The organism is Nonomuraea sp. NPDC052116 (genome assembly GCF_040680035.1).
Taxonomy (GTDB): domain Bacteria; phylum Actinomycetota; class Actinomycetes; order Streptosporangiales; family Streptosporangiaceae; genus Nonomuraea; species Nonomuraea angiospora_A.
Genome location: NZ_JBFAWA010000012.1, coordinates 168,746 through 224,329, shown reverse-complemented (window position 1 = coordinate 224,329; position 55,584 = coordinate 168,746). Strand labels below are relative to the sequence as shown.

Here is a 55,584-nt window from a genome sequence, read left to right as displayed (position 1 = left end):
TGCTTGACGACGTTGGGCAGCACGTGCCGGAGCAGGGTGGTGACGCGGCGCAGGCCGAGCACCCGGGCCGCGGCCACGTAGGGTTTCTCCCGCTCGACGAGCACCAGGGAACGGGTCAGGCGGGCCACCTCCGGCCACTGCGCGATCGCGATCACGAAGGTGATGACCGGGATGGAGGGGCCGAAGAGCGCGACGACCAGCAGCAGCATCAACAGCAGAGGCAGCGAGAGCTGGGCTTCCAGCAGGCGGGAGACCACGGTGTCGACCCAGCCGCCGAAGAATCCGGCCGCGGCGCCGGCGATGAGGCCGATGATGCCGGACACGACGATGGCCAGCACCCCGACGGTGAGCGAGACCTGGCCGCCGTGCAGCACCCGGGAGAGCAGGTCCCTGCCGAGCTGGTCGGTTCCGAACAGGTGCCCGCCGGTCAGCGGCGGCAGGCGGCGCAGGCCGAGGCTCTGCTCGTCCGGCCCGGGGATCGGCAGCACGTTGGCCAGGACGACGGGCACGACGACCAGGGCCACGCACACCGAGCCGACCCACAGCTTCAGCCGCGCGCCCTTGCGGCGGCGGACCGCCGCGGATCGCGCGAGATCCTTGGCGGTCACCGCGCTGGGCCGCGCGGGGGGCTCCGGGACGTCCTGGTCTCTGAAGCCGTCGGCGGGGCCGGCCTCCATGGCGGTCATGAGGCCACCGCCTTCCCGAGTCGTACCCGCGGGTCGAGCAGCGGGTAGGCCAGATCGATGAGGAGTTGGACGGCCACCGTCAGGATGGCCGTGACCAGGACGGTCGCCTGGATCAGCGGATAGTCCCTGGTTTCCAGCGCGCGCACGACGAGCGATCCGACACCCGGCCAGGCGAAGACGACCTCGACCACCACCACGCCGTTGAGCATGGCGGCGAACCGGGTGCCGAGCGCGGTCACCACCGGGACGGCCGAGTTGCCCATGGCGTAGCGCCAGGTCAGGCCGCGCTCGGAGATGCCGCGGGAGCGGGCGATCGTCAGGTAGGGAGCCGCGAAGCCGGTCCCCATCTCCCGGCGTACCAGGCGGGAGATCAGCGCGATCTGCAGGATGCCGACCGTCACGGTCGGCAGCACCAGGCCGCCCCAGCTGGTGAAACCGGATGCCGGCAGCACGGGGACGAGCACCGCGAAGATGGTCAGCAGCATGATGCCGCTCCAGAACTCCGGCATCGACTGGCCGGCGATCATGGCCACGTTGGCCCCCAGCTCGCGGGCGGTGTCGGCGTGCCGCGCCATCCAGACGCCGAGCGGGATGGCCACGACCGCGGCGAACAGGATGGAGGACACGGCGAGCATGACGGTGTACGGCATCCGGCTGAGGACGACGTCCAGGGCGGGGGCCTGGAAGGAGAAGGACGTGCCGAGGTTGCCGCTGAACAGGTCACGAACGAAGATCCCGTACTGCTGTATCAGCGGTTTGTCCAGGCCGAACTGGACGCGGATGCGTTCGAGCTCCGCCGTGGTGGCCAGGGGGCTGGCGTAGGCGGCGGCCGGATCCCCTGGCGCCAGCCGTACGAGGACGAAGACTGTGGAGACGGTCAGGAAGATCGCCAGCAGGCTCTGCCCGACACGTTGGGCGACATATCGGACCACGAGTCATCCATTCAGCCGGACAGATGCCAGGTCGTAGGAGTTGGTGGGACTGAGCAGCACGTTCTGCACGCGCTTGCGCCGGGCGATGACGGTCTTGGGGACGAAGGCCCACATACAGGGCCAGGTGTCCCAGATCTCCTTCTGGGCGGTGGCGAGCAGGGCGTCCCGGGCCGTCTTGTCGGTTTCCCGGGAGGCCTTCTGGAGCATTTCGGTGATCTTGGGGAACACGTAGCCGTGGTAGGTGTCCCGGGTGGCCTCCTTCTCCTTCGTGCCGGCGAACATGCCCTGCAGCGGAGTCAGCGCCAGCCCGGTCGGGCCGGGGTAGCCGTTGCCGAGGACGTCCCAGTCGCCGCCCCGGCCCTGCCGCCACTTGGAGATGTCGCCGCCCGGCTGGAACTGCTGGAGTTCGGCCTGCACGCCGACCGCCTTGAGCATCTCCACCACGGCCTCCATGACGCTCGTGTCGTTGGCGAACTCCCCGGTCTCCCAGATGATCTTGATCTTGAGATCCTTCACCCCGGCGGCCTCGAGCATCTGCTTGGCCTTCTGCGGGTCGTAGACGTACTCGCCGGTCTGCACCGCCCCGGTCAGGGTGTCGGCCACCACGCCTCGGGCCTGGGTCACCGAATCGGCGAAGACGTCCTTGATCAGGGAAGGGCCGTTGATGGCGTAGCTGAGCGCCTCGCGCACGCGGGCGTCGGCGAGGGGGTGCCCGGAGGGCTTGCGGAAGTTGTAGAAGAGCTGCGTGATGCGGGTGCTCGGCACCTGCTGGATCTCCACGTCGCCGAGACCGGACAGCTGGCTGATCGCATCGGGGGAGATCGCGTCGATCACGTCGACCTCGCCGCTGCGCAGGGCGACGACGCGGTTGGCCTCCTCCGGGAGGAACCTGACCTGTACGGTCTTGATCCCGGGCGCGGGGCCCCAGTACTTGTCGTTGACCTGCAGCGTGTACTCGCCGGTGCCCCGGTTCGCGGAGGTGACGACGTAGGGGCCCGAGCCGATGCCGCCCTGAAGTTCCTCCGCCTTGTTCGCGGCGGCGGGGGTGATCAGGATGTTCGCCATCAGGTAGTCGAGCGTCGGCACCGGGTTCTCGGTCACGAGCTTGAAGGTGCTCGCGTCGACGGGGGTGACCGTCGGCCATTCGGGGAACAGGCCGGCCAGGAACGACCCGGGGACCTTCTGGTACATCTGCAGGGCCGTTGAGACGTCTTCGACCTTGACCGGGCTGCCGTCGGAGTAGCGGACGCCGTCCCGCAGCTTGACCGTCCACTCGGTGGGAGCCGTCAGCTCGAACCTCTCGGCCAGGACGTGCTGCACGGTGAGCTTCGGGTCGATGAAGGTCAGCGCCTGGCGGACGCCGCGCTGGACGCTGACGGCGGCATCGAACTGGTTGAGCTTGTTGTCCAGCGACACGAGGGAGCGGTTGAGCGCCAGCGTGAGGCCAGGACCGGCGGTGGAACCGGCACCAGAGCCGGCGCCGGGGACGGGCCCCGGTCCCGCGCAGGCGGCGAGGGGACTCAACGTCATGGCCGCGCCGGTGAGAGCACCGAGACGGAGAAGACTTCGCCGGGAGTACTGGGGGCCGCTTCCGAGATGAGTCACTGGGCTTCTCGCTTTCTGGACCGTCCTCAGCGGAGCGCTTCTCAGCGGCCGCCTGCCAGGACCGGATGTTTCCCACGTCACAACGACGTTGCTGCACCATTACACGCATGCGCGCTTCGCGCAAGACCTCTAGCGCATTTTGTGCAAGCTGTGACATCATCCAGTCAAGACGAAGGCTGCGCCGACGTGCACGCCTCTCTCCGGAGCGGATCGCGCATGAGGGTTCGCAGGGATAGCGAAAGCCTGTCTGAGGTGCATAGATCGAACACATCGGGGGATTCCTTGACGCCCAGGAGAAGCACGGCCGCGCACGGTGTCCTTATCGTGGCCGACGACCTCTCGGGCGCGGCCGAGTCGGCAGCACGAATAGTTATGCGCGAAACACGCACGAGGATTGTTCTCACTCACCAGGCCGTGCGGGACGAGTGCGATCCCGCCGACATCCTGGTGGTCGATACCGACTCCCGGCACCGGCATCCCGCCGAGGCCGCCGCGGCGGTGCGTTCCGCGGTCGCCCTGGCCTCGGCCGGGCGTCCGCGGCTGGTCTTCAAGAAGATCGACTCTCTACTGCGCGGCAACGTCGCGGCGGAGGTGGCCGCGCTCATGGTGCCTGGGGCCGGCGTCGTCGTCGCCCCTGCCCTGCCCGGTCTGGATCGGGTGGTACGCGGCGGCGTGCTTTACCTGGCCGGTGTGGCCCTCCACCGTGCGAACGCCTGGGCGGTGGACGGCGTCTCCCCTCCGGCGTCGGTCGAGGCGGCCCTGGCGCCGCTTCCGGCCCGCGTGCTGGACCTCGCGACCGTGCGATCGGATCGCCTTTCCGACGCGATCGCCTCCTGCGCCGAAGACTCGCACATCGCGCTGTGCGACGCCGAGACGGATGCCGATCTGGACGCCGTGCTGCGTGCCGCGCTGGCCGTACCGTCGGTGCGACTGGTCGGATCCGGCGGACTCGCCGACGCGCTCGGGCGTCATCTGCGGAGTCTCGGCACGGCCACCGAGCAGACGGCCATCGAGGAGACGGCCACCGAGCAGATAGCCATCGAGGAGCATGAGCCCGTCCCCGCGCATACCGCGCGGCACGGCGACGTGGCCCGCCCGGCGCCGCTCGTCGTGGTGGGCAGCGCCGAGCCGGTCGCGGCCGAGCAGGTCCGCCGGCTGGTCGAGGCGGGAGCCGTACCCGTGGCCCTGCCGTTGACGGCGCTCCTCGGCACACCCTCCGAACGGGACCCCCTCCCCCGCATCCCGATCGGCGAGCGGGCGGTCGTGGCCTTCCTCGACTCCGCCGGCGCCGTCCTGCCGGCGGCCTCGCGTGACATCGCGCGGCGGCTGGCCGAGGTCGTCGCGGACGCGGTGCGCGCGTCCCCGCGGACGGTGGACCTCGTGCTGACCGGCGGCGAGACCGCCCGGCGCGTCCTTGACGCCCTTCAGGTGCGGGAACTGACACCGGTCGGACAGGTGCACCCGGGAGCCGTCCACTCCCGGACGCCCGGCGGCCGTTCCGTGGTCACCCGCCCGGGCAGCTTCGGGGGAGCCGACTCGCTCGTCGAGATCGTCAGGGCCCTGGCCGCGCGCTCCCTCGCAACCCTTGACCCCGCCCCTCCCCAGAACCAAGCGAAAGGTCCCCAAGTGAGCATCACCACCGCCGCCGTCGGCGCGCAGCCGCGCACCGCGGCCACCCCGATCATCGCCGTCACCATGGGCGACGGAGCCGGCGTAGGCCCGGAAGTCATCGTCGGCGCCCTCCAAGACCCCCACGTCGCCGAGCTCTGCCGTCCCGTCGTCATCGGCGACGCCGTACGGCTGCGCCAGGCGGCCGACATCCTCGGGATCGACGCCGAGATCGTGGCGGTCGACACCGTGGCCGATGCCGTGTTCGAGCCGGGACGCGTCAATGTCATCGATCTCGCGCTGCTGCCGGAGGATCTGCCCTGGGGGAAGGTCTCCCCCGTGGCGGGGGCGGCCGCGTACCACTACGTACGCGTCGCCAGCGGACTGGCGATGGCCGGGGAGGTGCAGGCGATCTGCACGGCACCGCTGAACAAGGAGGCCCTGCACGCGGGCGGCCACATCTTCCCGGGACACACCGAGCTCCTCGCGCACCTGACCGGGATCGACGAGGTGTCCATGATGTTGTCCTCACCGAAGATCCGGGTCATCCACGTCACCACGCACATCGGGCTGATCGACGCGATCGCGAAGATCGAACCCGGCCTGGTGGAACGGACCGTTCGCCGCGGCCACGAGGCGCTGCGGCGGGCCGGGATCGACAACCCGCGCATCGGCGTGTGCGGCATCAACCCGCACGCCGGGGAGAACGGCCTGTTCGGGTACGGGGAGGAGGCCGAGAAGATCGTTCCCGCCATCGAGGTCCTGAAGGCCGACGGCATCGACGTGCAGGGACCGCTGCCCGCCGACACGGCGTTCTTCGTCGCGGGGCGCGGAGACTACGACCTCATCGTGGCGATGTACCACGACCAGGGCCACGGCCCGGTGAAGATCCTCGGCATCGAGGCCGGGGTGAACATCACCGTGGGACTGCCCGTCATCCGCACGTCCGTGGACCACGGAACCGCCTTCGACATCGCCGGGAAGGGCCTCGCCGAGGTCGGTAGCATGATCGAGGCGCTGCGGCAGGCCGCCCAGATGTCTCCCAGCCCGGCCGTCTGACCCCGGGGCGTTGAACGACAAGCCGAGAAGGAGGAGCGTTGTCCAGTAACTCTGAGCGTCGGCGCGCCGAGATCGTGCGTCTGGCCACGACCAGTGGTCTGGCCAGCGTCGAGGAGCTGTCCTCGACGTTCGACGTGACGTCCTCGACCATCCGGCGTGACCTCGCCCGGCTGACCGCGCAGGGGCTGCTGGCCCGCACGTACGGCGGTGCGATGGCCGTCGTCGCGCACCCCGAGGACTCGTTGCGCCAGCGCGTCGGTGACGCCTTCGAGGCCAAGCGCGGAATCGCCCGGTGGGCGGCCCAGCAGATCGGAGCCGGGGAGTCCGTGTTGCTCGACGCCGGCTCGACCGTCGCGGCGCTGGCTCACGAACTGCGCTCCAGCACCCAGCTCCTGATCGCCACCACGAGCCTGACGGTGCTGAAAGAGCTCGACGACGTCGAGGGCCTCCATGTGGAGTGTCTCGGCGGCAGGCTGCGCCACCTCAGCCAGGGATTCGTCGGCCCCGTCACCGAGACCGCCCTGGAGCGGATGTCGTTCGACCGCGTCTTTCTCGGGGCTGACGGAGTCACCGCCGACCGCGGGATCTGCGAGGCCGACCTCCAGCAGACCCGGCTCAAGGAGCTCATGGCGCGCAGTTCCCACAGGACCTACGTGCTGGCGCATGCGGCCAAGCTCGGGCGACGTCCGTTCCACGCCTGGGTCCGGCTCCCCCGGCCCTGGACGCTGGTGACCGACGCCGGCGCCTCGGAGGACGAGCTGGCCCCGTTCTCGGCTGAGGGAGTCGAGGTGGTCGTGGTCGACGCCGAAGGACGGATCAGCAAGCCGAGGCCGGCCGCGGGTCGGCCGATCGCCCCATAACGTGGGGTGGAAGAACGTGCGAAATGCCGCTGGTCAGGGCTTTTACTTGATGCCTGGGCAGGTTCCGTAGCCGAGGCTGTCGCCGACGCGGTTGCGCCCAGAGCTGGCCCGTGCGCACTTGCTCTACGGCGAGTGGCTGCGGCGCCGAACCCGGCGTGCCCGGCGAAATCGACCGGTTGTTCCGAGGTCTGGAGGCGGGCCTGAAGGAGCGGACCGGGACGACCGCCCTGGACATCCTGGTGAACAACGCCGGCGAGACCTTGCCCAACGGAGCCGCACCCGAGGAGGTCGATGACCAAGGGCGCCATCGAACAGCTCTCACGGCACCTCGCCCCCCGGAGGGGGATCACGGTCAACACCGTGGCCCCCGGCATCACGGACAACGGAAACGAGATCTTCAAGATCCCCGAGGTCCGGGAGCAGATGTCCCAGTTGTCGGCGTTCAAACGCATCGGCGAGCCGGAGGAGGTCGTCGACGTGGTGGTCTTCCTCGCCACCGACCAAGCGCGCTGGATCACCGGAACGTTCGTCGACGCCACCGGCGGCAGCCTCCTCGGCCAGACGGGTACGTCCTAAGTCGTCCAGGGCGTCACGGGGACGTGCCGCAGGTCGGCGGACATTCTGGCGGCCGTCTCGGCCAGGGCGGGCAGGACGTCGCGGAGCAGGTCGGCGCGGGTGGCCCGGCTGGCGTGGGTGGCGACGTTGACGGCGGCGACCACCCGCCCGTCCCGGCCCAGGACCGGCACCGCGATGGACCGGACCCCCTCCTCCAGCTCCTGGTCGACCAGCGCGTAGCCGTCCTCGGCGGCCTGCCGGACGGCGGCCCGCAGCCGGTCGGGCGCCGTGATGGTGTGGCGGGTCAGCGGCTCGGGCGCGATGGCGGCCACCCGTTCTTCGGGCTGGTCGGCCAGGAGCACCCGGCCCATCGAGGTGGCGTACGCGGGGAAGCGGGTGCCGACCGTGATGTTGACGGTCATGATGCTCACGGTGGGCACGCGCGCCACGTACAGGACGTCGTCGCCCGACAGCACCCCGACCGAGGCGGACTCGTGGACGCGGGCCACCAGGTCGGCCAGGTGCGGCTGGACGACCTCGCCGAAGGAGCGCTCGGACAGGGCGGCGTAGCCCAGCTCCATCGCCTTGGGGAGCACGGCGAAGCGGGAGTCGTCGCAGGCCACGTAGCCCAGCCGCGCCAGCACCTGCAGCGATCGCCGCACGGTGGCGCGCGGGAGCCCGGTGGTCTTGGCGGCGTCGGCCAGGCTCAGCCCGCCGCGGGCCGACCCGAGCGCCACCAGCACGGCCAGGCCGCGGGCAAGCGACTGCAGGTACCCCGCACCCAGCTCCTCCTTGGCTGCGCGAGAAAGATCCGCGGGGGCCGGTGCCAGAGGGGGCCGGGGCGCCGGCTCGGTCAGGGCCGCCTCCATGGCCGCGACCGTCTCGCGCAGCCGGGGCAGCGCGTAGTCGCGCAGGCTGGCGGCGGTGTGCCGGTTGGTGTGGCTGACGACGCTCACCGCGCAGACCGCCTCCCCTCGCGGGTCGCGTACGGGCACCGCGACCGCGACCAGGCCCGGCTCGATGAGCTGGTCGTCCTCGGCCCACGGCGCGGCGGGGTCGCGCAGGGCCAGGCCCGCCGCGCAGCGGTCGGCCGGCAGCAGGTCGCCGACCCGGAAGGCGACCGACATGGTGCGCCGGCGGGTGAACTGGCCGATGAAGCGCACCCCGTCGCCGTCCGGGACGGCCAGCGACACGGACTCGTCCAGCTCCTCCGCGAGCCGCTCGGCCGGCGGCGCGAGGGGGTCGCGCAGGCCGCCGCAGGCGAGGTACGCCTCGCCCAGCTCCATCAGGCGCGGCGCGGGCAGCAGGTCGCGCCCCTCCGCGCGGACGTAGCCGAGGTGGACCAGCGTGGCCAGCACGCGGTCGACCGTGGACCTGGCCAGGCCGGTGGCGCGCACGAGGTCGGTGGCGCGCACCCGCATGGGGCGCGGGCGCCCGGCGGCATCCGCCGTCAGCGCCCGAAGCACGGCCAGGCCGCGTTCCAGGGTCCCCGCAGGCTCCATCGGCCCTCCTTTGACACGGGCGCGGTCACGTACGCATACTCGACATCACAATAGTGAACTAAAGTTCACTATGCGAACACCCCCGATGAATGGAGCGTCGTGCGGAGAGACAAAGTGGTCGCGACCGCGGAGGAGGCGCTGGCCGGCGTGTCGGACGGCGCGTCGTTCGCGGTCGGCGGCTTCGGGCTCAGCGGCATCCCCAACGTCCTGATCCAGGCCCTCTACACCACCGGCGTGACGGGGATCGGCGTGGTGTCGAACAACTGCGGGGTGGACGGCGGCGGCCTCGGCATCCTGCTCGCGGCCGGCCGCATCGCCCGCGTGACCGCCTCCTACATCGGCGACAACAAGGAGTTCGCCCGCCAGTACCTCGCCGGGGAGCTGGAGGTGGAGCTGACCCCGCAGGGCAGCCTGGCCGAGCGGCTGCGGGCGGGCGGCGCCGGCATCCCCGCCTTCTACACCCCCGCCGGGGTCGGCACGCCGGTCGCCGACGGCGGCCTGCCCCTGCGCCACCACCCGGACGGCTCGATCGCGGTGGCCTCGCCGCCGAAGGAGGTCCGCGAGTTCGACGGCCGCTCCTACGTGCTGGAGCGCAGCATCACCACCGACTTCGCGCTGGTACGGGCTGCCAAGGGTGACCGCTTCGGCAACCTGGTCTTCAACAAGGCCGCCCGCAACTTCAACCCCCTCGCCGCGATGGCCGGGCGGGTCACGGTCGCCGAGGTCGAGGAGCTGACCGACCTGGAGCCGGACGAGGTGCACCTGCCCGGCGTGTTCGTCCAGCGCGTCCTCGTCCTGACCCCCGACCAGGCGACCGACAAGGCCATCGAGAAGAGGACGGTCACCTCATGAGCTGGACCAGGGACGAGATGGTCGCGCGGGCGGCGGCCGAGCTGCGCGACGGCGACTACGTCAACCTCGGCATCGGGCTGCCCACCCGCATCCCGTCGTTCCTGCCGCCCGACGTGGACGTGATCCTGCACTCCGAGAACGGCATCCTCGGCGTCGGCCCCTACCCCGCCCCCGACGCGCTGGACCCCGACCTGATCAACGCCGGCAAGGAGACCGTGACCGTGCTCCCGGGCGCGTCCTTCTTCGACTCGTCGCTGTCGTTCGGCATGATCCGGGGCGGCCACATCGACGTGGCGGTGCTGGGCGCGATGCAGGTCTCGGCGCGCGGCGATCTGGCGAACTGGATGGTGCCCGGGAAGCTGGTCAAGGGCATGGGCGGGGCGATGGACCTGGTCCACGGCGCCGGCCGGGTCATCGTGATCATGGATCACACCGCCAAGGACGGCACACCGAAGATCGTCAAGGAGTGCTCGCTGCCCCTCACGGGCAAGGAGTGCGTGCACCGGATCATCACCGACCTCGGCGTCCTCGACGTCACCGGGGACGGGCTGAGGCTGGTCGAGACCGCGCCCGGGGTGAGCGTGGCCGACCTGCGCGACCGCACGGAAGCGGAGGTAGCCGTATGAACACCGTCTACATCGTGGACGCCGTCCGCACGCCCTTCGGCCGCCACGGCGGGGCACTGGCCGGCATCCGCCCCGACGACCTGGCCGCCCACGTCGTCAAGGCCCTCGCCGAGCGCAACGGCGTGGAGGCCCCCGACGAGGTGATCCTCGGCAACGCCAACGGCGCCGGCGAGGAGAACCGCAACGTCGCCCGCATGGCCGCGCTGCTCGCCGGCCTGCCCGTGACCACCCCGGGCGTCACCGTGAACCGGCTGTGCGGCTCCGGCATGGAGGCCGTCATCCAGGCCTACCGCATGATCGCCCTCGGCGACGCCTCCACCGTGATCGCCGGCGGCGTGGAGTCGATGACCCGCGCGCCGTGGGTGCTGCCCAAGCCGGACAGGGCGTTCCCGGCCGGCGGACAGGAACTGGTCTCCACGACGCTCGGCTGGCGGCTGGTCAACCCGCAGATGCCCGCCGAGCACACCGTGCCGCTGGGTGAGGGCGCCGAGCTGATCGCCGATCGGCACGGCATCGCCAGGGCGGAGCAGGACGCGTACGCGCTGGCCAGTCACCAGAAGGCGGCCAAGGCCTCGTTCGAACGCGAGATCGTCCCCATCGGCGGCCTGACCAGGGACGAGAGCATCCGCGAGGACACCGGCCCCGACCAGCTCGCCCGGCTCAAGCCAGTCTTCCGCCCAGGCGGCACGGTCACCGCGGGCAACTCCTCCCCGCTCAACGACGGCGCGGCGGCCCTGCTGCTGACCGACGAGGCGGGGCTGCGTGGCCGCGAGCCCCTGGCCAGGATCGTCGCCGGCGCGGCCGGCGCGCTCGAACCCCGTTACTTCGGGCTCGGCCCGGTCGAGGCGTCGCGCAGGGCCCTGGCCAGGGCGGGCAAGGGGTTCGGCGACCTGGCGTCGGCCGAGCTGAACGAGGCGTTCGCCGCGCAGGTGCTCGGCTGCCTGGCCGAGCTGCCCGACCTCGACCCCGCCATCGTCAACCCCGACGGCGGCGCCATCGCCCTGGGCCACCCGCTCGGCGCCTCCGGCGCCCGCGTCACCGGCACCCTGGCCCACCGGCTCGCCGCCGCCGGCTCCGGCACCGGGCTCGCGTCCCTCTGTATCGGCGTCGGCCAGGGCCTGGCCGTCGTCCTGGAAAGGTAGCCGCAGATGACCCCACCCCTCACCCAAGCCGACATCGACCGCGAGATCGCCGAGGTCCGCAAGGCCCGCGAAGGCGCAGAGGCCGACCATCCCGATCGCGACTTCGCCCCCTACCGCAGCAGCGTGCTGCGCCACCCCAAGCAGCCGCTCGTCGCGCTGAAGGACCCGGAGGCGGCGGAGCTGGCCGGACCGGTCTTCGGCGTCGCCGACGTCGCGCCGTTCGACGCGGACCTGACCAGGCAGCACGCCGGCGAGCCGCTCGGCGAGCGGATCACCGTCCAGGGGCGGGTGCTGGACCGCGACGGCCGCCCGGTACGCGGCCAGCTCGTGGAGGTCTGGCAGGCCAACGCCTCGGGCCGCTACCTCCACCAGCGCGACGACCATCCCGCGCCGCTCGACCCCAACTTCTCGGGCGTGGGCCGCTGCCTGACCGACGACGAGGGCCGCTACGCGTTCACCACGATCAAGCCCGGCGCGTACCCGTGGCGCAACCACGTCAACGCCTGGCGGCCCGCGCACATCCACTTCTCGGTGTTCGGCACGGCCTTCACGCAGCGGCTGGTGACCCAGATGTACTTCCCGAACGACCCGCTGTTCCCGTACGACCCCGTGCTCAACTCCGTCACCGACGAGCGGGCCAGGCAGCGGCTGGTCTCCACCTACGACCACGACCTGTCCGTGCCGGAGTGGTCGCTGGGCTACCGGTGGGACATCGTGCTGGACGGCCCCGCCGCGACCTGGATGGAGGAAGGCCGATGAACCCCACCCCCTCGCAGACCGTGGGCCCGTTCTACGGCTACGCGCTGCCGATCCCCCGCGGCGGCGACGTCGCCGACGGCGGGATCACCGTCCACGGCCGCGTCTACGACGGCGCGGGCGAGCCGGTGCCCGACGCGCTGCTGGAGTTCTGGCAGGCCGACCCGTCCGGCGGCCTCGCGGGCGCGCCGGGCACGCTCCGGCGCGACCAGGTCACCGGCGTGCCGCTGGGCCGGCGCGGGGTCGACTTCACCGGGTTCGGCCGGGTGGCCACCGATGCCGACGGCGGCTGGGCCCTGCGCACGCTCCCACCCGGCAACGGCTACATCAGCGTCTGCGTGTTCGCCCGCGGCCTGCTCCACCACCTCTACACCCGCATCTACTTCACCCAGGACGCCTTCCTCGGCTCGCTGCCCCCGGAGCGCGGGCGGACGCTGGTGCCCGTGGAGGAGCGTACGGGCGTCTACCGGTTCGACATCCACCTGCAAGGCGACGAGGAGACCGTCTTCCTGGACTTCGGCTGATCTCCTCAGACCAGGCCCACCATGAAGCCCTCGTCGCGGATGCCCAGGTAGATGGCCGGACGGTACTGGCGCATGGCGTGCTCGATGACCGGGATGTACTTGGGGTTCGAGCCCAGCGGGAGCCGGTAGCCGTTCTTGACCGTGTGGAACTCCCACAGGTGCTCCATGTCCGGATGGCGCGCGCGGAAGCCCGGGTCGGCCGGGAAGAGGTCGAGGCGGACCATCGTCTTGCGCATGATGTAGTCGGCCAGTTTGACGCGGCGCTGCTGCGTGCGCGAGATGCCCACCGCGGACAGCTCGGCCCACGGCGCCGCCCACGGGCGGCCCTGGGGGTCGTCCCAGCGCACGCCGTGGACGTCGAAGACGAGCTTGCGCGGCCGGCTGAGCTTGCGCCAGGTGATGATGGGCAGCAGCCCGATGAACAGGAAGATCAGCCCGATGACCAGGACGGCGACCGCGGAGCCCGCGCCGCCCGTCGTCTGCCCGGTGAGCGCCGAGAAGACCGCCATGAGCCCGAGGGCTCCCGCGACGGAGCCGCCGATCAGCGCCTTCACCTTGGCGTCGCCGCCGACGTCGATCACCACGGGAGGCGGCGCGAAGGCGGGCTGCTGCTGCGGGGGGTAGGGGGCGTTGAACTGTGGCTGCTGCGGGCCGTACGTCATGAAACGGCAGGTTAGCCGTGATCACGGCGCGTACTGTGACGCTTCGTACTTTTGCGAAGCGTTCTGGGTCACCCTGCGGGACGGATCTCGGTGAACAGGCGCAGCGTCACCGGCCGCAGCCGCCACCTGAGCCGGCGCAGCCGCAGGGGCGAGAACCTGGCCGTGAGGACGATCTTCAGGTACGAGCTCCCGGTCTGCCCCACGGGCACCCGCGCGCAGAACCCCGACACCTCGGCGCGGGCCGCCCGCCCGTCCAGCAGCAGCCGGCTGCTCCCGCGGACCTCGGATCCGCCCTCCAGGCTCACCGACTCCCACAGGAGCTCCGGCACCCCGGGCAGGGAGAGCCGCAGCGTGAAGCCCGCCAGCGACCCGGCCGGGCTCAGGTAGAAGGAGCCGTCGAAGTCGCCGCTCCCGAGACCGGCCGAGAGCGTCGCCTCGCTGGCGTCCATGGCGATCCGCCAGGCGTTGGGATCGGTATAGGGGATCAAGGGGCTCACCTCGCTGTCCGGTAAGACGCGTCTACACAGACAAGACGTCGTAGCCCCCGCGAATGTGACAACCGGGTCAGCGCTGCGCGGGCACGGTCGCGTCGAGCCGGAAGCGGTGATCCCGGGAGGCGGTCGTGAGGCGGCCGCCCAGGGCGGCGAGGCGGGCGGTGAGGTTGGCGATGCCCTGGCCGGGCTCGGCGGGGCGGCCGGTGACGCCGTCGTTGTCCATGCGCAGCCGTACGAGGTCGTCGCCGGTGGTCAGGGCGATCGTCACGTGGCGGGCCTCGCTGTGCCGCAGCACGTTGGTGGCCGCCTCGCGGACCACGACGGCGAGCAGGGCGTCGACGCCGGCGGGCAGGGGTGCGGGATCGGGGTCGATCTCCACGGTCGCGCCGGTGGCCTCGAGGACCTCGCGGGCCGAGGCCAGCTCGGCGCGCAGGCTGAGCCCGGGTTCGCCGTCCCCGGGGATGGCGCGCAGGTCGGCGAGCGCGGTGTGGGCCACGGTGACGATGCCGGCCAGCTCGGCCTCGGCGCGGGCGGGGTCGCGGGCGGCCAGCTCGGCCTTGACGGTGATCGCGGACAGGCCGTACCCGATCAGGTCGTGGACGTCCTGGGCGATCCTGCGCCGCTCCCGGGCCGCGGCCAGCCCAGCGAGCGCCAGCCGCGACTCGCGTACCTGGTAGACCAGCCGCGTCACGGCGGTCAGCCCGTAGAACATCGCCGACATGCCGACCACCTCCACCAGGGCCGCCGGGATGTCCGCGGCCGGGCCGGACCGGGCCAGGAGCACCGCTGGCACGCTCGCCACCACCGCCGCGTACAGCGCCCACGCCAGGCGCGGCGCGGGGGTCACGATCAGCAGGGCGGCGGCGGCCCAGCCGACGAGCTGGTAGTAGGGGCGGTCCGGTTCGAGCAGCGGCAGCCACGCGAGCAGCAGCTGCGCGGGCAGCGTCCAGGCGGCGTGCCTCGGCCGGACGCCGGGAGGCCGCGGCAGAGCGTGGTACGCCTGCAGCGCGACCACCCCGATGACCGCGGCCCAGTACGCCACCCGCAGCCCGACCGGCACCGGCGCGCGGGCGACGACAATGATCGCGGCGACGGGGACCCACAGGTAGACCACTGTCAGGATGGGCAGCGCGAGCCGCGGGGTCAGGTCGCCGGGCGGCGGGATCGGCGGCGGTTCGGGGCGCTGCCTGGCCTGCCGCGCCGCGCGCCGGGTCAGCGGCGGGATCTCCCCGGCCCGCCCGGCGGCGGCCAGCCCGATGACGCGGGACAGCGTGGACCCGAGCACCGCGTCCAGGTCGTGGCCGGCCCGCTCGCGCTCCTCGGCCACCGAGCGCGCGGCCAGCTCGGCCCGGGTGGCGTGGAGCTCGTCGCGCAGGTCGCTGAGCCGCGTGAGGGCGAACACGACCAGCCCCTGCGTGGCCGTGTTGCCCACCGCGTTGACCCAGACGTAGGCGTCGGCGCCGAGGTTCACGACGCCCGCGGCGGCCGTCACGCCGCCGAAGAGCACCCAGCGCAGCGGCCCGCGGGCGACCAGGAGGACGGAGGCGGCGAAGAACGCCGACGGCCCGCCGAAGGGCACCGGCCCCATCCAGGCGAACAGCGCCGCCTGGCCGGCCACCAGCCACCAGCCCCGCAGCCGCCGGGTCCGCGGCAGCGAGCACAGCAGTTGCAGAGCGAGGGAGAGCAGCGCCGACGCGCCCGGCAGTCCTGCGGCCGGGGGGATCACCAGGAGGAGGAGCACGACCAGGATGATGAGCTTGGACACTCGATCCCCACCGCGAGACGACCTTCACCGTTTCGCGGCCAAGCATCCCACAGCGCGGGTCCGGGTCCCGGGCGGGGATCAGCCGAACACGCCCCCGACCATGTGGTACGCGTACGCGACGGCCATGAAGCCCGCGGAGACGAGCGCGAAGGCCGTGTAGGAGATCCGCCCGGCCGGGCCCCACCAGCCCTTCCACCAGGCGCCCGCCGAGCAGGCCAGGACCCCGCCGCTGAGCACGAACGCCGTGGACGAGGCGATCAGGGCGGCCGTGAGCAGCGGGGACCCGAGGAAGATGGCGTCGGTCGGCGCGATGACGATCGTGACGGCGAGGCCGTACGCGAAGACCAGGACGAGCACGCCGGTCAGCCAGGCGAGCCACCACGCGGCCCGATGCCGGGCGGGCCTGCCCCGGAGCCTGCGGACGAGCGCCACGACCGGCATCCCGAGCCCGGCGAGCGCGAACGCGGCCAGGCCCGCGTACACCAGCCACACGTGCAGGCCGGCGGCCGAGCGTTCGAACGTGGCCGCCTCCTCCTGGTGGCCGCCCGCGAGCAGGCCGTGGCCGTCGAAGGCGATGCGCTCCTGTCCGCCCCGCTCGGCGAACAGCCCCGGCCCGACGAGCTGCCACGTCTGCACGGGTCTGGCGGGGTCGCGGGACAGGCCCGTCGTGGTGATCGTCCCGTCCCCCGCCGCCTCCACGGTCACGTTGGTGAACAGCGCGCCGAACCTCAGCAGGTCGCCGGGGATCCGGGTCGAGGTGTACGTCCCCGCGTACGCCGAGGTGTCCCCGCGCACCGGCCGCGGCTGTTCCGGCTTGCCGGGGAAGTAGCGGTCGACGACCCGGTCGACCAGCTCGGCGGCGGCGGCCTCCGAATCCTCGCCGTTGAAGACGACGTACACGCCGGTCCCCTGGTCGGGCAGCAGGGCCAGCACGTGGTGGAAGCCGTTGATGTCGCCGCCCTTGGAGAAGATCCGGCGACCGTTCCTGGCCGTCTCCTCCAGGCCGTACCCCATGCCGGGGAGCCGGTCGTCCTGCGTGTAGTGGCGGGTCATCATGGTCGTGCCGACGTTCCTGCCCAAGCGGGGGTCGTCGCCCAGCAGCGCGATCATCAGCCGCCCCATGTCGGCGGCGGTGGTGACGGGCCCGGCCCCGGAGGCGGGCGACCCGTAGTAGCGCTTGTACGGAACGTCCCCGTTGTATCCCCGGGCCAGGGTGCCGAGCAGGGCGGTGGGCAGCGGCGCCTTGAACGACGTGCCCTCCATGCCCAGCGGCGCGAGGATGCGCGAGCGCACGTACTCGGCGAACGGCTGCCCCGAGGCCACCTCGACCAGGTAGCCCGCGAGGTTGTAGGCGTAGTTGTCGTAGGCGAGGACGGTCCCCGGCGGGCGCACCCGCTCCGGACGGCCGTTCTTGACCACCTCGGCAAGCGGCTCGGCGGCTCCGGGGTCCTCCCAGGACGAGCCGAGCACGTTGTCCGCGAAGCCGGCCGTATGGGTCAGCAGGTGCTCCAGGGTGACCGGCCGTCCCGGGAAGGTGTTCTCGATCTTGAAGGTCTTCAGGTACGTGTTGACGTCGGCGCGCAGGTCGAGCTTGCCCTCCTGGACGAGCTGGAGCGCGGCGATCGCGGTGAACGTCTTGGCCGTCGAGGCGGCGAAGAACCCCGTGCGGGCCGCGTCCACCGGAACGCGCCCGGCCAGGTCGGCGTAGCCGTACCCGCGGGAGAAGACCTGCCGGCCGCCCGACACCACCGTGACCGCCGCGCCGGGGATCCCGTGCGCGGCGAGCTGGGCGGGCACCACCTGGTCGACCAGCGTTCCGACGTCCTCCAGGTCGATGGAGGCGGCGGCGGCTCCGCCGGACAGGCCGCACACCAGCAGCCCGGTCATCAGTACGGTCGTCAGGCCGGGGAACAGGGCTTTCTGCATGCCTCCCAAGATCGCGAACGCGGCCGGTCCCGGACCAGTGCCAGGCACCTCGATCCGGCAGGTGAAACGCACGAACCGGACATCGGAAATATCATGGTCCCCATGCTTCGGGGGGAGTCGAGAGTGATCCGGGTGCTGCTGGCCGAGGACCTGCATCTCATCCGCGGGGCGCTCGCCTCGCTCCTGCGCCTGGAGCCCGACATCGAGGTCGTCGCCGAGGCGGCGGACGGGGACGCGGTGCTGCCCGCGGCGCTGGCGCACCGGCCCGACGTGGCCGTGCTGGACGTGCAGATGCCCGGTATCGACGGCATCGAGGCCGCCGCCGTGCTCCGTGAACGGCTCCCCGGCTGCCGCGTGCTCGTCCTCACCCAGCTGGGCCGGCCGGAGGTGCTGCGCAGGGCGCTGGCGGCCGGCGTCCAGGGGTTCATGCTGAAGGACGCGCCGCCCGCCGACCTCGCCGCGGCCGTGCGCCGCGTCCACGCGGGCGAGACGGTGGTCGACCCCGCCCTCGCCGCGGCCACCATCGCGGCCAGGGCGAATCCGCTGTCACCGCGCGAGGTGGACGTGCTGCGCCGGGCCGCCGGCGGTGACGACCTCCCGGAGATCGCCGCCGCGCTCCACCTGACCAGGGGCACGGTACGCAACTACCTGGGGGCGATCGTCACCAAGCTCGACGCCCGCAACCGGCTGGACGCGGTCCGCATCGCCACCGAGGCCGGCTGGCTCTGACCGCGTCAGGCGCGCTCGTCGCGGGCGATCCGGTAGAGCCCGTACGCGGCCTCGATCGCGCCGAGCACCATCATGACCACGCCGATCTTCGACGGGGTGAACACCACGATCTCGACGTCGAGCCCGAACAGCCACAGCGCCAGCCCGATGACGAAGACCGCCAGTCCGGTGAGGAACGTCTTGCGGGCAGGAGCCATGGGGACCTCTTTCGATCAGAGCCGTTTCCAGCAACGCTAGCGACGGCCCGGGTCTCCAGGCTTCCTGCCCGCTGAGGAGATCGGCGTACATCCTTCGGGTGACGCCACCGGACCCCGTGATCGTCACGCGGGAACGCCGGTGGCCCCCTTGGGCGGCGCGATGAGGCCGTACATGACCAGGGCGCAGAGCGCGATCGCGATCACCGACCAGAGCGGGAAGGCCACCATGAAGGCGAAGTGACCGATCATCGCCAGCCCGGCCAGGACGACCCCGGTCCAGCGGGCCCAGGTCTGCCCGGCCAGCACGCCGAGCCCCACCGCGAACATCAGGACGCCGATCGCCAGCCAGATCACGCCCCAGGCGGTGTAGTTCCACACCAGGAGGCGGCCTCCGGGCGTGACGAAGAAGTACGTCTTGAACAGGGCTATGATGCCCTCGATGATGTTGAAGATACCCAGCACCATCGAGAGGGTGCCGGCGAATCCGAGCCAGCCCGAGTAACCACCACGGTGGAATGCGAACGGTGACGTTGACGTCGCCATGATCGTCTCCTTCCCGGCGAGTTGAAACTCCGGGTCGCCGTCTGCATCCATGCCCGAGATGTCTAAAGACAAAATCCCGCCGGGCAAAGCTATGTCCTCGCCTCGGTAAAGTGCGCCGCCATTTAGCCACCGACTTTTCCCAATTTTTCCGGAAAATGGGGATTTGCTTGACCGACTGCACCCGCGCGGAAACGACAAAGTGCGAGGGGTACCTTCACCGAATAATCTGGGAGTGGAAGCTCGGGCACCGGAGGCGCGGTGATCCGAGCACCGGAGCCGTTGGAGCATTCATGACCACAACCGCACCGAACGTTTCGTGTCACCTGCCCGCCGAGCTCAACAGCTTCATCGGCAGGCGGCACGAAATCGCCGAGGTCAAGCGGCTGCTGTCCGATGCCAGGCTGGTGACCCTGATCGGCGTCGGTGGCGTCGGCAAGACCCGCCTCGCCATGCGGGTCGGCTTCGACCTGCGGCGCAGCTACCCCGACGGCGTGTGGCTGGTCGAGCTCGCGGGGCTGGAGAGCCCCGAATTGCTGGTGCAGACGGTGATGGAATGCCTGGAAATCCAGGACCGTTCGGTGCGGCCCTCCATAGAGGTGCTCACGGATCATCTGCGTGACAAGAGAATGCTCCTCATCCTGGACAACTGCGAGCACCTCCTGGACGAATGCGCCGCGGTGGCCGAAACGCTCATGCGCGCCGCCCCTGGGCTGCGGATCCTGGCCACGAGCCGGCAGACGCTCGGCGTCGTGGGCGAGCAGATGATGCCTGTTCCGCCGATGCCCATGCCGGAGTTCGACGGTTCGCGGTCGTCCACGGATTCGCTGAAACAGTTCGACGCGATCCGGCTGTTCGCCGACCGGTCCCAGTCCGTGCTGCCGGGGTTCGAGGTCACCGACGACAACCAGGACAGCGTGGCGCGGATCGTACGGCGGCTGGACGGCATCCCGCTGGCGATCGAGCTGGCGGCCGTCCGGCTGCGGGCGATCTCCGTGGAGCAGCTGCTGGCCCGGCTGGACGACCGGTTCCGGCTGCTCACGATGGGGGCGCGTACCGCGATGCCCCGTCAGCAGACGCTGCGGGCGCTGATCGACTGGAGCTACGGCCTCTGCACCGAGCAGGAGCGGCTGCTCTGGGCCCGGCTGTCGGTGTTCTCCGGCGGTCTGGACCTGGAGGCGGCCGAGCACGTGTGCGCCGGCGACGGCATCGAGCCCGACGAGGTCGTCGATCTGGTGGTCGGCCTGGTGGGCAAGTCGGTGCTGGCCCGCGAGGGCGACCAGACCACGGTGCGCTACCGGCTGCTGGAGACGATCCGCCAGTACGGCCGCGACCGGCTGCGCGAGTCGGGCGACGAGGCGGCGCTGCGGGCCCGGCACCGCGACTGGTTCGCGGACCTCGCGAGCCGTGGGCAGCGGGAGTGGTTCGGCCCCGACCAGGTGGCCTGGTTCAACCGCCTGCGCGCCGAGCACGGCAACTTCCGCAGCGCCCTCGACTACTGCCTCACGACGCCGGGCGAGGCGGTGCGCGGCCTGGCCATCGCCACGGCGCTGCGGTTCTACTGGATCGCGACCGGGTCGCTGCGGGAGCCCCGCGACTGGCTCGACCGCCTGCTCGCGGCGGGCGACGCGGCGGCCTCTCCAGCGGGCCCGGCTGCGGGTCCGGCTGCGGGCGACGCGGCGGCCCTTCCGACAGGCCCGGCGGCAGGTCCGGCGGCGGGTGACGCGGCGGCGACCGCGCGCGCCAACGCGCTGTGCGTCAACGCGCGGCTGGCGGTGCTGCAGAGCGACTTCGCGCTGGCGGCGGACATGCTCGAGGAGGCTCGCGAGCTGGCGAAACAGCTCGACGGCGCGGCGATCCCCGCCGAGATCTCCTACGTCTCCGGCCTGATGACCCTGCTCCAGCGCGACATCACCGGCGCGGCGGCCCTGCTGGAGGAGGCGGTGGCGGGCTACCGCGAGGCGGACGCCCCGATGGGGGTGGTGAACACGCTGCTGTACCTGGCCACCGCCCACTCACTCCTCGGCCATCCCGACGAGGCGGTCACGCGCTTCAAGGAGGGCCTGGAGGCCTGCGAGGCCCGCGCTGACCACTGGTTCAGGTCGTACACGCTGTGGGTGTACGGGATCGAGGTGTGGCGGGAGGGCGACGTGGCCAGGGGGGTCGAGATGGAGCGCGAGGCCATCCGGCTCAAGCGGCCCTTCGACGACCGGCTGGGCACCGCCCTGTGCATCGAGGCGCTGGCGTGGATGGCCGCCGACGGCACGCCCGAGCGCGCCGCCGTGCTGTTCGGGGCCTCGCAGGAGCGCTGGCGGTCGTTCGGCGCTCCCCCGTTCGGCTACCTGTCCAGCCACCACGACGCCTCCGAGGCGCTGGCGCGCGAGCGTCTCGGCGAGGAGGAGTTCGAGGCCGCCTTCCGCAGGGGCACCGAGTTCACCCCGGCCGACGCGCTCGCGTACGCGATGTGCGAGAGCGTGAAACCGGCCAAGCCCGCGGCCGCGGCCCCGGCCTCGCCGCTCACCCGCAGGGAGATGGAGATCGCCCGGCTCGTCGCCCAGGGCATGACCAACAAGGCCATCGCCTCCGCGCTGGTGATCGCCCAGCGCACGGCCGAGGGACACGTCGAGCACATCCTGACCAAGCTCGGGTTCAACTCGCGCTCCCAGATCGCGGCCTGGGTCGGCGAGCAGGGCCTGCTTCCCGGGAGTTCCCCATGAGGTCCGGCGCCGGCGTTCTGACCGACAGGTCCACCTTCGTCGGGCGGGCCCAGGAGCTGTCCACGGTGCGGAAGCTCCTGGGCAGGTCCCGGCTGCTCACCTTGACGGGCGCGGGCGGCGTCGGCAAGACCCGGCTGGCGCTCAGGGCCGCGGAGCTGCTGCGGGACACGTACGAGGACGGGGTCGAGGTGGTCGAGCTGGCCACTTTGGAGACGGGCGACCTGCTGGAGTCGGAGGTCGCCATGGCGCTGGGGCTGCGCGACGTGCGCCGCGACCCCATGGGCGTGCTGGTGGACTACCTGTCCCGCAAGCGGATGCTGCTGGTCCTGGACAACTGCGAGCATCTGACCGCGGTCTGCGCCCGGTTCGTGGACCGGCTGCTGCGCTCCGCGCCCCGGCTGCAGGTCCTGGCGACCAGCAGGCAGACGCTACGGGTCTCCGGCGAGCAGGTGCTGACGGTCGCTCCGCTGTCCACTCCCGATCCCGGCCCCGGTTGCGGCCACACGGTCAGGGAGGTCGGCCGCCACGACTCCGTCCGGCTCTTCGTGGCGCGCGCGGCGGGCGCCGTACCCGGCTTCCGGCTCAACGCGCGCAACGTGGCGCCCGTGTCGGAGCTGGTCCGGCGCCTGGAGGGCATCCCGCTGGCGATCGAGCTCGCGGCGGTCCGGCTGCGTTCCATGCCGCTCGAACGCCTGGCGCGGGAGCTGGAGGAGCGCTTCGACGTGCTGGCCGCGAAGACCCCCACCGCCCTGCCCCGCCACCAGACGATGCGCGCGACCATGGACTGGAGCTTCCGCCTCTGCTCGGCCGGGGAGCGGCGGCTGTGGGCGCGGCTGGGGCTGTTCCCCTCCGGGGCCGACCTGGAGACCGCCGAGGCGGTGTGCTCCGGCGACGGCATCGACCGGCTCGACGTGCTCGACCACCTGACCGGCCTGGTGGACAAGTCGGTCCTGGTCAGGGAGGGCCCCAGATACCGCATGCCGGAGGCCCTGCGCGCGTACGGCTGCGAGCAGCTGCCGCCTCCCGAGGAGCGGCGGCTGCGCCGGCGTTACGCCGAGCACTACCGGGACCTGGTGACGGAGCACCGGATCGACCGGATGGTCCCCGAGCAGCTGGACCGCTACCTGCTCCTGCAGCGGGAGCTGCCCAACATCCGCGTCGCCCTGGAGATGTGCCTGAGCGACCCCGCGCTGGCGCCGATGGAGCTGGAGGCCGCGTCGGCGATGTGGTGCTTCTGGCTCCTGGCGGGATCGTTCGTGGAGGGCCGCTACTGGCTGGGACGCGGCCTGGAACTGGTGCCGGAGGGCAGCCGGTGCCGTGCGCTGGCGGTCTGGGCCGACAGCCTGCTCTCCCTGCGCCAGGGTCAGGCCGTGACCGCCATGCGGCGGCTGGAGGAATTCATCGCCTTCGCCCGCCGGGAGGGTGACGAGCAGCTCGTGGCGCACGGCATCCGCAGCTCGGGCGTCGCGGCGTTCTACACCGGCGACGCCCGGCGCGGCCTGGCGCTGATCCGGGAGTCCCTCGCCCTCCACGAGGCCATGGGCGACATCGACGGCATCATGTTCAACCTCTACGTCGGGGCCGCGTACGGCTCGACCGAGGATCCCCGCCAGGCGAGCGAGTTCGGCGAGCGGCTCCTGACCCTGTGCGAGAGCCGGCGGGCCCTGGTCTTCCGCGCGTACGCGCAGCTCGCGCTCGGTGTCGCGCACTGGAATCTGGGCGAGCGCCGGCGCGCGGAGGCGTTGCTGACGGCGGCCACCGAGTTCACCGGGCGGATCAACGACCGGTGGTGCCTGACCCAGTGCCTGGAGATGCTGGCCTGGCTCGCGGGCGCGCGGGACGAGCACGACCGGGCCGCCGCGTTGCTGGGGGCGGCGCACGCGATGTGGCAGGCGGTGGGGACCTCGCCCGAGTGGATCAGCTACCACGCGACCTCGCACGAGCGCTGCACGAAGCAGGCCCGCGCGGCGCTGGGCCGGTCCGCGTTCGCGACGTTGTTCCGCCAGGGGTCGCGGCTCGGGCCGCAGCGGGCGGCGGCCTACGCGGTGAGCGGCGCGCCGCAGGAGCGGTCGGGGCGGCGGGGCGTCCGGGGCTCGAAACCGCCCGTCACGACGGCCGTGGGAGGCCGGCGGCGGCCTCGGTCAGGCACGTCTCCAGCCGGGTGACGATGGCCGGCGCCCCGGCCGTGTCGATCCGGCAACAGTACAGGAAGCGTACGAGGGGCTCCTCGGCGATGGGGCGGGCGACGACGCCGTCCACCGTGTCCGTGAGCGCCAGCGCGGGCAGCACGGCGATGCCGAGCTCGTGGGCGACGAGTTGCAGCACCGTCCTGAAGTCGTCGCCCTCGAAGGCGAGCCGGGGATGGAAGCCCGCGGAGCGGGCCAGCTCCGCGAGGGGGCCGAGGTTGGGGCCGGTGACGGGGGTGCCGATCCACGCCTCGCCGGCCAGGTCGGCCAGGCTCAGCGACGTGCGCCCGGCCAGGGTGTGGCGGGCGGGGAGCGCGACCATGACCGGGTCGCGGCCGATGAGCGAGCGCCGCAGGCCCGGTGGCGGCGGCAGGGGGAACCAGCTGTAGTCGAAGGTGACCGCGAGGTCGAGGTCGCCGCGGAGCAGCCGCTGGTAGGCGTCCTCGGTCTCGTACTGGCTCAGCGTGACCCGCACACCCGGGCAGGCCCGGCGAAACGCGGCCAGGGCCGGCGGGACGAGGCCGGCCGCAGCCGAGACGAAGGCGCCCAGCCGCACCTCGCCCGACAGCCCGGCGTTCAGGGCCTCCAGCTCCGTCCGGGCCCGGGTCATCGCCGCCCGGACCGTCTCTTCGGCCCGCAGGAGGACGATGCCGGCGGCGGTGGGGCGTACGGGACGGCGGTCCAGGAGCCGCAACCCCGCCCGCCGTTCGAGGTCGGCGATCTGCTGGGAGACGGCCCCCTGCGTGTAGCCGAGCTCCTCGGCGGCCGCCGCGAACGAGCCCAGCCGGACGACGGCCTCCAGCGTGGCCAGGAGGCGGGGCTCCAGTTGTCCGGGCACGACCATTAGCGTACCTAATGCCTGGCTTAGCAGACTTTGCTGGTGCTTATGGACGGGCTGATGGAGCATGGAGGCACGTCGCCTGAAGAAGGGTTTCCACCATGGACCTCGCCGCCCTCGACGCGCTGGTCGACCGGCTGCCCCGCAGGCGGATCGGCTTCTACCCGACGCCTTTCCACCGCCTGGACAATCTGTCGGCCGCCTACGGGGCCGGCTTCTTCCTCAAGCGGGAGGACCTGGCGGGGCCCGGCACCATCAGCGGGAGCAAGACCCGCCTGGCCGAGTTCATCATCGGTCAGGCCCTGGAGGACGGCGTCACGCACCTCATCACGCAGGGCGTCTACCTGACGAACTCCGGCATGCAGTTCGCCGCCGCCTGCCGGGCCGCCGGGCTCACGCCGATCCTCTTCCTCACCCGGGACGAAGGACGCCACGGCGAGCTCACGGAGTACCGCGGCAACCTGCTGCTGAGCAAGATCATGGACGTGGAGACGCACTACCTGCCCACCCGGGGCGGCGCCTACTGGGACACGGCCGACGAGCAGCAGCGCATCGCCGACGCGATGACCGCCCGCCAGGCCGAGCTGGAGGCGCAGGGGCACAAGGCGCTGATCGTGCCCACCGGAGGCGCGCATCCGTACGGCTTCGTGGCGCACACGCTGACGTTCACGGAGATGATCCAGCAGGCCGAGGCGTCCGGGGCCCGGCTCGACTACCTCTACCACACCGCGGGCACGGGCACGGCGCTGCCGGGGCTGATCGCGGCGAAGCTGGTGACGGGGAGCCCGGTCGTCGTGCGCTCCATCGCGATCTGCGACTACCGGCCCGGGAACTGGATCAACGTCGAGGTGATCGTCGACCGCGTGAAGCACATCCTCAAGCTGCTCGAGGTCCCGGTCCCCGCCGACGAGGTCATCCGCGCCGAGATCGACGTCGACGAACGGTTCATCGGCGATGACTACGCGGTGCCCTCGCCGGAAGGCGTCGCCGCCATCAAGGAGCTGGCCCGGTCGGACGGTGTGTTCATGGGTCCCGTCTACACGGGCAAGGGCTTCGCGGGGCTGCTCGACCACGTGCGCTCGGGGCGGGTCGAGCCGGGCCGGAACGTGGCGTTCCTGCACACCGGGGACACCGCCAACCTGTTCGAGATCCCGCAGGTCGTCGGCGACGTGGCCGGCGGCCGGTAACGGGGCGGTCAGGAGCGCGGGGACAGGCGGAAGACGCGCAGCTCGCGGCCGGAGCGCTCGGTGTAGCCGTCGTACAGCGGCCAGAAGCCGGTGAGCGCCTGCCAGGCCTGCTCGCGGTCGGCCCCCGCGAGCAGGGCGGCCGTGACGGGGATGACCCGCCCGCGGAAGGTCACGGTGGCCTGCGGGGTCTTGAGCAGGTTGCCGCTCCAGGCCGGGTGGTGCTCCCTGCCGAAGTTGCTGCCGACCACCAGGAACGTGCCGCCGTCCTCGGGCAGGCAGGCCAGCGGGCTCTGGCGCTCCTGCCCTGACTTGCTGCCGGTCGTGGTGAGCAGCAGGTGGGGGATCATCTGGTCCCCCATGAGCACGCGGCCGCCGGTCACCCGATTGACGAAGCGATCAAGAGGCGGGACGATCTTGGGCGCGACCCGGGCGAAGCCCCTCGTGCCCGCAAGCCACTGGAAGAACGGGCGGAGCGCGGTGCTGACGCGTGCCATGAAACCGCCGCTGGACTGCTGCTGCTCGACCACGGTGCCCTCACGTCCTCGTTGCGCTGCCGACGGGGGCCAAGGATACTTCCCAACCAAGCGATTGGTCTACTCGAGGTCGGCCGGCCGGTCGATCCGGTAGACGTAGTGGGCGCGATCGTGGATCGGGTTGTCGGGCTCGAGCTCGCCCTCGGCCACCCGGCGCATCCCGGCCTTCTCCAGCGCCCGCCACGACGCGCGGTTGGCCGCCGAGACGGGGACCAGCACGCAGGACGAGCCGGGGATCTCCGTCCAGGTCCGCTCGATCACCGAACGGATCATCTCCGGGCCCAGACCCCGGCCGACCTGGCCGGGGTCGCCGATCAGGTAGTCGATGCTCACCGCGCCGTCGGGGACGGGGGTGAGCGTCGCCAGTTCGGCCAGGTAGTCGGGGTAGTCCGCGTACCGCGACCGCTGGACCAGGCCGAGCGGCCGACCGTCGAGGAACACGAGCAGGTCCTCCGACGACTCCTCCCCGCGGGCGGCGGGGCCGAAGTCGCGGGTCACCGCCTCCATCGAGGTCTCGTGGTTCCACCACAGCGCCACGTGCGGCTGCTCCAGCCACGTACGCAGCAGGGGGAAGTCCTCCTGGCCGAGCCGACGCCATGTGATCATCAGGACGCTCCGGGGGTGTGCTGCCGGCGGTAGTAGCGGGCCTGGCGGTCGCGGTGACCGCACGAGGGGTGGCACCAGCGCCGGCGGGGGTGGTTCTGGACGAAGAACAGGGAGCAGCCGGGGCCCTGGCAGCGGCGTACCCGATCCGCCTGGGGGCCGGTCAGCAGCTCGACGCAGCAGGTGGCGATGCTCCCGAGCACGGCGGCCGGGCCGGTGCCGGTGACTGTGCTGGTCCAGCGCGAGGCCGGCGCGCCGCCGCTCCAGTCGAGCCACAGGTACGTCGGCGCCGCCGCCGTGAAGTCGTTGACCCGCCGGACCGGCGCCGCGTCGGGAACGCGCCCCTCGACGGCGGCCGACAGCAGGGCGTGCACGCAGTCGCGCAACATCCGCACCCGGGCCGCGTGCGGACCCATCGGGACCGCGATCCCATGGCGCTCGGAGACCTGGGCGAACCACTCGCCGACCCGCCGGGCGTCCGGCAGGAAGTCGATCCGCGCCTCCCCCGCGCCGTACAGCGTGTTGGCCAGCTCCACCGCGAGAGGTTCCGTCCCGAGGATCGGGAACTCGACTGCCGTCACGATGCTGACGCTAACAGAGCACTGTAGCCGTCAGCATCTGATTTATAGGGGTAGCAAGTCCCTGTACGGGGATATAACTTGGCGGCCGTGGAGGAACGCACAGGCAGGACCGGGCGGCGGCCGGGGGCCTCGACCACCAGGGAAGAGATCGTCGCCGCGGCGGCCAGGGCCTTCAGCGCGGGCGGCTACGAGGCCACCAGCATGCGCCAGGTGGCCGCGGACGCCGGCGTGGACCCGGCGCTCGTGCGCCGGTTCTTCGGCGGCAAGGAGCAGCTGTTCAGCGCGGTCGTGACGTCGGTGTTCCAGCCCGAGCAGGCCGTGGCCATGCTGCTGGACGGGCCCCGCGGCAAGCTCGGGGAGCGGCTGGCCGGATACGTCCTCGGCCTGCTCGGCGCGGTGGACCGGCCCGGCCCGGTGCTGGGCCTGATGCGCTCGGCCGCCACGAACGCGCACGCCGCCGCCCTCATCAGGGAGTTCCTCGCCAACGACATGCTCGGCAAGGTCACCAGGAAGCTCGGCGTGGACCAGCCCGAGCTGCGCGCGGCGCTCGCGGCCGGCCAGCTCGTGGGGCTGGCCATCACCCGCTACGCCGTACGGGTGGACGCGCTGGTCTCGTCCTCGCCCGACGAGCTCATCGCCTGGTTGGCGCCGACGCTGCAGCGCTACCTCACCGGCCGGGCCCCCTGATAGGCGCTGCGGCTCATCCGGCCGGGCTCGCCGGGATGGCGCCGAGGGCGAGGAGAAGGTAGTGGCGCTGGCGCAGGGTGAGGTCCCCGATGCTGGCGCCGCTGAGGATCCTGCCCCTGCGCAGCACGCGGGTGATCTCGGTGGCGCTGCGCCCGGGCAGGGCCCGCAGCACCGTTTCCACGTCGGCCCCGATGGTGGCCAGGTCGGTGCGCGACAGCAGGGCCTCCAGGCCGAGCCGCCCGGCCGCGACGGCGGTGCGCAGCTCGCCGGCCGTCATCGGTTCGGGTCCGGTCGTCGGCTTGGGCCGCGGGGACGGCGGGCGCGGCGGCGGGGTGGGCGGCCTGCCCAGGCGGGCGGCGGCGACCGGGACGGCCGGGGCGGGGAGCGCGCCGGGGAGCATGGTCTGGGCGGTGACCAGCAGGCCGCCCACGGCCAGCACGCCGGTCGCCACCACGACGACCTGGCGGCGCGGCAGCCGGCCGCTGGCGCGGGCCATCTGCAGCCCGACCATCGCGGTACGCAGCAGCACGCCGGTGAGCACACCCAGCAGGATCGGCACGCTCTGCGGCGGCAGCGGCGCCACGCTGGCCAGCACGACGCCGGCCGCCGGGCTGAGGCAGGCCAGCGCCAGCCAGGGAGCCAGCGGCTTGCGGGCCAGGTCGAGCATGGCCGTCAGGGCCACCCCTTCACCGGCCGAGTGGATCATGAGCGCGGCCACGACGATGATCGAGGCGGCCAGCACCAGGGTGGCGCCCTCGATCATGCGGTGCAGGCTCAGCGCGACGGCGGTGCCCACTCCCCCGTACACGGCGGCGCTGACGGCCTGCTCGACCCGCCGGTGCATGCCGGGAGCATGCCGGGCACGCCGGCCCACGTCGTGCTGGTGGGCGCACCCGTGGCGGGTGAAGTGCGTGATGACGACGTACCCGAACAGCCCGGCCAGCGCCACCAGCCACACGGGCACATGGGTCGCGACGGCCTCCCGCCAGGCGTCGGGCATCACGTCGGTCAGTGCGGTGATGAGCATGAGCGCCGAGGCGACGGCCAGCCAGACGCTGATCCGGTCGGCCTTGCGCTGCGCCAGGTGGGCGCCGGCCAGCGTGGACAGGGCCACCAGGCCCACGGCGGCCCACACCGTCCAGACCGGCATGGCGGCGCCCATGGCCGCGTCGCGCGCCGGCAACGGCAGTACTGACCCCCCGAGCGGCAAGAACATGTGACGGCCTTTCTGGCTGGTGTGCGGTGATCGATCACTGAGCCGCGAGAGGGCCGGTGTGCGTGCCGTGGCCGGGCGTCGCGACGTCCTCCAGGACCGTGCGCAACCGGCCGAGCTGGGTGTGCAGGCTGTCCTGCAGTTGCCGGCCGTGGTCGGCGAGGACGTCGTCGAATTCGTTGAACTGCTCCTCGATGGCCTCCTGATAGGCCAGGCGGGCGGTCCTGGTCAGCGCCTCGGCCGCGGCGGCGGCATCGAGCCGCACCCGTTCGGCGCCGGCGCGGGCCTCGGTCAGCAGCCGGCGCGCCTCCTGCCGGGCGGCCTCGACGGCCTCCCGCGCCTCCTCCCGGGCGGTCTCGACAGTCTGCCGCGCCTCGTGCCGGGCGACCTCGACGGTCTCCCGCGCGCTCTCCTCCGCGGCGGCTAGCATGTCGGCCGGGGCGGGGGTGGCGGCGGCGAGACGCTCGCGCAGGTGGGCGTTGTCCTGCCAGAGCAGGCTGATCGTGGTCTCCACGGTGGACAGGAACGCGTCCACCTCGGCCAGGTCGTAGCCGGCCCGCAACCGGACCACGGTGAAGACCTGGTGGTGTACGGCGGTGGGGGTCAGCAGCGTGAGCTGGCCGGGGCCGGCGGCCTGGGCCGGCACGGTGACGAAGCCGTCGCCGACGGCGTGGCCGTGCGGGATCGGGAGGCCGTAGACGTGGTCTTCGTGCTCGATGTGCATGACGGAGTTTCACCGAACCTTTCACCGTCAGCGCTGGAGCGGCCGGGCCCGCCCGCACCGGCCCCGGGGCATGGAGGGGTGCCCCGGATCGGGGGGAACCGGTGCGAAACCTTGACCGTCCAACCAGGCATTCTATACGCACAGTAGTTGACACGTTACCGTGTGCTTAAACATGTGGGCAGCCGCTCGCGAGTAAAGGCCGCTTCGGATGTGACCAGGGTCACATCGACGGCCTGTCCTCCCGGGCCCCACCCGTCCGTCCTCCTGCCGAGCAACCGGCTACGAGGAAGGTTCAAGGACATGGGCAAGCTGATCGTCATCGAGTTCGTCTCCCTCGACATGGTCATCGAGGACCCGGACGGGGCGGACGGGACGCCGTGGGGAGGCTGGGCCTTCCGGTACGGGCCCGAGTCGGTGGCCGGCGACAAGTTCGCGCTCGGCGAGGTGCTGGACACCGGGGTCATGCTGCTGGGCCGCGCCACCTGGCAGCGCTTCTCCCGCATCTGGCCCGGCAGGGACGACGAGTTCTCCCTGAAGATGAACGCCATCCCCAAGCTCGTCGCCTCGCGATCGCCGGACGGCGTCGAGGCGTGGAGCAACTCCTCCCTCCTGCGGGGCGACCTGATCGAGGAGGTGGCCGGGCGCAGGCGGGAACGGGATATCGTGGTCGCCGGCAGCGGCAGCGTCGTCGCCGCGCTGCGGGCGCATGACCTGGTCGACCAGTATCGGCTGCTGGTGTTCCCGACCGTGCTGGGCCGGGGACGCCGCCTGTTCGATCAGGATGACCGGCCCCTCGGCCTGGCTCTGGAGTCCGCCGAACGCGTGGGTCAGGCCGTCCGCCTCGTCTACGGCCGCGACGCGGCGGCGTGAAGGAGACCACCGTGAGATACGCACTGCTGATCAACGAGCGGCCCGGAGCGTACGACGGGCTCACCGCCGACGAGCGCGCCGCCATCACCGCCGAGTACGTCGCGCTGATGCGGGACGAGCGCATGATCTCGGGCGAGCGGCTCCAACCGGCCGAGACCGCGACCACCGTCCGGGTCCAGGGCGGCCGGACGCTGATGACCGACGGGCCGTTCGCCGACACCAAGGAGATCTTCGGCGGGTTCTACGTCGTCGAGGCGGACGACCTCGACGACGCGCTGGAGCTGGCGGCCCGCGTCCCCGCCGCCCGCCTCGGCGGATCGGTCGAGGTGCGGCCGCTGGTGGAGCGGTAGCCGGTGCTCGAGGAGATCTTCCGCGACCAGTGGGCCCGCGTGTTCGCCGCCCTGGTGAGCTACACCGGCGACGTCGACGTGGCCGAGGAGGCCGCGCAGGAGGCGTTCGCCGTCGCGGCCGAGCGCTGGGCCCGCGACGGGGTCCCGGACAATCCCGGGGCCTGGCTCGTGGTGACCGGACGCCGCCGGGCGATCGACCGCCTTCGCCGGGACCGTACTCATGCGGGCAAGCTCCGCCTGCTGGACCGGGCGGAGCCGGGCGAGGAGGTGACGATGGACGAGTCGGCGGTCCCCGACGAACGGCTCGAACTGTTCTTCCTGTGCTGCCATCCGGCCCTGGCCGACGAGGCCCAGGTCGCGCTCACCCTGCGGGCCCTGGGCGGCCTGTCCACCCCGGAGATCGCCCGGGCGTTCCTGGTGAGCGACGAGACGATGAAGCGGCGGCTCTCCCGGGCGCGCGACAAGATCCGCGCGGCCGGGATCCCGTTCGGGATCCCCCGGGAGCACCTGCTGCCCGCCCGCCTGGAGGCGGTGCTGTCCGTGCTCTACCTCATCTTCAACCAGGGGTACGGCGACGGCCGGGCCGACCTGGCGGCCGAGGCCGTCCGGCTGGCCCGGATCCTGGTCGGGCTCGTGCCCGGCGAACCCGAGGCCGCCGGGCTGCTGGCGCTGATGCTGCTGCACGACTCGCGGCGCGCCGCCCGGGTCCGCGACGGCGAGATCGTCCTGCTGCACGAGCAGGATCGCGGCCTGTGGGACGTCGCTCAGATCGAGGAGGGGCAGGCGCTGCTCGACCGCGCCCTCGCGCTCGGCGCCCGCGGCGCCTACGTGGTGCAGGCGGCCATCGCGGCGCTGCAGACCGAGGAGCGGATCGACTGGCGGGCCGTCGCCGCGCTCTATGACCGGCTGCGGGAGCTGACGGGCTCGGCCGTGGTCGAGCTCAACCGCGCGGTGGCGGTCGCCGAGGTCGACGGGCCGCGGGCGGCGCTGGCGATCGTGGACGGGCTCGGTCTCGACGGCTACCGGTACTTCCACTCCACCCGGGCCGAGCTGCTGCGGCGCCTGGACGACACCGCGGGGGCGCGGGCGGCGTACCGGAGGGCGCTCGACCTGGCCACGACGGAGGCCGAGCGCCGCTTCCTCACCCGCCGCCTCGGCGAGCTCTGACCTCTTGTCCTGGGTTTACAGACCTGTCAGTGTAGGACCATGCGTGAGCTGAAGCCCGGACTGGAGCACACCTTCCGTTTCCGCGTCCCGGAGAGCAAGATCGTGGCGGGGCTGTATCCGGAGTCGCCGGAGTTCGCGGTCATGCCGCCCGTCTTCGCCACCGGGTTCCTGGTGGGGCTGATCGAGTGGACGTGCGTTCAGGCGGTGGTGCCTTACCTGGACTGGCCGCGCGAGCAGACGGTCGGGACACACGTCGACCTCAGCCACGAGGCCCCCACACCGCCGGGCCTGGAGGTCACCTGCCGGGTGCGGCTGACGGGGGTGGAGGGGCGGCGGCTGCGGTTCGAGGTGAGCGCCGAGGACGGGGCTGACGTGATCAGCACCGGCACCCACGAACGCACCGTCATCGACGCCACCCGCTTCACCGCCCGCGCCCACGCCAAAGCCACCCCCGCCCCCTAACCACCCCATCGCCCACCGGCGCCGGGTCGGCGGGATGCGGCGCGGCGGAGACCGGCGCAACACGAACGGCGCCCAGCCCTGCGCCCTGGGGCAGCCCTCCCCGGCGCGCCGGGGCGGTGGGCTGCGGGCGGGCCAGGGGTGCGGGCAGGTCGGGGTGCCGATGGGCCAGGCGGTGCCGGAGGTCGAGCGGTGCCGGAGGTCGGCCGAGATCTTGGGTCAGGGGGACGGGGCGAGGGTGTCGGGGTTGAGCAGGAGGTCGGCGCGGTCGCGGGTGGTGCGGATGGCGGCGGCGTTGGGCTCGTCGACCTCGGCGACCCAGCGGGCGGCCTGGAACGGGGTCTTGCCGAACTGGACGTGCCGCCTGGTGAGCCGGTCCAGGCGGACGCGGTCGTCGATCTCCGCGTACCAGACCTCGGTCATGGCCCCCCGCACCCGCCGCCACGCGTCGTCGTCGGCGAGGAGGTAGTTGCCCTCGCTGACCACGACCCGCGCGGCCGGCGGCACCGGGATGGCGCCGGCGATCGGCTGCTCGATCTCGCGGTCGAAGGACGGGGCGTAGACGACGGTGCCGGTCTCGGTACGGAGGCGGTGGAGCAGCGCCAGGCAGCCGTGGGCGTCGAAGGTGTCCATGGCGCCCTTGCGGCGCAGCCGCCCGAGGCGTTCGAGCTCGACGTCGGCCAGGTGGAACCCGTCCATCGGCACCCACACCGCCGGCAGCCCGGCGGAGGTGAGGTTCTCGGCCAGCCAGCCGGCCAGCGTGGACTTGCCCGCGCCCGGGCATCCCGCGATGCCCACCACGACGCGCTCGCCGGACGCGGCCAGCCCGCGTACGCGCTCGATCAGCTGCGCGCCGGTCACCGGACGCCTCCGGCGAGCGGGACCGCCGGGAGGCGGTGGGCGGCGGGTGGCTGGGTAGGGCTCAAGATTCTCCTCGAATACGGATTTAGCGGGATATGTCGCCAATGAGCCGCCAGCTTATCCACGCCCGCCCCCCGATTATCGATATACCCCATACCCCTACAATGTGTCTCCCCTCTACTAAGGAGCATCGTATGGATCACAGCGAGCACCACCACGCACACCATGAGGCCCCGCCCGCGGCCACGTGGGGAATGGCCGCGCAGGCGACCCTGCACTGCCTGACCGGTTGCGCCATCGGCGAGGTGCTGGGCATGGTCATCGGCACCGCCGCCGGCCTGTCCAACCTGACCACCGTGGTGTTGTCCGTCGCGCTGGCCTTCGTGTTCGGCTACGCGCTGACCATGCGGGGCGTGCTGCGGGCCGGTGTCGACTTCCGCACCGCGCTGAGGGTGGCGCTGGCCGCCGACACCATCTCCATCGCGATGATGGAGATCCTGGACAACGCGGTGATGCTGCTCGTGCCCGGCGCGATGGACGCGGGCCTGTCGAACTGGCTGTTCTGGGTGGCGCTGGCCGGTTCGCTGCTGGTGGCGTTCGTGCTGACCACGCCGGTGAACAAGTGGCTCATCTCACGGGGCAAGGGCCATGCGGTGACGCACCAGTACCACCAGGGCCACTGACCGTTCACTCCCCGTGCCACGAGCGCCAGAGCTCGGCGTACGTGCCCCCGGCCGCGACGAGGTCGTGGTGCGTGCCGAGCTCGGTGAGGCGGCCCTCCTGCATGACCGCCACCCGGTCGGCGTCGTGGGCCGTCTGGAGGCGGTGGGCGATGGCGATGACGGTACGGCCGTCGAGCACGGCGGCCAGGGCGCGCTCGGTGTGGCGGGCGGTCCTCGGGTCCAGCAGCGCGGTGGCCTCGTCGAGGATCAGCGTGTGGGGGTCGGCCAGTACGACGCGGGCCAGGGCCAGCTGCTGGGCCTGCGCGCCGTCAGGCCGGTGGCCCCCTGGGCCGAGATCGGCGCCGAGGCCGTCCGGGAGGTCGTCGATCCAGTCGGCGCCGACGGTGGCGAGGGCCGCGCGCAGCTCGGCGTCGGTGGCGGAAGGGGCGGCGATGCGCAGGTTGTCGCGTACCGTGCCGAGGAACACGTGGTGTTCCTGGGTGACCAGGACGACGCGTTCGCGCAGGCGGCCGGGGTCGAGGGCGGCGACGGGGACCCCGCCGACGGTGACCGTGCCGGTGCGCGGGGCGTCCACGCCCGCCAGCAGCCTGCCCAGCGTGGTCTTGCCCGCGCCCGAGGGCCCGACGATCGCCAGGCGCTCGCCCGGGCGGACGGTCAGGTCCACCCCGCGCAGGACGTCGGGGCCGCCGTCGTAGGCGTAGTGCACGCCGGCGGCCACCAGCCGGTCGCCGTCCGGTACGGGCTCCGGCCCGGCGGCCGGCGCCGGCCCCGGGACCAGGGCGAGACCCTCGACCCTGGCGAACGAGGCACCGCTGCTCTGCATGCCCTCCAGGTGCAGGAGGATCGTGTCCAGGGGCTGGCCGAGCTGGCGGAGGTACAGGGCGGCGGCGACGACCGTTCCGAGGGTCATGGAGCCGTTCGCCATGAGGCCGCCGACCAGCAGCACACCGGCCACCGGGATCGCGTACGAGATGTCCACGACGGGGAAGAGGACGCTGCGCAGGAACAGGGTCCGGATGCGGGTCCGGCGGCACTCGCCGATCGCCGCCTGGCAGGCCGTGATGCGGCGGTGTTCGAGGCGCAGCGCCGCGACGGTCCGGGCGCCGGCGGTGGTGGCGGCGAGCTGCTCGGCCAGCGCGGAGTTGGCCTCGCCCTCGGCCAGGTACGCCGGCACCGCGCGGCGCAGATACCAGCGGGCGGCGAACCAGATGCCCAGCAGGCCCAGCACCCCGCAGGCGCCCAGCAGCGGATCGAGCACGAAGACCGCGGCCAGGATGAACGCCGCCTGGACCGCGGCGATGAGGACGTCCGGCCCGGCGTCGCGCAACGTGGCGCCGAGCGCGGCCACGTCGGTCGTCCCCCGGGTGGTCAGGTCGCCCGTGCCGGCCCGCTCGACCACCGAGACGGGCAGGCCGAGCGCGCGTTCGGTGAACCGCTCGCGGATGCGGGCCAGCGTGCGCTCGCCGAAGCGGTGGCCGATGTAGCCCGCGTAGCGGGACAGGACGAGCTGGACCAGGGCGGCGGCCAGGATGTCCAGGGCCAGCCGGTCCACGGCGGCGGCCCCGGCACCGGACTTGACCGCATCGACGATCCGGCCGAGCAGCCACGGCCCGGCCAGCCCCGCGACGGCGGCCAGGGCGTTGAGGGCGATCATGGCGGCGAAGGCGCGGCCGTCCAGGCGGATCAGGCGCAACGCCGCCCGCCGCACCCGGGCCGGCTCGGCGACCGGCAGAGCCCCGGTCATCGCACGGGCCGGCTGGGCGACGGGGGCCGGCTGGGCGACGGGCTGCGGCTCGGTCATCGCGCGGCCTCCTCGGGCAGGGATCCGGTCATCGCGCGGCCCACTCAGGCAGGGATCCGGTCATCGCGCGGCCCACTCGGGCGGTGTGCTGGGCTCGTCGTCGCGTGACACCAGCAGGCGGTAGCCCGGGTGCTCGTGCAGCAGGTCGCGATGCTCGCCGGCCGCCGCGACCGAGCCGTCCACGAGGTAGTACACCGTGTCCGCCCGGTCCAGCAGCAGCGGCGAGGTCGTGGTGACCACCGTGGCACGGCCCCTTCGCGCCTCCCGCAGCCGGACGGCGATGGTCGCCTCGGTGTGGGCGTCCACGGCGGAGGTGGGCTCGGCCGCCAGCAGGACCTCCGGGTCGGCCAGCAGGGCCCGGGCCAGGCGGACGCGCTGGCGCTGCCCGCCGGACAGGTTGCGGGCCTGGGGGTCGACGGCGGAGTCCAGCCCGTGCGGCAGCCCCCGGACGACGTCCTCCGCCATGGCCGCGTGGACCGCCCGGCCCACGGCCTCGTCGCCGGGATCGTGCCTGCCGGCGACGACGTCCCGCAGCATGCCGGCGAACAGGTCCGCCTCGTTGTCGGCCAGCAGGATCCGCTCGCGGACCCGTACCGGGTCGATGGTGTCGAGCCGGATCCCGCCCCAGGTCGCGGCCGACGCGGTGAACCCGCCCAACCGGTCGAGCACCGCGGCCGAGTCGCCCGGCCGGGCGCTGACCAGCGCGGTCAGCCTCCCCGGCGCGATCTCGACGCCCGAGGCCGGGTCGCGCAGCGGCGCGGGCGAGGCGGGCGGATCCGCGTCGCCGCCGGTGACGTCCGGTTCGAGGGTGAGGAAGTGGATGACCCGGCGGGCTGCCACGAGGCCGCGGCTGAAGCCGTAGCCGGTCTCGATGAGGTTCGTGACCGGCACCACCAGCACGCCGGCGTACCCGTACACCGCGACCAGCTCGCCGGTGGTGATGTCGCCCTGCGCGGCCATCCGGGCCGCCAGCCACGTCACGGCGCCGAGGAACACCGTGGGCAGGCCGACCCCGAGGGCGTGGATCCAGCTCGTGACCGCGCCCACCTGGTAGCCCTTCTCCCGGAGCTCCTGCGAGCCGCGCCGGTAGCGCTCGGCGTACACGTCCTTGCCGCCGATGCCGTTCAGGACCCGCAGCCCTCCGGCGATGTCCCCGAACCGGGCGGCGAGCTCGCCCTGCCGCAGCCGGTACGCCGTCTCGGCGCCGCGCAGCCGTCCCAGCAGCGGCCCGACCAGCATGACCAGCAACGGCACGCCCAGCAGCACCACCGCGGCCAGCAGCGGCGAGACGGCCAGCAGCAGCCCGGCCACGACGACGTAGGCGAGCACCGCGCCGACGCCGGGGCCGGTGATGGTCAGCGCGTGGGCGATCACGCCGGCGTCGCCGAACCCGATCGTCACCACCTCCCCGGCCGTGACCTTGCGCGGGAGCGCCGCACCCAGCCGCGTCGCGTGCAGCACCACCACCTGTACGGTGCGGAACGCGCCGTCCATCCGGACCCTGGTCATCGTGCGATGGCGCATGATGGCCAGCCAGGCGTTCAGCACCCCGACGCCGAGCACGGCGGCGGTCCAGCCGACCAGCGCGGGCCTGTCTCCCGGAGCCAGGCCGTCGTCGATGGCGCGGGACAGGAAGTACGGCGGCAGCGTCAGGCAGACCATCCAGGCGGACCCCAGCAACGCGCCGACGGCGATGCGGCCGGGCTGACTCCTGACCAGCCACCACAGGTATCGTCCAGCACTTCGGCGGTCAGGAGTCCCGGGTTCCACGAACTTCACCCTATTTGACCGATCTCCTGAACGATGATGGGGTACGTCCCAGCGTCGCGGTGCACCCGGCAAACAGATCGCCGAGGGCATGGAGGCGCCGAAACATGGGACGACCATGGAAACACCCGACGGGCGCCTGACGGCGTTCGGCAACCAGTTGATCGACGTGCACCTCTGGCTCCGCGAGCAGCTCGACGCGCTGCGCGAGGACGTCGAGGCCTATCTCGCGGGCGGCGCGCTCCCCCGCGACCTGCGTACCCACTGCCTGACCTTCTGCTCCGCGCTGGAGCGGCACCACACCGGCGAGGACGGCGGCGCCTTCCCCGAGCTCGCCCGGAACTTCCCCGAGCTGCGCCCGGTGCTGGAGGAGCTGCGCCGCGACCACCGGCTGGTGGACGATTCCCTGCGGCGGTTGCAGGCGCTCCTCGACGGACTCGGCCGGGACCACGACCCGGTCCTGGTGCGCGGCGAGCTGGACAGCCTCGCCGCGCTGATGGAGACGCACTTCGTCTACGAGGAGAAACGGATCGTCGCGGCGCTCAACGCGCTGGACACTCCGGAGTGGCGCCGGGCCCGGCCCGCCTTCCTGAGGTCCAGCGACATGTGATCAGCGGCGGAGTTTGTACCGGATGGGCAGGTGCTTGATGCCGCCGACGAAGGTCGTGGCGGTCCATTCGGGCGGGCCGGTGAGCTCGACGCTCTCCAGGCGCGGCAGCAGCTCGGCGAACAGGGCCTTCAGCTCCATCCGGGCCAGCGCCGCGCCGAGGCAGTAGTGCACGCCGAACCCGAAGGCCAGGTGGCGATTGGGGTCGCGGCCGGCGTCGAAGGCGAACGGGTCGGTGAACACCTCCTCGTCGCGGTTGGCCGACGGGTACGACAGCAGCACCGACTCGCCCGCCTTGATGTCCACGCCGTTGAGGCTGGTGTCGGCCGAGGCCGTGCGCATGAACTCCTTGACCGGGGTGACCCAGCGGATCATCTCGTCGACCGCGAACGGCAGCAGGCCGGGGTCCTCGCGCAGCCGGGCCAGCTGGTCGGGGTGTTCGATGAGGGCGTGCAGGCCGCCGGCGACGGTGGAGCTGGTGGTGTCGTGGCCGGCGGAGGCGATGATGACGTAGTAGGAGGCCGTCTCCATGTCGTTGAGCGGCTTGCCGTCCACCTGGGCGTTGGCGATGGCGGAGGCCAGGTCCTCGGTGGGGTGGGCGCGGCGGGCGGCGGTGAGCTGCTGGAAGTAGGCGAAGAAGTCGAGGAGCACCGCGAACTGGTCCTCGGCGGTGTCTCCGCGCCTGGTCTCCGCGTCCGCGCCGCCGAACAGCTCCTGGGTGAGCTTGAGCATGCGGGGGAAGTCGGACTCGGGCAGCCCGAGCAGGGAGAGGATCACGTACAGCGGGTAGTGCACCGCGACCTGGGTGGCGAAGTCGCATTCGCCGCCGTACTCGGCCAGCCGGTCCACGTAGCGGCGGGCGAGCTCCTGGATCCGGCTCTCCATGGCGCGCATGGCCTTGGGGCGGAACCAGTCGGCGCCGATCGCCCGGACCACGCGGTGGTCGGGGTCGTCCATGTGGACCAGCGTCTTCAACTGGATGCCCTGCGCCGCCTGCTGCCTGGCGTGCGCCTCGAACGTCTTCTTGCCCAGGACCGGGCGCGGCGCGCTGAGCCAGAGGGCGTTGTCGCGTTCGACCCGCATGATGTCGGCGTGCCGGGTGACGGCGTAGAAGGGCGTGTACTCGGGCGACTCCACGAGATGGACCGGGGCCTCCCGCCGCAGCAGGGTGAGCGCCTGGTGCAGCCGCGGCTCGTCGGCGTAGGCGAGGGGGTCGGCCAGCATGAGCCCCGCCTGCTCGATGGTCATGTTCATGATTGATTCCCTACCAGGACTTGGAGCTCGGTGTAGCCGTACAGGCCCCAGGGGCCGTTCTCGACGCCGAGGCCGCTCCACTTGTGGCCGCCGAAGGGCAGGTCGGGGCGGACGCCGCGGCCGTGGCCGTTGATCGAGACCTGGCCGCAGTCCAGCTCGGCCGCCACCCGCGCGGCCCGGTCCAGGTCGGGCGACCACACCGACGCCGTCAGCCCGTAGGCGGTGCCGTTGGCGCGCTCGACGGCCCGGCCGAGGTCGCGGCAGGCGATGACGGGCAGCGCCGGGCCGAACTGCTCCTCGTCGACGATGCGCGTGCCGTCCGTCGCGCCGGACAGGACGGTGGGCTGGTAGAAGTAGCCGGGCCGGTCGATCGGCCGGCCGCCGGCCGCGGCCACCGCGCCGTGCTCCAGCGCGTCGCCGACCAGGCCGGCGACGCGCTTGCCGGTGGCCGTCGAGCCGGTGAAGCTGATCTTGCGAGGTACGGGATGGGCGGTCATGAGGGCGTCGAGGGGGTCGCGGCCGCTGATGACGTTCAGCACGCCGGGCGGGAGGATCCGCGCAAGCATCTCCCCCATCGCCAGGGTGGTCAAGGGCGTGTACGGGGAGGGTTTGAGCACCATGGTGTTGCCGGCGCGCAGAGCCGGTGCGATCTTCCACATGGCCAGGGCGATCGGGAAGTTCCACGGCGTGATGGCGGCCACCACGCCGAGCGGGCGCCGGATCACCTCGGCGGAGCCGTCCTGCGACACCTCGCGCGGCAGGTCCAGGTCGGCGTAGTAGCGCAGCCACGTCACGGCGGTGGCGACCTCGCGCCGGGCGTCCTTGAGGGGTTTGCCCTGCTCCGCGGTGAGGATCGGCGCGAGCCGGCCGGCCGCGGCCTCGAGCGCGCCGGCCGCCTCCCTGAGCAGGTCACGGCGGTGCCGCTCGTCGCGCCGCCAGGCCGGGAAGGCCGCGCGGGCGGCCGCCATGGCCTGGTCGAGCCGGTCGGCGCCGCAGTCGGGAGCCCGGGCGAAGACCTCGCCCGTGGCCGGGTCGACGACGTCGAACGTGCCCGTGCCGGCCGCCGCGGCGCCGCCGACGGTCATGGCGAAGTCCGTCATGAGGCCGGCAGCAGGACGGGCTTGACCGTGGCGCCGCTCGCGGAGTCGCGTTCGGCGTCGTTGATGCCGCCCAGCGGGTACGTGCGGATCAGCCGGTCGAAGGGGAAGCGGCCCTGCCGCCAGAGCCCGATCAGCATGGGGATGAACTGCTGGGGCACGGCGTCGCCCTCCAGGATGAAGCGGACGGTGCGCCCGGCGAGGGCGGTCGGCCGCAGCGTGACCTCGCCGCCGCCCGCGCCGACCAGGCCGCACGACCCGCCGGGGCGCAGCACGGCGATCGCGGTGCGGATCACCTCCGGCACGCCGGTGGTGTCGAAGGAGTGGTCCACCTCGCCGACGGCGTCGGCGAGGCCGGGGTCGGCGCCGTCGAGCGCCCGGGTGGCGCCGAGTTCCAGGGCCAGCTCGCGCCTCGAGGCATGCAGGTCCACGGCGACGATCTCGCCGGCGCCCGCGACCTTGGCGGCCATGACCGCCGCGAGGCCGACCGCCCCGGCGCCGAACACCGCGATGGCGTCGGCCGGGCGGACCTTGAGGGCGATGAACACCGAGCCCGCGCCGGTCTGCAGGCCGCAGCCCAGCGGCCCGAGCAGCTCCAGCGGCAGCGACCTGTCGACGGTGACCAGGTTGCGCTCGGTGGCGACGGCATGGGTGGCGAAGGAGGACTGCCCGAACCAGCGGGCCGCGACCGGCTCGCCACCGGTCCCGGTGGCCCCGGCCGACCCGTCCGCGCGCACCCCGCTGAGGTTGCGCGTCATGAACTCGTCGCAGTACGAGGCCGCGCCGGTCACACACCGCCCACACCAGCCGCAGGAATCGTAGCTCATCACGACGTGGTCGCCCGGCGCCACGCGGGTCACCCCGGGGCCGACCGCCTCGACGACCCCCGAGCCCTCGTGCCCGAAGACCATCGGCATCGGCAGCTCCGCCAGCCCCCGGAACAGCACGTCGGTGTGGCACATGCCCGCGCCCGCCACGCGGACCAGCGCCTCGCCGGGGCCGGGCGCGGAGAGGGACACGTCCTCGACGGTGAACGGCCTGCCCGGGTCGCGCAGGACCGCCGCTCGAGCTCGCATCACTCTCCCCGGGAGGCGATCGCTTTTTTTGGACGGAGCCATCCAATTCAAGGGCCGTCCCCTGGACGTGTCAAGCAGGCGGCGCGGTCATCGACACGCCCGCCTGAACCGCTGTACGGTATTTTTGGACCACATAGCGGTACGGACAGGGGTTCGATGACCGACAACTCATCACCGCGGCTGCTCGACGGCGTACGCGTGCTCGACATGACGAACGTCCTGTCCGGCCCGTACGCCGGCTACCAGCTCGCCCTCATGGGCGCCGACGTGATCAAGCTGGAGATCCCCGGCACCGGAGACCTGGCCCGCCAGCTCGGCGCCGACCCCCGCCTCAGCGGCGAGAACCTCGGCGTCTCCTTCCTGGCGCAGAACGCGGGCAAGCGCTCGGTCACCGTCAACCTCAAGCACGCCTCCGGCCGCGAGGTCTTCACCAGGCTGCTGGGCGAGGCCGACGTGCTGCTGGAGAACTTCCGCCCCGGCGTGCTGGACAAGCTCGGCTTCGGCTGGGAACGGCTGCGCGAGATCAACCCCGGCCTGGTCTACTGCGCGCTGTCCGGCTTCGGCGCCACCGGGCCCATGCGCGAGCGCCCCGCCTACGACCAGGTGATCCAGGGCCTGGCGGGCATCATGAGCGTCACCGGCACCCCGGACACCGCGCCCGTACGGGTGGGCTATCCGGTGTGCGACAGCGCCGGGGGCATCACCGCCGCCTTCGCCGTGGCCGCCGCCCTGCACCGCAAGCTCCGCACCGGACAGGGCGCCCACCTGGACGTGTCCATGCTGGACGCCGCGCTCACGGGGATGGGCTGGGTGGTCTCCGACTACCTCGTCGCCGGGCGGGAGCCGGTGGCCATGGCCAACGAGAACCGTACGTCGGCGCCGTCGGGCACCTTCGAGACCGCCGACGGCCAGCTCAACATCGCCGCCAACAAACAGGAGCAGTTCGAGACCCTCTGCCGGGTGCTGGGCCGGCCGGAGCTCATGAGCGACCACCGCTTCCGCACCAGGGACGACCGCAAGACCCACCGCGACGCCCTGCGCGAGGAGCTGGAGAAGACGCTGAAGACCAGGCCGGCGGCCGAGTGGGACGAGATCCTGCTGCCGACCGGCGTGCCCGCGGCGCCGGTGGTCACCGTCCCGCAGGCGCTGCGCTCGCCGCAGGTCGAGCACCGGGGCCTGCTGCACCGCCTGCCCTCCCCCGCCTCCGGCGGCGGCGAACTCGTGCTGCTGGGCGGTGCCGCCCACGTGGACGGCCGCCCCCTGGCCCCCGCCGGCCCGCCCCCGAGACTCGGCGAGCACACCGACGCGGTGCTGCGCACCCTCGGCTACTCCGACACCGACATCGCCCGCCTGCACCAGGAAGGAGCCGTTTGACTTCCTCCCTCTCGAAATCGAGAGGGATCCCCACGGTCGCTCATGGAAGTTCCCGTTTCACCGCCGGTCGCCCGCCCGAGAGGACTCTCGTTGAGGTCTTACACCAGCTCCGCAGGCGTTTTACTTGTCCGCCAGCCCAGCGGCCAAGAGGTTGCGGGCCGCGTTGACGTCCCGGTCGTGGATCGCGCCGCACGCGCAGGCCCACTTCCGGACGTTCAGCGGCATCCTGTCTTGCACGCTCCCGCAAGCCGAGCACAGCCTGGAGGAGGGGAACCAGCGGTCCACCGCGATCACGGCCCGGCCGTACCAGGCGGCCTTGTACTCCAGCATGCTCCGCAGCTCCCGCCACGAGGCGTCGGAGATGGCTCGGGCGAGTTTGCCGTTCTTGACCATGTTGCGGACGGTGAGGTCCTCGATCACGACCGTTTGGTTCTCACGGACAAGTCGAGTGGTGAGCTTGTGCAGGAAATCCCGGCGACGGTCGGCGATCCTGGCGTGAACGCGGGCCACTTTGAGCCGGGCCTTGGCCCGGCTGGCGCTCGCTTTGGCCGTGCGGGCGAGCGCCCGCTGAGCCCTGGCCAGTTTGCGCCGGTCGCGGCGTTCGTGGCGGGGATTGACGATCTTCTCTCCGGTGGACAGTGTGGCCAGGGCGGTGATGCCCGCATCCATCCCCACCGTCTGCTCCACCGGCGGGAATGGAGTGATCGTCTCTTCTGTCAGGAGGGAGACGAACCAACGGCCCGCCGCGTCCCGGGAAACGGTGACCGTGGACGGCTCGGCGCCCACCGGCAGCGGACGCGACCAGCAAATGTCGAGTGGCGCGTCCATCTTGGCCAGCCACAGCCGGCCCTCGCGCCAGCGGAAGGCCGAGCGGGTGTACTCGGCCGAGGCCCGCGCCTTCTTGCGCGATTTGAACGTCGGATAGTTGGCCCGCTTGGCGAAGAAGTTCGCGAACGCGGCCTGGAGGTGGCGCAGCGCCTGCTGCAACGGCACGGAGGAGACCTGCGACAGGAAGTCGTAGTCGCCGCTGCGTTTCCATGCGGTCAGGGCCGCCGACGACTCCCCGTAGGAGACGCGACGCCCGTCGATGGTGTACGCGCGGGTGCGCTCCTCCAGCGCCTTGTTGTAGACGAGGCGGACGCAGCCGAACGTCCGGGCGAGCTCTTCGGCTTGCTCGGGGGTCGGGTAGAAGCGGTACTTGTAGGCCCGCTTCACGGTCTGCGCCACAGTTCACATTCTAGTACGCGATCAGTCACGCATCGTGCACATGTTCGATCCTGCCGCACTATTCCACGTACCCTCCCTGCCCTTAAGAACGGGGTTTTCACGCCAAGGAGATTCGATGAGCACCACGACTGAGCAGGTGACCGGATGGTGGGCCACCGCCATATCCGACATCTCCCCCGGCGTCATCCGGCTGCACGGCTATCCCGTCGAGCAGCTCATCGGCCGGCTGTCGTTCGCCGACACGATCTGGCTGATGCTGCGCGGCGAGGTGCCCTCGCCCGGTCAGTCCGCGCTGTTCGAGGCCGCGCTGGTGTCCGGGGTGGACCACGGGCCGCAGGCGCCCTCGATCGCCGCCGCCCGCATGGCCGCCACCTGCGGCGTCGGCCTCAACACCGCCGTGGCCACGGGCGTCGGGCTGCTCGGCGACGTGCACGGGGGCGCTGGTCAGGAGTGCATGGCCGTGCTGGCCGACATCCGGGTACGAACCACCGCAGACCCGGCAGAGGCCGATCCTGCGGATGCCGATCTGGCGGGGACGGTCTCGGAGGTGGTCTCGGGGGTGCTGGCTGGGTATCGGGGTGCCAAGCGGTACTTTCCCGGGTTCGGACACCGCTTCCACCCGCGCGACCCGCGCCGCGACCCCCTCGTGCGGGCGGTCGAGGACGCGGCCCGCGACGGCGTCGTCGAGGGCGCGTACCTGCGGATCGGGCTGGAGATCGAGCGGCAGCTGGCGCCGGTGCCGATGAACGTCGACGGCGCCACCGCCATCGTCTACAGCGAGCTCGGCTTCGCGCCCGAGCTGGGCAGGGGCCTGTTCGTCCTGTCACGCGCGGTCGGCGTCCTGGCGCACGCGTGGGAGGAGCACGGGGAGGGCCGCCGCATCAAAGGCCCCATACCGCCCCCGCTGCTGCCCGCCTACCGGGGACCGGAACCACGCGATCTGCCCGCCGACCGGCACTGAAACGGCGCTGAAACGCCCGCCGGGCGGCGCATGATCGCCGCTGGTCCCGTACGGGTAACATGCCGACATGCCGCCGACCCGCGAACACGCCGAGCTGAAGCTGCAGCCGTTGCCGCACGCGGGCCGGTCGCTGGCCGAGCAGGTGATCTCCGAGGTGCGCCGGGCGGTGCACACGGGCGCGATGGTCCCCGGCCGGCTCTACTCCGTCTACCAGGTGGCCGAGCAGCTCAACGTCTCCAGGAGCCCGGTCCGCGAGGCGATGCTGCGCCTGGCCGAGGCAGGGCTGGTGCAGGTCGAGCGCAACCGCGGGTTCCGCGTCGTGCTGCCGCATCCCCGGGAGATCGTCGAGATCTTCGGGGTACGGCTGGCTCTGGAGCTGCCCGCCGCGCGGCGGGCAGCGAGGGGGGACGCCGCCGGGCTCGGCGCGGCGCTGCGGGCGACCATGGCGGAGATGGCGGCGGCGGTCGAGGCGGCCGACGAGGCGCTGTTCTTCCAGCTCGACCAGGCGCTGCACGACCGCCTCCTGGTCGCGGCGGGCAACGGCAGGGCCCGCGCGATCGTGGGCGGGCTGCGCGACACCATGCGCATCCTCGGCACGTCCACGGACGACCGCTCCCGCACGCTGCGGCAGGTGCACGAGGAGCACGAGCCGATCGTGGCGGCGGTCGCGGCGGCGGACGCCGAGGGCGCGGTGCGCGCGATGCGGTCCCATCTGACCAACACCGGCCTCATCCTGGCCCGGCAGGCGGCCAGGGCCCAGGGCAAGCCGGTCGACGTGGACGCGTTGTGGGCATCCATCGTCGAGGAGCCGCAGCCGGGCTAACGGGCCATCGCCGAAGAGCCGCAGCCAGGCCGACGGAACATCCCCGAGGAGCCGCAGCCGGGCTGACGAGCCGTCGCCGACGAGCCGCAGTCGGGTTAACGGGCCGGGGGCAGGGTGATGTCCCGGGCCAGGCCGAGCTCGTCGCGGACGCGGGCCAGCGAGGCCGCCCGGGTCGACGCGTACAGCTCGTAGGGGTCGTGCAGCGGGCGCCCGAGCACTGCGGCCAGCGCCTCGGGGCCGAAGTCCGCGCCTGCCGCCGTCACGTCCTTGGCGCCGTCGGAGGTCAGGTTGGACTGGAAGATGCCGGCGGCCGAACGCGGCAGGAAGTCCTCGTACACGATGGGCCGGGCGCCGATCCACCCGTCGGCCAGGAGGGTCGCGAGGTCGGCGGGCGCGGCGCCGCCGGGGCGGGCGCCGAGGACGTGGAAGGTGAAGTACGCGAGGTCGCCCGCGGCCAGGTCGGCCTCGCCGCGCGGCACCCGGTCCGCCCACAGCTTGGCCCCGGCGGCGTTGCGCTCGTCCGTGGTGACCCGCTGCCCGGCGAGCGCCGCGTCCAGCTCGGCCGACAGCTCGTCGTAGAGCGCGCGTCCGGCGGGCGTCACGGCGATGCCACGCGCCTCCACCTCCCCGAACCGCACCCGCAGGTCGTCCTGGACGACCCGCCCGTCGTCCTCCCTGAACAGCCGCGGCTCGGCCAGCGCGCGGAAGGAGGTCTGGCGCAGCAGCAGGTCGGGGCCGTCCCAGCGGGGCGGCCCCTGGATGGCGTCGATCATGGTGATGCCGCGCTCGCTCATGCGGGCGTAGAGGGCGTCGATGTCGAGCACGCGCGGGGTCAGGTGGTTGACGTGGGTGGAGGCCACGCCGCCGATGTCGGCGGCCACGGCGGACACGCGTTCGAGCTCGGCGTACCAGCTGCGGGAGACCGGCTCCGCGGACAGCTCGAACGCCCGCGTGGCGAGCGTCAGGAACTCCTCGGCCGCCTCGTCGTCCAGGCCGCCCTCGGCCTCGGCGCGGTCGGCCAGGTCGAGCAGGCGCGGCGGGAACAGCCGGCGCGCCCCCAGGAACTCGCCGAGCCGGCGCTCCAGGTCCGCGCCGAAGAACCGCCGGTCGCCCGTCACCAGCATGGAGGTGAACACGCGGAAGGGGTTGGCGGCCAGCTCGTCCTCGTCCACGGGGCGGAAGGCCGTGGAGACGACGGGCACGGAACTGCTGGCCGCCTCGCGCAGGTCGTAGTAGCCGACGGGGTACATGCCCATCGCGCCGAAGATCCGCGCGACCTGCGCCAGCTCGGCCGGGGTGCCGACGCGGATCGCGCCGTGCCGCTCGGCGGTGACGCGGCCGATGGAGCCGAGGCGTTCGGCGCCGGCGCCCATCCGGGCCAGCACCTCGTGGTTCACCTCCTGCGCGACGTCGACGAGCGTGTTGTACGCGGGGACCTCGGTGCCGTACATCGCTGACAGGCGCCGGGCGAAAGCCGCCCGGAGTGCGGTCGCGTCGACCATCGTGCCTTCTCTCCTCGCCGCCGGAAGCGAGTAGCATGCTACATGGGTCGCATGTAGCATGCTACTCATGGACCGCGCAGCCGCTCTCGCGACCGACCTCCGCCGCCGCGGGGTCACCGACGTGCTGGACGACTCCACGTCGCGGGCGCTCCACTCCTCCGACGCCTCCCTCTACCGGGTGCCGCCGCTGCTGGTGGCCCGGCCCAGGTCCGCCGAGGACGTGGCGACGGCGATCGAGCTGTGCGCGCGCCACGAGATCCCCCTCACCGCGCGCGGCGGCGGCACGTCGGTCGCCGGGAACGCGGTCGGCCCCGGCCTGGTGCTGGACTTCAGCCGCCACATGGACCAGGTGCTGCGGGTCGACGCCGAGGCCCGCACGGCGGTGGTGCAGCCGGGGGTGGTCCAGGCGGCCCTGCAGCGGGCGGCGTCCCCGTACGGGCTCAGGTTCGGCCCCGACCCGTCCACCCACACCCGCTGCACCATCGGCGGCATGATCGGCAACAACGCCTGCGGCTCCAGGACGCTCGGCTACGGCCGCACGTCCGACAACATCGCCGGGCTCAAGGCCGTGGCGGGCGACGGGACCGCGCTGGACCTGCCCGGCCAGGCCGCGTCGGACCTGCCGGGCGCCTCCGCCGCGCCGGCCCGGCCCGGCCGGGGCATCCCGGCCGCGCTGCGGGATCTCGCGATGGCCGACCTGGCCACGATCAGGACCGAGTTCGGCCGGTTCGGGCGGCAGATGTCGGGATACGCGCTGGAGCACCTGCTGCCGGAGCGCGGGTTCGACGTGGCCCGCCTGCTGGTCGGCAGTGAGGGCACGCTGGCGGTGCTCACGGAGGCGACGGTGCGGCTGGTGACCGATCCGGCGCACCGCGCCCTGGTCGTGCTCGGCTACGCCGACATCGCCGCCGCCGGGGACGCCGCGCCGGGAGTGCTGGAGCACCGGCCGACGGCCTGCGAGGGCATCGACGCGCGCATCGTCGACGTGGTGCGCCTGCGGCGGGGCCCCGGCGCGGTGCCGCCGCTGCCGCGCGGCGCCGCCTGGCTGTTCGTCGAGGTCGCGGGCGACGACGCGGCCGAGGTGCGGGAGCGGGCCGCCCGGGTGGCGGCCGGCGGCGAGGACGCCCTGGTCGTCACCGATCCGGCCGAGGCCGCGGCGCTCTGGCGCATCCGTGAGGACGGCGCGGGCCTGTCGGGGCGCAGTCCCGCCGGGCGGCCGGCGCACGCGGGCTGGGAGGATGCCGCCGTGCCGCCCGAGATGCTGGGCCGCTACCTGCGCGACTTCGAGGCGCTGCTGGCCGGACACGGCCTGACCGGCCTGCCGTACGGGCACTTCGGCGACGGCTGCCTGCACATCCGGCTCGACGTGCCGCTGGACCAGCCGGGCGGGCGCGCGGCGTTCAGGGCCTTCCTGGTGGCCGCGGCCACGCTGGTCGCCGGCTACGGCGGCTCGCTGTCCGGCGAGCACGGCGACGGCCGGGCCCGGAGCGAGCTGCTGCCGCTCATGTACTCGCAGGCGGCGATCGACCTGTTCGCCGGGGTCAAGGCGATCTTCGACCCGGGCGACGTGCTCAACCCCGGCGTGCTCGTACGGCCCCGCCCCTTCGACGCCGACCTGCGCGTCCCGGCCGCCCACCCGGTGCGCGAGGGCCTGGCCCTGGCCTACCGCCACGACGGCGGCGACTTCGGCCAGGCCGTGCACCGCTGCACGGGCGTGGGCAAGTGCCGGGCCGACAACACCGCGGCCGGCGGGGTGATGTGCCCCTCCTACCTGGCCACCAGGGAGGAGAAGGACTCCACCCGGGGCCGCGCCCGGGTGCTCCAGGAGATGATCAACGGCTCCGGCGTCACCGGCGGCTGGCGCTCTCCCGAGGTCCACGAGGCCCTCGACCTCTGCCTGTCCTGCAAGGGCTGCGCCTCGGACTGCCCGACGGGGATCGACATGGCCGCGTACAAGTCCGAGGTGCTCCACCAGACCTACAAGGGGCGCGTCCGGCCGCTCACGCACTATTCCCTGGGGCGGCTGCCGCGCTGGGCGCGGCTGGCGAGCCGGATGCCGCGGGCGGTGAACGCGCTCATGCGCGTGCCGGGGCTGCCGGCGCTGGCCGGGGTGGACCGGCGGCGCGGGCTCCCGGAGTTCGCGCGGGAGACGTTCCGGGCCTGGTTCGAGCGGCGGAGCCCGGCGGAGGGCAGGCCGGTGATGCTGTTCGTCGACACCTTCACCGACCATTTCGCGCCGGAGATCGGCCGCGCGACCGTGAAGGTGCTGGAGGCGGCCGGCTACCGCCCGCGGATCAGCGAGCGCCGCCAGTGCTGCGCGCTCACGTGGATCTCCACCGGGCAGCTGGACGCGGCCCGGGCCATCCTGGGCCGCACGGTCGCCGAGCTGGCCGAGGCCGCCGGGCAGGGGGTGCCGATCGTGGGGATGGAGCCGTCGTGCACGGCCGTGCTGCGCTCGGACGCGCTGGAGCTGCTGGACGAGGCGGTGGCCGGGCCGGTGGCGCGCATGACCCGCACGCTGGCCGAGCTGCTGTCCGGCACGCCCGGCTGGCGGCCGCCCGCGCTCGACGGGGTGACGGTGGTGGCCCAGCCGCACTGCCACCACCACGCGGTCATGGGCTGGGAGCAGGACCTGCGGCTGCTGCGGGAGGCGGGCGCGCGGGTGACCCGGCTGGGCGGGTGCTGCGGGCTGGCGGGCAACTTCGGCGTCGAGAAGGGGCATTACGACGTGTCCGTGGCGGTGGCCGAGCACCAGCTGCTCCCGGCGGTCCGGCAGGCGGAGCCGGGGACGGCCGTGCTCGCCGACGGGTTCTCCTGCCGTACGCAGATCGCCGATCTGTCGGCCCGGCGGGGCACCCACCTGGCCCAGCTCCTCGCCGACCGGCTGCCGTAAGGTCTGCTTATGCTCAACCCGCTCCACCTGCGGACGCTGACCGCCGTGCTGAACGCGGGCTCGTTCGCCGCCGCGGCCAGGCGGCTCGGCTACACGGGGTCCGCGGTCTCGCAGCAGATCGCGGCGCTGGAGCGGGCGGTCAGGATGCCGCTGTTCGAGCGCGGGGCCCAGACGATCACGCCCACGCCGGCCGCCCGGTATCTGGTGCTGCGGGCGTACGAGGTGCTGGCGGCGCTGGACGCGCTGGAGGACGACGTCCGCGGCATGTCCGCGGGCACGATCGGCCGGCTCAGGCTGGGCAGCTTCCCCACCGCGAGCCAGCGGCTGCTGCCGATCGCCCTGGCCGCGTACGCGCAGACGCACCCGGCCGTCGAGACCCTGCTCGACGAGGGGGAGCCCGACGAGCTGATCCCGCTGGTCCGGGCGGGCGAGCTCGACCTGGCCCTGGTCTACCGCTACGACCTGGTGCCCCGCGCCTGGCCGCGTGACCTGCGGGAGATCCCGCTGCTGGCGGAGGAGCTGCTGCTCCTGCTGCCCGCGGGGCACTCGCTGGCCGCCGCCGGGGCGGTCGCGCTCGACGACCTCAAGCACGAGACGTGGGTGTCCACCCGGGAGGGCACCTCCGGGGCCTCCTGCCTGCGCCGGCTGTGCGCGCGGGCGGGCTACGAACCGCAGGTCGACTACCGCAGCAACGACTACGGCGTCATCCACGGGTTCGTACGCTCCGGCCTGGGGGTGGCGCTCGTCCCGGCGCTGGCGCACCTGCCCGGCGAGGGCGTGGTCGCGACCGGGCTCGACGGCGTCGAGGCCCGCCGGCGCATCGCCGCCGTGCACCGGACGGCCAGTGCCAACCCGGCGGTGACCGGCGCCGTGTGCTCCCTGCGGCTGGCCGCGGCCCGGCTGGAGGACGACCTCCCCCGGAGCATAAGAACTTCTTACGCCTCACCCACAGATGCCGAGGCTTGACCGCTTCCTCCGGCTCTGTCCGATCCCCGATCCTGAATGCGGTACGTGAGGAAGGAAGCCGATCAATGGGACGTGACCTGCCCGCGCGGGCCTCGGTGGTCATCATCGGAGGCGGCGCCATGGGCGTCAGCTCGGCGTACGCGCTGGCCGCGGCCGGCGTGAGCGACGTGGTCCTCATCGACAAGGGGCCGCTGGGCTCCGGCTCGACCTCCAAGGCGGCCGGCGGCGTGCGCGCGCAGTTCTCCGACCGGGTCAACATCGAGCTCGCCGTACGCAGCCTGGAGACGTTCGAGACCTTCGCCGAGCGCTTCGGGCAGGAGATCGACCTGCACAAGCCCGGCTACCTGTTCCTGCTCGACTCCCCCGAGTCGGTCGCGGAGTTCGAGAAGAACGTGGCGATCCAGAACGACCTCGGCGTCCCCAGCCGGATGATCCCGGTCGGGGAGGCCAAGGAGCTGTCGCCGCTGATCGACACCGACGGGCTGCTGGCCGCCGCCTACTCCCCCACCGACGGCCACTGCACTCCCGAGTCCGTGGTGCTCGGCTACGCGGGCGCGGCCCGGCGGCTGGGCGCGCGGCTGCTGCCGAACTGCGCCGCGACCGGCATCGAGGTCGTGGACGGCCGCATCGCCGCCGTCCGGACCGAGGGCGGCCGCATCGAGACCGACACGGTGATCTGCGCGGCCGGCGCCTGGTCGCGGCCGGTCGGCGAGTGGGTGGGGGTCGACCTGCCGGTGGCCCCGCTGCGCCGGCAGATCCTGGTCACCGAGCCGGTCGCGGACCTGCCGCCGATGGCGTTCACCATCGACTTCGGCACCACCTTCTACTTCCACCGCGAGGGCCCCGGGCTGCTCCTCGGCATGTCCGACCCGGACGAGACGCCGGGGTTCAAGCTCGACCGCTCCGACGCCTGGCTGCCCAGGCTCGGCGAGGCCATGGCCCGCCGCGCCCCGGCGCTGATGGAGACCGGCATCGCCACCGGCTGGGCCGGGCTGTACGAGGTGACGCCGGACCACAACGCGCTCATCGGGACCGCCCGCGGCGTCGACCGGTTCATCTACGCCACCGGCTTCTCCGGCCACGGCTTCCTGATGAGCCCGGCCGTCGGCGAGGTGGTCCGCGACCTCTACCTGGGCCGGACGCCGTTCGTGGACGTCACCGGCTTCGACGCGGGCCGTTTCGCCCTGTCCGGGGCCAGGCCCGAGATCAACATCGTCTGACAAGGAGATCCTGATGGTGACCACGCTGCCCGGCGCCGACGAGCTGGCCGCGACGGCGCGAGAGACCGCCAAGCGCTGCGGTGTGGACGTGGACGCGCTCGGCGGCGGCGTCACGACCACCTCACCGATCAACGGCGGGCCGCTGTCCGCCGTTGACTGGGTGGACCCCGGCGCCGTGGACACCGCCGTGGAGCGGGCCAGGCAGGCGTTCCTGGCCTGGCGAACCGTGCCCGCGCCGGCCCGGGGCGCGCTGGTCAAGCGGCTCGGCGAGCTGCTGTCCGCGCACAAATCGGACCTCGCCACGCTGATCAGCCTGGAGGTCGGGAAGATCACCTCCGAGGCGCTCGGCGAGGTCCAGGAGATGATCGACATCTGCGACTACGCGGTGGGGCTGTCCCGCCAGCTGTACGGGCGCACGATCAGCTCCGAGCGGCCCGGTCACCGGCTCATGGAGACCTGGCACCCCCTCGGCGTCGTCGGCGTGATCAGCGCGTTCAACTTCCCGGCGGCCGTCTGGTCGTGGAACACGGCCATCGCCCTGGTGTGCGGCGACCCGGTCGTCTGGAAGCCGTCGGAGCTGGCGCCGCTGACCGCCCTGGCCTGCGCGGCCCTGCTCGACCGGGCCGCCGCCGAGCACGGCGCGCCCGCGTACCTGAGCCAGGTCCTCGTCGGCGGCCCCGAGGTCGGTGAGGCGCTCGTGGACCACCCCGGGGTCGCCCTGGTCAGCGCCACCGGCTCGACCCGCATGGGCCGCGCCGTGGGGCCGCGGGTCGCCGCCAGGTTCGGGCGGTCGCTGCTGGAGCTCGGCGGCAACAACGCGGCCGTGGTGTGCCCGTCCGCGGACCTCGGCCTGGCCACGCGCGGCATCGTGTTCTCGGCCGCCGGGACGGCGGGCCAGCGGTGCACGACCATGCGCCGCGTCATCGCCCACGCCGACATCGCCGACGCGCTGGCCGAGCGGCTCACCGACGCCTACGCGCGGCTGCCGATCGGCGACCCGATGGCGCCGGGCACCCTGGTCGGACCGCTCATCAACGGCCGCGCGCACGCCGCCATGCGCGCCGCGCTGGAGGCCGCCGTGGAGCAGGGCGGCACGCTGGTGGCCGGCGGCGGACGCCAGCTCGCCGACCAGGCTCCGGACGCCTTCTACGCCGAGCCGGCGCTGGTGCGGATCGGGGAGCAGACCCCGATCGTGACCCAGGAGACGTTCGCGCCGATCCTCTACGTCATGCCGTACGAGACCCTGGAGCAGGCCATCGCGCTCAACAACGCGGTCCCCCAGGGCCTGTCGTCCAGCATCTTCACCCGCGACCAGGCCGAGGCCGAGCTGTTCGTCTCGGCCGAGGGCTCCGACTGCGGGATCGTCAACGTGAACATCGGCACCTCCGGGGCCGAGATCGGCGGCGCGTTCGGCGGCGAGAAGGAGACCGGCGGCGGGCGCGAGTCCGGCTCGGACGCCTGGCGCGGCTACATGCGCCGGGCGACGAACACGATCAACTACTCCGGCGAGCTGCCGCTGGCCCAGGGGGTCGAGTTCACCGTCTGACCAACCCGGCAAAACTGAAGATTCGCGAGTGTGGCGGCACCGCCGCGTTTCAGTCGTCGTCGGAGAAGACCAGTTCATCGACCGTCGCCACAAGTTCGGCGGGAGGCGGCTTGATGTCGATCGCGTCGCCCCAGCCGGAGAACCGCACATCGGCGGTCTGGAGATCGCGGTCTTTGACGTTCCAGAGGGAGTCGGGCTCGTCATACCGCGTCTGGCACCTGCGTACGAGCTGATCCGAGCCGAGCCACAGCCGCCACTTCACGGGCAACTTGGCATAGCTCGCGTACTGTCCTGTGGGCTTCTCGAGGTCGTCCACCCACAGGCGCGGATTCAGCTTGTACAGCTCACCGATGGTGATGCTGCCTTCGTAGAGGGTGGTGCGGGTGCCGTCGTAGACGCCGGCGGGTCGCTTGACCGTCGTGGTGGCCAGCACGTGCTGGAGAGTGACAGGATCGCTCAGCCTGATCTTCCCGCACGCCAGGTACAGGTCGTTTTTTTTGGTCTCCAAGATCCAGGACTTGCCCGCCGGCAGATAGTCGGGGCGGTCGCGCTCCCAGCCGTAGGCGCGGTCGGGGAAGATGATGCTCCGAGAGTCGCCGGATGAGAACTTCGAGTAGCGGAGGTCCATGGCCACGATCCCACCGCCACCGAACTCGTAGACGGCCCGCGATCGGCTGGTGACGTGATCCTTCTTCGGCCCCCAGACGCTCCGGTACACCGAGCTCTGCCGCACTCCGCCATGACCGTTGAGCTGCTGCTTCAGCGCCGCGACCGGATCGGGACGGGTGACG

General features: G+C 72.7%; 51 protein-coding genes (2 of these 51 only partly in view). 26 read left to right on the top strand and 25 right to left on the bottom strand.

Features of this window, described 5'->3' with window-relative positions; genetic code table 11:
• The 3 genes in view from AB0L65_RS24720 to AB0L65_RS24710 are tightly spaced (at most 3 nt apart) and all read right to left on the bottom strand, a layout consistent with a single transcriptional unit that may run on beyond the window.
• On the bottom strand, positions 1-686 hold the 5' portion of the coding sequence (locus AB0L65_RS24720) for an ABC transporter permease (protein ID WP_364249185.1). Its footprint begins 262 nt before the window's first position; 686 of the gene's 948 nt are visible here — the first part of the coding sequence; it begins with the start codon at positions 684-686; its stop codon lies beyond the left edge, outside the window.
• Complete coding sequence (locus AB0L65_RS24715) at positions 683-1,618, bottom strand: ABC transporter permease (RefSeq protein ID WP_363974798.1); 936 nt, start codon at positions 1,616-1,618, stop codon at positions 683-685. The genes AB0L65_RS24720 and AB0L65_RS24715 overlap by 4 nt, the downstream gene beginning before the upstream one ends.
• 3 nt (positions 1,619-1,621) lie before the next feature.
• Positions 1,622-3,148, bottom strand: a complete 1,527-nt coding sequence (locus tag AB0L65_RS24710; RefSeq protein ID WP_364249183.1) for an ABC transporter substrate-binding protein — start codon at positions 3,146-3,148, stop codon at positions 1,622-1,624.
• Positions 3,149-3,214: 66 nt separating this feature from the next.
• On the opposite strand from AB0L65_RS24710, the gene pdxA reads away from it, so the two are divergent.
• From pdxA to AB0L65_RS24695, 3 genes are all read left to right on the top strand, one after another.
• Entirely contained in the window at positions 3,215-5,890 is a 2,676-nt protein-coding gene (gene pdxA / locus AB0L65_RS24705; RefSeq protein ID WP_364249181.1) for a 4-hydroxythreonine-4-phosphate dehydrogenase PdxA, read from the top strand.
• A gap of 38 nt (positions 5,891-5,928) precedes the next feature.
• Positions 5,929-6,750 carry a DeoR/GlpR family DNA-binding transcription regulator gene (locus tag AB0L65_RS24700; protein WP_364249179.1) on the top strand — a complete coding sequence of 274 codons (822 nt, stop codon included), beginning with the start codon at positions 5,929-5,931 and terminating at the stop codon, positions 6,748-6,750.
• Between the two features lie 291 nt (positions 6,751-7,041).
• A complete protein-coding gene (locus tag AB0L65_RS24695; RefSeq protein ID WP_364249177.1) occupies positions 7,042-7,326 on the top strand; it encodes an SDR family oxidoreductase in 285 nt (94 codons plus the stop codon).
• Here AB0L65_RS24695 and AB0L65_RS24690 read toward each other — a convergent pair.
• Positions 7,323-8,807 carry an IclR family transcriptional regulator C-terminal domain-containing protein gene (locus AB0L65_RS24690; protein WP_364249175.1) on the bottom strand — a complete coding sequence of 495 codons (1,485 nt, stop codon included), beginning with the start codon at positions 8,805-8,807 and terminating at the stop codon, positions 7,323-7,325. The two genes, AB0L65_RS24695 and AB0L65_RS24690, sit on opposite strands and share 4 nt — an antisense overlap.
• 99 nt (positions 8,808-8,906) lie before the next feature.
• Between AB0L65_RS24690 and AB0L65_RS24685 the strand changes: the two genes are divergently transcribed.
• The 5 genes from AB0L65_RS24685 to pcaG are packed head-to-tail and all read left to right on the top strand — an operon-like array spanning position 8,907 to position 12,707.
• Positions 8,907-9,659, top strand: a complete 753-nt coding sequence (locus AB0L65_RS24685; protein ID WP_364249173.1) for a CoA transferase subunit A — start codon at positions 8,907-8,909, stop codon at positions 9,657-9,659.
• The gene (locus tag AB0L65_RS24680) at positions 9,656-10,285 is read left to right on the top strand and encodes a CoA transferase subunit B (protein ID WP_364249171.1); all 630 of its coding nucleotides are present in this window, start codon (positions 9,656-9,658) and stop codon (positions 10,283-10,285) included. The genes AB0L65_RS24685 and AB0L65_RS24680 overlap by 4 nt, the downstream gene beginning before the upstream one ends.
• Complete coding sequence (locus AB0L65_RS24675) at positions 10,282-11,427, top strand: thiolase family protein (protein ID WP_364249169.1); 1,146 nt, start codon at positions 10,282-10,284, stop codon at positions 11,425-11,427. The genes AB0L65_RS24680 and AB0L65_RS24675 overlap by 4 nt, the downstream gene beginning before the upstream one ends.
• A 6-nt stretch (positions 11,428-11,433) precedes the next feature.
• Entirely contained in the window at positions 11,434-12,186 is a 753-nt protein-coding gene (gene pcaH, locus AB0L65_RS24670; RefSeq protein ID WP_364249167.1) for a protocatechuate 3,4-dioxygenase subunit beta, read from the top strand.
• A complete protein-coding gene (gene pcaG / locus AB0L65_RS24665; RefSeq protein WP_364249165.1) occupies positions 12,183-12,707 on the top strand; it encodes a protocatechuate 3,4-dioxygenase subunit alpha in 525 nt (174 codons plus the stop codon). The genes pcaH and pcaG overlap by 4 nt, the downstream gene beginning before the upstream one ends.
• Before the next feature lie 5 nt (positions 12,708-12,712).
• Here pcaG and AB0L65_RS24660 read toward each other — a convergent pair whose 3' ends face one another.
• The 4 genes from AB0L65_RS24660 to AB0L65_RS24645 form a co-directional block, all read right to left on the bottom strand.
• The gene (locus tag AB0L65_RS24660; RefSeq protein WP_364249163.1) at positions 12,713-13,369 is read right to left on the bottom strand and encodes a hypothetical protein; all 657 of its coding nucleotides are present in this window, start codon (positions 13,367-13,369) and stop codon (positions 12,713-12,715) included.
• 68 nt (positions 13,370-13,437) lie between these two features.
• On the bottom strand, positions 13,438-13,857 hold the full coding sequence (locus tag AB0L65_RS24655; RefSeq protein ID WP_364249161.1) for a hypothetical protein: 420 nt from the start codon (positions 13,855-13,857) through the stop codon (positions 13,438-13,440).
• A gap of 76 nt (positions 13,858-13,933) precedes the next feature.
• Positions 13,934-15,628: a histidine kinase gene (locus tag AB0L65_RS24650; RefSeq protein ID WP_364249159.1), complete on the bottom strand. Its 1,695-nt coding sequence runs from the start codon at positions 15,626-15,628 to the stop codon at positions 13,934-13,936.
• Between the two features lie 78 nt (positions 15,629-15,706).
• A complete protein-coding gene (locus AB0L65_RS24645; protein WP_364249157.1) occupies positions 15,707-17,554 on the bottom strand; it encodes a serine hydrolase domain-containing protein in 1,848 nt (615 codons plus the stop codon).
• 123 nt (positions 17,555-17,677) lie between these two features.
• On the opposite strand from AB0L65_RS24645, the gene AB0L65_RS24640 reads away from it, so the two are divergent.
• Entirely contained in the window at positions 17,678-18,283 is a 606-nt protein-coding gene (locus tag AB0L65_RS24640) for a response regulator transcription factor (RefSeq protein WP_364249295.1), read from the top strand.
• A gap of 5 nt (positions 18,284-18,288) precedes the next feature.
• On the opposite strand, the gene AB0L65_RS24635 is transcribed toward AB0L65_RS24640, so the two are convergent.
• Both AB0L65_RS24635 and AB0L65_RS24630 read right to left on the bottom strand, forming a co-directional pair.
• The gene (locus tag AB0L65_RS24635) at positions 18,289-18,480 is read right to left on the bottom strand and encodes a DUF5708 family protein (RefSeq protein ID WP_364249155.1); all 192 of its coding nucleotides are present in this window, start codon (positions 18,478-18,480) and stop codon (positions 18,289-18,291) included.
• A gap of 123 nt (positions 18,481-18,603) precedes the next feature.
• A complete protein-coding gene (locus AB0L65_RS24630) occupies positions 18,604-19,023 on the bottom strand; it encodes a hypothetical protein (protein WP_350727660.1) in 420 nt (139 codons plus the stop codon).
• A gap of 290 nt (positions 19,024-19,313) precedes the next feature.
• Here AB0L65_RS24630 and AB0L65_RS24625 point away from each other — a divergent pair, with 290 nt between their 5' ends.
• A complete protein-coding gene (locus AB0L65_RS24625; protein WP_364249153.1) occupies positions 19,314-21,737 on the top strand; it encodes a LuxR C-terminal-related transcriptional regulator in 2,424 nt (807 codons plus the stop codon).
• A complete protein-coding gene (locus AB0L65_RS24620) occupies positions 21,734-23,902 on the top strand; it encodes an AAA family ATPase (RefSeq protein WP_364249151.1) in 2,169 nt (722 codons plus the stop codon). The genes AB0L65_RS24625 and AB0L65_RS24620 overlap by 4 nt, the downstream gene beginning before the upstream one ends.
• Here AB0L65_RS24620 and AB0L65_RS24615 read toward each other — a convergent pair.
• Positions 23,844-24,761, bottom strand: a complete 918-nt coding sequence (locus tag AB0L65_RS24615) for a LysR family transcriptional regulator (protein ID WP_364249149.1) — start codon at positions 24,759-24,761, stop codon at positions 23,844-23,846. The genes AB0L65_RS24620 and AB0L65_RS24615 overlap by 59 nt on opposite strands.
• Before the next feature lie 101 nt (positions 24,762-24,862).
• Here AB0L65_RS24615 and AB0L65_RS24610 point away from each other — a divergent pair, with 101 nt between their 5' ends.
• Positions 24,863-25,948, top strand: a complete 1,086-nt coding sequence (locus AB0L65_RS24610) for a pyridoxal-phosphate dependent enzyme (RefSeq protein WP_364249147.1) — start codon at positions 24,863-24,865, stop codon at positions 25,946-25,948.
• 8 nt (positions 25,949-25,956) lie between these two features.
• Here the strand turns inward: AB0L65_RS24610 and AB0L65_RS24605 are convergent, their stop codons facing one another.
• From AB0L65_RS24605 to AB0L65_RS24595, 3 genes are all read right to left on the bottom strand, one after another.
• Positions 25,957-26,475, bottom strand: coding sequence for a nitroreductase family deazaflavin-dependent oxidoreductase (locus AB0L65_RS24605; protein WP_350727655.1), 519 nt, complete (start codon positions 26,473-26,475; stop codon positions 25,957-25,959).
• A 66-nt stretch (positions 26,476-26,541) separates the two neighbouring features.
• Complete coding sequence (locus AB0L65_RS24600; RefSeq protein ID WP_364249145.1) at positions 26,542-27,087, bottom strand: GNAT family N-acetyltransferase; 546 nt, start codon at positions 27,085-27,087, stop codon at positions 26,542-26,544.
• Positions 27,087-27,665 carry an ABATE domain-containing protein gene (locus tag AB0L65_RS24595; RefSeq protein WP_364249143.1) on the bottom strand — a complete coding sequence of 193 codons (579 nt, stop codon included), beginning with the start codon at positions 27,663-27,665 and terminating at the stop codon, positions 27,087-27,089. Before AB0L65_RS24595 ends, AB0L65_RS24600 begins: the two co-directional genes overlap by 1 nt.
• A gap of 87 nt (positions 27,666-27,752) precedes the next feature.
• On the opposite strand from AB0L65_RS24595, the gene AB0L65_RS24590 reads away from it, so the two are divergent.
• Positions 27,753-28,352 (top strand): TetR family transcriptional regulator, encoded by a 600-nt coding sequence (locus AB0L65_RS24590; protein WP_364249141.1) that lies wholly within the window; start codon positions 27,753-27,755, stop codon positions 28,350-28,352.
• Positions 28,353-28,365: 13 nt separating this feature from the next.
• Here AB0L65_RS24590 and AB0L65_RS24585 read toward each other — a convergent pair whose 3' ends face one another.
• The gene (locus tag AB0L65_RS24585; protein WP_364249139.1) at positions 28,366-29,535 is read right to left on the bottom strand and encodes a hypothetical protein; all 1,170 of its coding nucleotides are present in this window, start codon (positions 29,533-29,535) and stop codon (positions 28,366-28,368) included.
• Between the two features lie 67 nt (positions 29,536-29,602).
• Entirely contained in the window at positions 29,603-30,289 is a 687-nt protein-coding gene (locus AB0L65_RS24580; protein WP_364249137.1) for a DivIVA domain-containing protein, read from the bottom strand.
• Between the two features lie 300 nt (positions 30,290-30,589).
• Between AB0L65_RS24580 and AB0L65_RS24575 the strand changes: the two genes are divergently transcribed.
• From AB0L65_RS24575 to AB0L65_RS24560, 4 genes are read left to right on the top strand one after another with little or no spacing between them, the layout of a single operon-like run.
• A complete protein-coding gene (locus tag AB0L65_RS24575; RefSeq protein ID WP_364249135.1) occupies positions 30,590-31,159 on the top strand; it encodes a dihydrofolate reductase family protein in 570 nt (189 codons plus the stop codon).
• A gap of 11 nt (positions 31,160-31,170) precedes the next feature.
• Entirely contained in the window at positions 31,171-31,509 is a 339-nt protein-coding gene (locus tag AB0L65_RS24570; RefSeq protein WP_364249133.1) for a YciI family protein, read from the top strand.
• A 3-nt stretch (positions 31,510-31,512) separates the two neighbouring features.
• Positions 31,513-32,676 carry a sigma-70 family RNA polymerase sigma factor gene (locus AB0L65_RS24565; RefSeq protein ID WP_364249131.1) on the top strand — a complete coding sequence of 388 codons (1,164 nt, stop codon included), beginning with the start codon at positions 31,513-31,515 and terminating at the stop codon, positions 32,674-32,676.
• A gap of 39 nt (positions 32,677-32,715) precedes the next feature.
• Positions 32,716-33,138, top strand: a complete 423-nt coding sequence (locus AB0L65_RS24560) for a thioesterase family protein (RefSeq protein WP_364249129.1) — start codon at positions 32,716-32,718, stop codon at positions 33,136-33,138.
• A 216-nt stretch (positions 33,139-33,354) separates the two neighbouring features.
• Here the strand turns inward: AB0L65_RS24560 and AB0L65_RS24555 are convergent, their stop codons facing one another.
• Entirely contained in the window at positions 33,355-33,996 is a 642-nt protein-coding gene (locus AB0L65_RS24555) for a nucleoside/nucleotide kinase family protein (protein WP_364249127.1), read from the bottom strand.
• 194 nt (positions 33,997-34,190) lie between these two features.
• Here AB0L65_RS24555 and AB0L65_RS24550 point away from each other — a divergent pair, with 194 nt between their 5' ends.
• The gene (locus tag AB0L65_RS24550; protein WP_350727644.1) at positions 34,191-34,679 is read left to right on the top strand and encodes a DUF4396 domain-containing protein; all 489 of its coding nucleotides are present in this window, start codon (positions 34,191-34,193) and stop codon (positions 34,677-34,679) included.
• A gap of 4 nt (positions 34,680-34,683) precedes the next feature.
• Here AB0L65_RS24550 and AB0L65_RS24545 read toward each other — a convergent pair whose 3' ends face one another.
• Both AB0L65_RS24545 and AB0L65_RS24540 read right to left on the bottom strand, forming a co-directional pair.
• Positions 34,684-36,480 (bottom strand): ABC transporter ATP-binding protein, encoded by a 1,797-nt coding sequence (locus tag AB0L65_RS24545; RefSeq protein WP_364249125.1) that lies wholly within the window; start codon positions 36,478-36,480, stop codon positions 34,684-34,686.
• 60 nt (positions 36,481-36,540) lie between these two features.
• Positions 36,541-38,250: an ABC transporter ATP-binding protein gene (locus AB0L65_RS24540; protein WP_364249123.1), complete on the bottom strand. Its 1,710-nt coding sequence runs from the start codon at positions 38,248-38,250 to the stop codon at positions 36,541-36,543.
• Positions 38,251-38,365: 115 nt separating this feature from the next.
• On the opposite strand from AB0L65_RS24540, the gene AB0L65_RS24535 reads away from it, so the two are divergent.
• A complete protein-coding gene (locus tag AB0L65_RS24535; RefSeq protein WP_364249121.1) occupies positions 38,366-38,857 on the top strand; it encodes a hemerythrin domain-containing protein in 492 nt (163 codons plus the stop codon).
• Here AB0L65_RS24535 and AB0L65_RS24530 read toward each other — a convergent pair whose 3' ends face one another.
• From AB0L65_RS24530 to AB0L65_RS24520, 3 genes are read right to left on the bottom strand one after another with little or no spacing between them, the layout of a single operon-like run.
• Positions 38,858-40,108 carry a cytochrome P450 gene (locus AB0L65_RS24530; protein WP_364249119.1) on the bottom strand — a complete coding sequence of 417 codons (1,251 nt, stop codon included), beginning with the start codon at positions 40,106-40,108 and terminating at the stop codon, positions 38,858-38,860.
• Positions 40,105-41,208, bottom strand: coding sequence for an aldehyde dehydrogenase family protein (locus tag AB0L65_RS24525; protein ID WP_364249117.1), 1,104 nt, complete (start codon positions 41,206-41,208; stop codon positions 40,105-40,107). Before AB0L65_RS24525 ends, AB0L65_RS24530 begins: the two co-directional genes overlap by 4 nt.
• The gene (locus AB0L65_RS24520) at positions 41,205-42,281 is read right to left on the bottom strand and encodes an NAD(P)-dependent alcohol dehydrogenase (RefSeq protein WP_364249115.1); all 1,077 of its coding nucleotides are present in this window, start codon (positions 42,279-42,281) and stop codon (positions 41,205-41,207) included. The genes AB0L65_RS24525 and AB0L65_RS24520 overlap by 4 nt, the downstream gene beginning before the upstream one ends.
• 156 nt (positions 42,282-42,437) lie before the next feature.
• Here AB0L65_RS24520 and AB0L65_RS24515 point away from each other — a divergent pair, with 156 nt between their 5' ends.
• A complete protein-coding gene (locus AB0L65_RS24515; RefSeq protein WP_364249113.1) occupies positions 42,438-43,655 on the top strand; it encodes a CoA transferase in 1,218 nt (405 codons plus the stop codon).
• A 120-nt stretch (positions 43,656-43,775) separates the two neighbouring features.
• Here the strand turns inward: AB0L65_RS24515 and AB0L65_RS24510 are convergent, their stop codons facing one another.
• Positions 43,776-44,882 carry an RNA-guided endonuclease TnpB family protein gene (locus tag AB0L65_RS24510; RefSeq protein WP_364249111.1) on the bottom strand — a complete coding sequence of 369 codons (1,107 nt, stop codon included), beginning with the start codon at positions 44,880-44,882 and terminating at the stop codon, positions 43,776-43,778.
• Between the two features lie 115 nt (positions 44,883-44,997).
• On the opposite strand from AB0L65_RS24510, the gene AB0L65_RS24505 reads away from it, so the two are divergent.
• Both AB0L65_RS24505 and AB0L65_RS24500 read left to right on the top strand, forming a co-directional pair.
• Positions 44,998-45,843, top strand: a complete 846-nt coding sequence (locus AB0L65_RS24505) for a citryl-CoA lyase (protein WP_364249109.1) — start codon at positions 44,998-45,000, stop codon at positions 45,841-45,843.
• 67 nt (positions 45,844-45,910) lie between these two features.
• Complete coding sequence (locus AB0L65_RS24500) at positions 45,911-46,666, top strand: GntR family transcriptional regulator (RefSeq protein ID WP_364249107.1); 756 nt, start codon at positions 45,911-45,913, stop codon at positions 46,664-46,666.
• Positions 46,667-46,761: 95 nt separating this feature from the next.
• Here the strand turns inward: AB0L65_RS24500 and AB0L65_RS24495 are convergent, their stop codons facing one another.
• The gene (locus AB0L65_RS24495) at positions 46,762-48,168 is read right to left on the bottom strand and encodes a VOC family protein (RefSeq protein ID WP_364249105.1); all 1,407 of its coding nucleotides are present in this window, start codon (positions 48,166-48,168) and stop codon (positions 46,762-46,764) included.
• Positions 48,169-48,235: 67 nt separating this feature from the next.
• Here AB0L65_RS24495 and AB0L65_RS24490 point away from each other — a divergent pair, with 67 nt between their 5' ends.
• The 4 genes from AB0L65_RS24490 to AB0L65_RS24475 all read left to right on the top strand — a co-directional run bounded on the left by AB0L65_RS24490 (position 48,236) and on the right by AB0L65_RS24475 (position 54,793).
• On the top strand, positions 48,236-51,061 hold the full coding sequence (locus tag AB0L65_RS24490; protein WP_364249103.1) for an FAD-linked oxidase C-terminal domain-containing protein: 2,826 nt from the start codon (positions 48,236-48,238) through the stop codon (positions 51,059-51,061).
• Positions 51,062-51,070: 9 nt separating this feature from the next.
• Positions 51,071-52,027: a LysR family transcriptional regulator gene (locus tag AB0L65_RS24485; RefSeq protein ID WP_364249101.1), complete on the top strand. Its 957-nt coding sequence runs from the start codon at positions 51,071-51,073 to the stop codon at positions 52,025-52,027.
• A gap of 65 nt (positions 52,028-52,092) precedes the next feature.
• Positions 52,093-53,247: an FAD-binding oxidoreductase gene (locus AB0L65_RS24480; RefSeq protein WP_364249099.1), complete on the top strand. Its 1,155-nt coding sequence runs from the start codon at positions 52,093-52,095 to the stop codon at positions 53,245-53,247.
• A 13-nt stretch (positions 53,248-53,260) separates the two neighbouring features.
• A complete protein-coding gene (locus tag AB0L65_RS24475) occupies positions 53,261-54,793 on the top strand; it encodes an aldehyde dehydrogenase family protein (protein WP_364249097.1) in 1,533 nt (510 codons plus the stop codon).
• A 49-nt stretch (positions 54,794-54,842) separates the two neighbouring features.
• Here AB0L65_RS24475 and AB0L65_RS24470 read toward each other — a convergent pair whose 3' ends face one another.
• Positions 54,843-55,584, bottom strand: partial view of a hypothetical protein gene (locus AB0L65_RS24470; protein ID WP_364249095.1) — the 3' portion only. It continues 80 nt past the right edge of the window; 742 of the gene's 822 nt are visible here — the last part of the coding sequence; its start codon lies beyond the right edge, outside the window; its stop codon occupies positions 54,843-54,845.

What these genes read in the sequence shown, in the direction of transcription:
- AB0L65_RS24710 (WP_364249183.1), bottom strand. Translation starts at nt 3,148, where the DNA reads ATGACGTTGAGTCCCCTCGCCGCCTGCGCGGGACCGGGGCCCGTCCCC.
- pdxA (WP_364249181.1), top strand. Translation starts at nt 3,215, where the DNA reads ATGAGTCACTGGGCTTCTCGCTTTCTGGACCGTCCTCAGCGGAGCGCT.
- AB0L65_RS24695 (WP_364249177.1), top strand. Translation starts at nt 7,042, where the DNA reads ATGACCAAGGGCGCCATCGAACAGCTCTCACGGCACCTCGCCCCCCGG.
- AB0L65_RS24690 (WP_364249175.1), bottom strand. Translation starts at nt 8,807, where the DNA reads ATGGAGCCTGCGGGGACCCTGGAACGCGGCCTGGCCGTGCTTCGGGCG.
- AB0L65_RS24680 (WP_364249171.1), top strand. Translation starts at nt 9,656, where the DNA reads ATGAGCTGGACCAGGGACGAGATGGTCGCGCGGGCGGCGGCCGAGCTG.
- AB0L65_RS24675 (WP_364249169.1), top strand. Translation starts at nt 10,282, where the DNA reads ATGAACACCGTCTACATCGTGGACGCCGTCCGCACGCCCTTCGGCCGC.
- pcaH (WP_364249167.1), top strand. Translation starts at nt 11,434, where the DNA reads ATGACCCCACCCCTCACCCAAGCCGACATCGACCGCGAGATCGCCGAG.
- pcaG (WP_364249165.1), top strand. Translation starts at nt 12,183, where the DNA reads ATGAACCCCACCCCCTCGCAGACCGTGGGCCCGTTCTACGGCTACGCG.
- AB0L65_RS24660 (WP_364249163.1), bottom strand. Translation starts at nt 13,369, where the DNA reads ATGACGTACGGCCCGCAGCAGCCACAGTTCAACGCCCCCTACCCCCCG.
- AB0L65_RS24645 (WP_364249157.1), bottom strand. Translation starts at nt 17,554, where the DNA reads ATGCAGAAAGCCCTGTTCCCCGGCCTGACGACCGTACTGATGACCGGG.
- AB0L65_RS24635 (WP_364249155.1), bottom strand. Translation starts at nt 18,480, where the DNA reads ATGGCTCCTGCCCGCAAGACGTTCCTCACCGGACTGGCGGTCTTCGTC.
- AB0L65_RS24630 (WP_350727660.1), bottom strand. Translation starts at nt 19,023, where the DNA reads ATGGCGACGTCAACGTCACCGTTCGCATTCCACCGTGGTGGTTACTCG.
- AB0L65_RS24625 (WP_364249153.1), top strand. Translation starts at nt 19,314, where the DNA reads ATGACCACAACCGCACCGAACGTTTCGTGTCACCTGCCCGCCGAGCTC.
- AB0L65_RS24620 (WP_364249151.1), top strand. Translation starts at nt 21,734, where the DNA reads ATGAGGTCCGGCGCCGGCGTTCTGACCGACAGGTCCACCTTCGTCGGG.
- AB0L65_RS24610 (WP_364249147.1), top strand. Translation starts at nt 24,863, where the DNA reads ATGGACCTCGCCGCCCTCGACGCGCTGGTCGACCGGCTGCCCCGCAGG.
- AB0L65_RS24600 (WP_364249145.1), bottom strand. Translation starts at nt 27,087, where the DNA reads ATGATCACATGGCGTCGGCTCGGCCAGGAGGACTTCCCCCTGCTGCGT.
- AB0L65_RS24580 (WP_364249137.1), bottom strand. Translation starts at nt 30,289, where the DNA reads ATGCACATCGAGCACGAAGACCACGTCTACGGCCTCCCGATCCCGCAC.
- AB0L65_RS24575 (WP_364249135.1), top strand. Translation starts at nt 30,590, where the DNA reads ATGGGCAAGCTGATCGTCATCGAGTTCGTCTCCCTCGACATGGTCATC.
- AB0L65_RS24560 (WP_364249129.1), top strand. Translation starts at nt 32,716, where the DNA reads ATGCGTGAGCTGAAGCCCGGACTGGAGCACACCTTCCGTTTCCGCGTC.
- AB0L65_RS24550 (WP_350727644.1), top strand. Translation starts at nt 34,191, where the DNA reads ATGGATCACAGCGAGCACCACCACGCACACCATGAGGCCCCGCCCGCG.
- AB0L65_RS24545 (WP_364249125.1), bottom strand. Translation starts at nt 36,480, where the DNA reads ATGACCGAGCCGCAGCCCGTCGCCCAGCCGGCCCCCGTCGCCCAGCCG.
- AB0L65_RS24535 (WP_364249121.1), top strand. Translation starts at nt 38,366, where the DNA reads ATGGAAACACCCGACGGGCGCCTGACGGCGTTCGGCAACCAGTTGATC.
- AB0L65_RS24530 (WP_364249119.1), bottom strand. Translation starts at nt 40,108, where the DNA reads ATGAACATGACCATCGAGCAGGCGGGGCTCATGCTGGCCGACCCCCTC.
- AB0L65_RS24525 (WP_364249117.1), bottom strand. Translation starts at nt 41,208, where the DNA reads ATGACGGACTTCGCCATGACCGTCGGCGGCGCCGCGGCGGCCGGCACG.
- AB0L65_RS24520 (WP_364249115.1), bottom strand. Translation starts at nt 42,281, where the DNA reads ATGCGAGCTCGAGCGGCGGTCCTGCGCGACCCGGGCAGGCCGTTCACC.
- AB0L65_RS24515 (WP_364249113.1), top strand. Translation starts at nt 42,438, where the DNA reads ATGACCGACAACTCATCACCGCGGCTGCTCGACGGCGTACGCGTGCTC.
- AB0L65_RS24505 (WP_364249109.1), top strand. Translation starts at nt 44,998, where the DNA reads ATGAGCACCACGACTGAGCAGGTGACCGGATGGTGGGCCACCGCCATA.
- AB0L65_RS24500 (WP_364249107.1), top strand. Translation starts at nt 45,911, where the DNA reads ATGCCGCCGACCCGCGAACACGCCGAGCTGAAGCTGCAGCCGTTGCCG.
- AB0L65_RS24495 (WP_364249105.1), bottom strand. Translation starts at nt 48,168, where the DNA reads ATGGTCGACGCGACCGCACTCCGGGCGGCTTTCGCCCGGCGCCTGTCA.
- AB0L65_RS24490 (WP_364249103.1), top strand. Translation starts at nt 48,236, where the DNA reads ATGGACCGCGCAGCCGCTCTCGCGACCGACCTCCGCCGCCGCGGGGTC.
- AB0L65_RS24485 (WP_364249101.1), top strand. Translation starts at nt 51,071, where the DNA reads ATGCTCAACCCGCTCCACCTGCGGACGCTGACCGCCGTGCTGAACGCG.
- AB0L65_RS24480 (WP_364249099.1), top strand. Translation starts at nt 52,093, where the DNA reads ATGGGACGTGACCTGCCCGCGCGGGCCTCGGTGGTCATCATCGGAGGC.
- AB0L65_RS24475 (WP_364249097.1), top strand. Translation starts at nt 53,261, where the DNA reads ATGGTGACCACGCTGCCCGGCGCCGACGAGCTGGCCGCGACGGCGCGA.